Origin of the sequence: Sphingobacterium sp. HMA12, assembly GCF_002933815.1 — a bacterium.
Taxonomy (GTDB): domain Bacteria; phylum Bacteroidota; class Bacteroidia; order Sphingobacteriales; family Sphingobacteriaceae; genus Sphingobacterium.
The window spans coordinates 1-57,671 of the sequence record NZ_BEYR01000006.1 but is presented as its reverse complement, the minus strand read 5'-3'; the positions used below and the strand labels follow the sequence as shown (position 1 = coordinate 57,671).

The window sequence follows — 57,671 nt, the reverse complement described above, 5'->3', positions numbered from 1 at the left end:
CCTAAACCATTTCCCGAACTTTTTGTCGTGAAGTTGATCTGGAATATTTGATCTTTCATTCCTTCGGGTATTCCATAACCATTGTCCTTGACATCTATCTTTACAAACTTGTCCGAGTATCGTTCGATGGATATTTCTATCTTCATGTTTTTTCGTCCATATCCGCCCTCAATGGCATTCTTTATCAAATTATTGAATGTCCGTAGGAGCTCGTTGCCATCGGCTTTAACAATCAGTGTTTTCTGATCGGCATTATTTATTAATCGGATATTAACATTTGGTGTATTATTATAGAGTGATATGGATTTCGCAATTTTTTCAACGATATTGATATTCTCCATCACGGTTGTTGGGAATTTCGCAAAGTGGGAAAACTCTGAAGCAATCTGTGTCAAGGCATCGATCTGCTCAATAAATGAGGTTGAGAACTTATTGAAACGATCCGGAAACTTCGGATCATCGTCTTTATACGATCGTCGAAGTTGTTGTATGCCTAATTTCATTGGCGTCAGCGGATTTTTAATTTCATGGGCAATCTGCTGCGCCATCTCACGCCAGGTTGATTCACGTTCGGTATCCTTGATCTTATTGGCATAGTCCTCCAGTTTTATGATCATAAGGTTATACTCTTTGATCAATGTACCTATTTCATCGTTTCGTTGCCAGAATAAAGGTTCGTTGGGTTGTCCTAATCGAAGCTGGGAGATCTTTCTACTGATAATGCTGAGCGGATTGGTCACACTGTTGGCTACAAAAGTGGCATAGAAACCGAAGCCAATGATAATGAGCGAATAAATATTGACGATCGTATTAAGTAGTAAATTTTTATTGGTATTCTCTTCCTTTTGAAGGGAGAAATTCGGAATGCCTATATAGGCGACAGTACTGTAGTCTTTATCCCTTATTGTGGCATAACTTGTTTCAAATTGAAAGGTTCCGATTCGCTCATCTTCAATTGTCTCTGATTTTTTAAGTAACGAGAGGTTTTTGAGCGCTGCCGGATTGATGAATGTGGAGAAGAGTTCCAAGTCATAAATTCGACGTTGAGAACTGTACAATAAACGGCCTGATTTTGAGTACAGGTTGAAATCCTTGGATATGGTCTCAGATAAAGTCTTTAGAATACTAATGAGCTGATTTTCATTGGACACTTCGTCCGTATTGGGCAACATATTTTCCATCCGTTTGCCCAGTTCGATAATGAAACGCTCTTTACTGTTTCTATTGTTGTTGTAGAGCTGTTTATTGATACTGATATACGAGATCACGGCCGATATCAGAATGGCCAAGATAACCGAGGAAATAATCGAGGTCTGGATGCGCGTAGAATACTGTATTTTATTGATGATTTTATAGAATTGATATTTCAAGTTGCGGAACGTCAATTTTGTATTCTTCAGAAAGATATAAAAGGAAGTTGCATAATGAAAAAACATGAAAATCATGAAAAACACCAAAAACAGGAAGGAGGATGTCGCGACATAATCCCAAAAGGATGGTTTCTGTTTGCTAATGACATAAGTTGAAAAGGTATTGGCAACATAGGCCATGTGAAGATAGGCATCCCGATCCAGTACCTCAATATATTCTCCCGGTGTCCCTTTTAAACCGCGAAGGTTATTTTCATAGGTGTACTTGCCAAATTGTGTGACAAGTGAACCTCCTTTATACAAGGCGATAGAATATTCTCCTTTATTATAATATTGCGAATTATTTATCCGCATATCTGTGAGTATCTCAGGATAAGGCACCGTATAACTGAAATCCTTATTGGATAGATTAATGATCACGTTAACAATCCTATTCTTATCGATTGTTACAGGAATAATTGAAAAGTATTCGTGGGTTCCAAGTTCAGCACTGGCCCGGTAGAAATTTTGAGTAACCTTAATCGATTTATTGATTACTTTCTCTCGATATTCATTAATCTTATTTTGACTGTTCGGATTTAATGGAATATTATTTTGATCATAGTAATATGTCTTAAATTCATATTTTGAAAGATACCCGCTAAAGTATTTTTTCTTGATAAAATCATTGATTCCCTCCGTATTTGTATTGGGTAAGCTGATGTTGAACAAATGTTTTAATTCTTTATCATTGGCGATTCCGCTCTCGATATCTGAAAATAATGAAACGGCATTGACGTCATCTTCTGATTGCAGATTACTCAATAATATCTTCATATCGATAAGATCCCGCTCCTGATAGAAGCGTGCATGCGTAATTGTACTTATGATCGCCCAAAGGATCAGAACGGCAATATAATTGGTCAGCACGTGCCTGTCAAAATATTTTTCGCCGAAAGATTTGATTAGGATAATCAGGGCTAAAAGCAGATTGACCAAGCTATTCTTCTCAATGTAAATGGAGATAATGAGAATAACGAAAATAACACTGGCCAATTGGATATTTAACAACTGGGTAGGTTTTAGTTCTAACTTTTTAAGAAAGAACAATACCAGGTCTATGTAAATACTTAATGCTAGTATCCCCATTCCGACAATACCGAGGTCTACCCAACTCAGGAAATGCAGGTCAACAAGTTTGGTGAAATCAAAATAGATATTATTTGAATGGGTGATCAATGTTCCTGCAATATCATATAAAAGTGCAAAGGCGAGATAAATACTCAGTATAAAGCCAATGGCGATAGGTAGTTTGAAGAGCCGGATGTTTTTGATTTTATCAAAATTGAGTTCTTTCCGAATGGAATAGATAAATAGCATCCACCATAGGATCAATATTGTAGTGGATAATACCGACCAAATATTGGGGAAGAACCTATTATAGGCATAGTTTCGGGAGTCAAATATAGCAAAGGTAGCATTTTCGGAGAGCAGATTCCATTTCAGGTCTGCAAATTTGACCAGGACAAATATGCCAGCCAATAGCACTATTGCCCACCAGGCCCTTTTAGTCTTTGCCAAGTGCAGGCTAAGGCTGTTAAAGAAAATCAATAGCGCAATCCATGCCAGTAACCAGCAAAAGAACTGTAAGATGGTATAGATATTTTCATGCTCGCCATCTTTAAGCTTCACTGAAAATAGATAGGAGCCCTCATTGCTGTAGATATTTTTGATGGCTACAGTATCCGTATAAGAAGCAATGTCGATGTTTCGCGTATCAAAAAAGTTTCTGCGCAGCGAAGAGTTTAAATAGGGGTTGTTGTTGTTGGTATAAGGCTTAACAAGGATATAGGCAAGTATGCTTATATTTCCGATTGTTTTTTTACGAACGACGTAGGACCGATTGTCATCCTGTACGAAATTGGATTTTTCTAAGAAGCCCTGATCGGTGATGGGAACAAATAAATTTGTGCTCCACATCTTGGGTTGATGATCCTTAAAGAGGAAAAGATAAACCTGTTGATCATTTTTATACCTTTCGAAAGCTTGATAGACCGCTATGGGATATTGATCGTAATTCTTAAATGTTTTGAGTAATAAGGAATCCTTAAAAATACGGTCTACCTTTTTTTCCTGTTCGGAGACATAATCATTGAGTGATTTGGTATCAATGTCGAGTATTTCCTTATTTGTAACAGATTCTTTGATGGTGATAGCTGTTCCTATAAAGCATAGTGTTAAGATCAGTAGAAGTAAACGAATTTTTATACCAGAATTCACGTTAGTCAATTTACATTATTGTAAATATAAAAAAAAGTCCTTGCTTTCTTAGGACAAGGACTTTTATATTATTTTATTCTAAAAATGCTTATGCGTGTGGTTCTTCCTGTTTGAAAATTTTAGCAGTCAAGTACTCACGATTTAAACGAGCTATATTCGTTAATTTAATACCTACTGGACATTCGGCTTCACAAGCACCAGTGTTGGTACAGTTACCGAATCCTTCAGCATCCATTTGATCAACCATTGCTTGCGCACGTTCGTAACGCTCAGTTTGACCCTGAGGCAATAATGCAAATTGGGATACTTTAGCCGATACGAATAACATTGCAGAGGCATTTTTACAAGCTGCAACACAAGCACCACAACCGATACAAGTAGCAGATTCAAAAGCTTCGTCTGCAATACGTTTCGGAATAGGAATTACGTTGGCGTCAGGAACACCACCTGTGTTGATGTTCACATATCCACCTGCTTGTTGAATGCGATCAAAAGCAGTACGGTCAACAGCAAGATCTTTCAATACTGGAAACGCAGCAGCTCTCCAAGGTTCGATTACGATCGTTTGTCCGTCATGGAAGCTACGCATGTGCAATTGACATGTTGTCGTACCTTCTTTAGGACCATGAGGGCGACCATTGATTACTAATGAACACATCCCGCAGATACCTTCACGACAGTCGTGGTCGAAATATACAGGGTCTTCACCTTTACGGGTCAATTCCTCATTCACAATATCAAGCATCTCTAAGAAAGACATATCATCAGCGATGTCGTTTGCCTGATAAGTTACAAATTGACCTTTATCTTTATCATTTTTTTGACGCCAAACTTTCAGCGTTAAATTCATATGTTGTGCCATGATAATTTTCCTTCTTATTTATAACTTCTTTGTGTTAACTGAACGTTCTCGAATACCAAGTCTTCCTTATGTAATTCCTCAGGTACATTGTCTCCTTTGTACTCCCATGCAGATACATAAGCAAATTCTTCGTCATTACGTTTTGCTTCACCTTCTTCAGTTTGGCTCTCTAGACGGAAGTGACCACCACAAGACTCAGCGCGTTGCAATGCATCAACAACCATTAATTCACCTAATTCCAAGAAGTCAGCTACACGGCCAGCTTTCTCTAAAGAAAGATTTAGCTCTTCGTTCTCTCCAAGAACTCTAACGTTAGTCCAGAATTCTTTTTTCAACTCTTGGATCAAACCTTGTGCTTTCTGTAATCCTTCAGCAGTACGTGCCATACCACAGTATTCCCACATAATGAGACCTAATTTTTTGTGGATATCATCAACAGTTTGAGTACCGTTTAGGGATAGCAATTTGTTGATTTTCTCTTCAACTTCTTTACGAGTAGATTCGAATGCAGGATGATTGTGATCTACTGGTGCGAAAGAACCTAGTTTAGCTAAGTAATCACCCACAGTGTAAGGGATCACGAAATAACCATCAGCAAGACCTTGCATCAATGCCGAAGCACCTAAGCGGTTTGCACCGTGGTCAGAGAAGTTACACTCACCTAGAGCATACAAACCTGGGATTGTAGTCATCAAGTTGTAGTCGACCCATACACCACCCATTGTATAGTGAACAGCAGGGTATATACGCATTGGTTGTTTGTAAGGGTTCTCGTCAGTGATTTGGTAGTACATGTCAAATAAGTTACCGTATTTAGCACGTACAGCATCTTCGCCTAGACGGCCGATAGCTTCTTTGAAATCCAAGAATACGGCAAAACCAGTTTTACCAACACCACGACCATCATCAACAGCTTCTTTTGCATTACGTGATGCTACGTCACGGGGTACTAAGTTACCGAATGAAGGGTATTTACGTTCCAAGAAGTAATCTCTGTCATCTTCCTTGATGTCGTTAGCTTTGATTTCACCTTTACGTAATCTTTCAGCCATTTCTTGCGTCTTAGGAACCCATACACGACCATCGTTACGTAATGACTCTGACATCAACGTCAATTTAGACTGGTGATCTCCAGTTACAGGAATACAAGTTGGGTGAATCTGTGTATAACAAGGGTTAGCGAAGTAAGCACCACGTTTGTGTGCTCTCCAAGCTGCTGTAACGTTACATCCCATTGCATTTGTAGACAAGAAGAATACGTTACCGTAACCACCAGTACACATCAATACAGCATGTGCTGCATGTGTTTCAACTTTACCTGATACCAAGTCACGAGTTACGATACCTTTGGCATGACCATCGATCATGACCAGATCCAACATCTCGTGACGGGTATATGATTTTACTTTTCCTTTTTTGATTTGACGGTTCAATGCTGAATACGCACCTAACAACAATTGTTGTCCAGTTTGACCACGCGCATAGAACGTACGGCTTACCTGAGCACCACCGAAGGAACGGTTATCTAATAAACCTCCATATTCACGTGCAAAAGGAACACCTTGCGCAACACATTGGTCGATGATGTTTACAGATACTTCGGCCAAACGGTAAACGTTTGCTTCACGTGAACGGTAGTCACCACCTTTGATTGTATCGTAAAATAAACGGAACACAGAGTCACCATCATTTTGGTAGCTCTTTGCCGCATTAATACCACCTTGTGCCGCAATTGAGTGCGCACGACGAGGTGAATCTTGGTAACAGAAGGTAATTACATTGTATCCTAACTCAGCTAACGATGCTGCTGCAGATGCACCAGCAAGACCTGTACCAACAACGATAACGGTAAATTTACGTTTGTTAGCAGGGTTAACCAACTTAAGATTAAATTTATGATTTGACCACTTTTGGGCTAATGGGCCCGCTGGTACTTTTGAATCTAACATATCTCTTAATTTTATATTGAACGATAAGGCCTAAACCCCATCTTAAAAGATTCTGAATTATTTAAAGAAGAAAAACAATGGCATTATTGCAAAGCCAATTGGAATTAATACCCCAAATACCCAAACTCCGATTGCTCTGATAATTCCAATATATCTTCTGTGGTTAAAACCCAAAGTTTGGAATGCAGATTGGAAACCATGAATTAAGTGGAATGCCAAAGCCGCCATGGCAATAACGTACAAAGCAACTAAAGCCATATTTTTGAAGGCAAAGTCAACTTGTTTGTACAAATCTCTGGCTTTTAAGATTTGAACGTTGTTTTCTACCGTTTCTTGGTAGTCGTGGAATTCAGAAGCTTGAAGTTCTCTAGCTGTTGTTTGTCCCGTTGCCAAATCAGTACGGTATTCGATGTAAGGTACTTCGTCATTGTGAAACTTCCACCAAAAATTAGACATGTGTGTCGCTAAGAATACTAAAATGACAGTACCTAAGATACCCATGTTGCGTGAATTCCATTTACTGTTTGCTTGACCATCATATTTGGCATAACCAATAGGACGGGCGGCTTTGTTTTTCATCGACAATGTAATGGCGTAGATGACGTGAACGATGACCGAAGCGTACAATAAGTAAGAAACAACTTTGATTGGTGTAAAGTGAGTCATGAAATAAGCGTATTTGTTGAACGCTAGACCCGCATCATCTTTAAATAATTGCAAGTTACCAACCAAGTGAACAACTAGGAATAAACATAGGAAGATTCCTGTTAAGCTCATGATTAGCTTCTTCCCAATCGAAGAACTGAAAACTGGCTTTGATTTACTCATTATCCTTGTAATTTAATTTTAATTAGGCAAATCTACTATTTGCTATTAAATATGATACCATTTTGACAAGAAAAAGGAATAATTTAGAACGGTTCTAAAGTTTGTTAAAATAAAAAGTCCGTTTTGGATAAAAACGGACTTTTTGATGTCATATGAACAGTGGTTTATAAACTATAGAATACTGAATAATCTATAGCCCAAACCGATGCTCCACATATTGATTTTAGGATTTGCCTGACTTTCGTTGTTTACTTTGTTCAATCCCATCTCGTAACGTACATCTACACGTAAGCTTGAAATATCTGCACCGACGCCAAATGCCCAAGCTGTGCCGCTCTTCTTGTAGTTATTTGGATCTAAGTTGGCAATTACCTTATCTTGTTTATCATCTACTTTAAAAGAAAAGATTGGACCGGTCTGGATTCGCGCACCAATTGGGCCTAAACCAAAACGTTTACCTAATAGCACAGGAATGTCAACAGTTGTAAATTTAACGTCGGTTGATTCTCCTTCAGAATTAGTTACTTTTGTGTTTTTTCCTGTTAAATAGACCTCAGGCTGAACGTGAAACCCTAAAACGCCAACACGACCATAAAGACCGGCCTGATACCCCGCTTTATTGTCGGAATTGAAATATTTGCCATCGCTTTTAAACTTTGAGAAGTTTAAGGCACCTTTTAAACCGACCTCAAATCCAGGCAAAAGCTGGGCTTGTGCCGTTGCTACGCTACCACAAATCAAGAGTAATGCTGGTAAAATCTTTTTCATAATCTTTTATTTATGTATATATTGTATCTTTAAATAAACTTTCACAAGTTTGGTAAAGATATACAAATTTTATACCTAAATCATAGTTATGCTGAAAATTAACGAAGAACAATGGCAGGTTGCCAAAGAAAAACTCCGTCGCAAGTACAATCATTTGAGCGACGAAGATTTAGCTTTTCAAGCAGGTGAAGAGGATAAATTGATCCATAAACTCTCGTCGCGTTTAAGACGCAAACCCTCTTATATAATATTTACAATAGGAAAGGAAATTCAGGACATTAATAGCAATAGATTATGAGTGACAGCATCAGCTGGACAGATTTTGAAAAAGTAGATTTACGGGTCGGAACCATTTTGGAGGTAAAGGATTTTCCAAAAGCAAAAAAGCCAGCTTATCAGCTGACACTAGATTTTGGAACCGAAATTGGCATATTACAGAGCAGTGCCCAGATTACAGTACATTATAGGAAAGAAGAGTTGATCGGTAAACAAGTTGTCGCAGTGGTAAACTTCCCAAAGAAACAGATTGCCAATTTTTTCTCTGAATGTTTGGTGACGGGATTTGCAGATGAGCATGGGGATATTATTTTGACTTCTGTGGATAGAAAATTACCAAATGGATCGAAACTTAGCTAAGTTTGTGGCATGACATTTATAGATTTTGAAGGAACACAGTTAATGGATAGTGATGAATCATTTATGCGGATGGCATTAAATGAAGCGAAAAAGGCTTTTGAAGAAGGTGAGGTTCCTATTGGTGCAGTTATCGTACATAAAGGCCGTATTATCGGTAAAGGTCATAATCTTACCCAACGCTTGAATGATGTCACCGCTCATGCCGAAATGCAGGCCTTTACAGCAGCAGCAAACTATATTGGCGGAAAATATCTGGACGATTGCACATTGTACGTGACTATTGAACCCTGCATCATGTGCGCTGGAGCAGCTTACTGGACACATATCAGTAAAATTGTTTATGGAGCCAAGGATGAAAAGCGTGGTTATTCTCATTTTCACGATAAGATCTTACACCCGAAGACTGTCGTTACCCAAGGTGTTTTGCAGGAGGAATGTGCCGATTTGGTAAAATCATTTTTTCGTCAAAAACGCTAACGAAATATTGAATTTATTGTAACACATAAAAACATAACAGGCTATATTGTGTTATATTTGTATACATAAACGAAGTAATAAACATTTAAATTAAAATAGATATGGCATTTGAATTAGAAGCGTTACCATACGCAGCCGACGCATTAGAACCACATATTGACAAGACTACAATGGAAATCCACCATGACAGACATCATCAGGCATACGTGGACAATTTAAATAAAGCTATCGCAGGAACAGATGCAGAAAACTTATCTTTATTAGATATTATAAAGAATGTGAGCAAATATTCAGCAGCGGTACGTAATAATGGTGGTGGTCACTACAACCACTCTTTGTTTTGGAAAGTTTTAGGTCCAAATGCCGGCGGAGCTCCTACAGGTGAATTGGCAGAAGCGATCAATGCTACTTTCGGTTCATTTGACGAGTTGAAAAAACAACTTCAAGCTGCTGGTGCTACACGTTTTGGATCAGGTTGGGCTTGGTTGATCGTTGGTGCTGATGGCAAATTGGCAGTGACTTCGACTCCAAATCAAGATAATCCTTTGATGGACGTAGCAGAAGTAAAAGGAACACCAGTTTTAGGTATTGACGTTTGGGAACATGCGTATTACTTGAAATTCCAAAATAAGCGTCCGGCTTACTTGGAGGAAATCTTTAATGTGATCAATTGGGATGCCGTAGCACAAAATTATGCTGCAGCAAAATAATTGATCATTTAGATAGTACAAAAGGAAGCGACAATAATAATTTATTGTCGCTTCTTTGTTTTAAGGGATACAGTGCTAGGAGGGCATATGTTTTTGTAATTTGCCGTCAGGTGTATTATTATAGACTTTTAGGCGAATTATTGGCGACTGGGCTCTTTATCAATCCACAAAGTAATTATAGGACAATGAAATATGTTAGCGTAATTGTTGCAGCGATTTTTTTGTTGAGTTCTTGCCATGCACAGGATCCCAAGGCTGCAAAATCAGATTTTTCTAAGCTTCCGTTGAGAGGTACGGGAAGCCTTGATACGGCTACATTTGCTGCGGGCTGCTTCTGGTGTACCGAAGCGCAGTTTAAGGAGTTGAAAGGCGTACAAAAAGTTGTTTCTGGCTATACCGGCGGATGGGTCGCCAATCCCAGCTATGCTCAGGTCTGTACCGGTAATACGGGACATGCCGAAGCAACCAATATTATTTATGATCCGAAAGTGATCAGTTACGATAAATTAGTGGAAGCCTTTTTTGTAGCGCATGATCCTACACAGCTCAACCGTCAGGGAAATGATGTGGGAACACAATATCGTTCGGCTATATTTGTCCATAGTAAGGAGCAACTGGATAAAGTACAGTTTTATATTATGGAGCTGACTAAAGAGAAAGTTTACCAACAACCCATTGTAACGGAAGTCGTTCCCGCAAGTATATTTTACCCCGCAGAAGACTATCATCAAGATTATTATAGGTTAAATGGGAAGGAACCTTATTGTCAATTAGTCATTAAACCGAAATTGGAAAAATTTAAACGTATCTTTTCCAAGGTGCTCAAAGAAGGAGAGTAACTTTGGGTATTCATAAAATTTAAGGTAATTTTACTCCTATTGGCGCCATTTAGTATGGTGCTAAAAAGTTGAATAATAAATAATTGTAATATGTCTAAAGGATTTTTTACAGTTCCTGTTCCTGCAAATGAACCGGTGTATACTTACGCTGTCGGAACGAAAGAACGTAAGTTGTTGAAAGCAGCAATTGATGAGGCACGTTCGAAACAAATTGATATCCCAATGTATATTGGCGGTAAAGAAGTGACTACTTCAAAAAAAGTAACTATAGCTCCTCCACATGACCACCAACATATCTTAGGTCAATACAATCAAGGTGAGAAATCTCATGTAACAGATGCAATCAATGCTGCTCTGGCGGCTAAAAAAGATTGGGAAAATCTAGCATGGGAAGATCGTGCGGCAGTATTCTTAAAAGCAGCTGAATTGATTTCAGGGAAATACCGTTATGAGTTAAATGCGGCAACAATGTTGGGGCAATCGAAGAACCCATATCAAGCGGAAATTGACTCTGCCTGTGAGATCATAGATTTCTTGCGTTTCAATGTGCAATACATGAGTGAAATCTATAAACAACAACCTCCTGTATCTGGCAAAGGTGTATGGAACCGTGTGGAACAACGCCCGCTTGAAGGATTTGTGTTTGCACTGACACCATTCAATTTTACAGCTATTGCGGGTAACTTGCCATCATGTGTTGCCATGATGGGAAATGTTGTTGTATGGAAACCATCTAATACGCAGATCTACTCGGCAAACGTACTGATGAAAATCTTCCGTGAAGCTGGACTTCCGGATGGTGTCATCAATTTGGTGTATGTTTCGGGACCAGATGCCGGTGATGTGATTTTCCAACATCCTGATTTCGCTGGTATCCACTTTACTGGTTCAACGGGTGTATTTCAGGATATCTGGAAAACAATCGGTGACAATATTCACCGTTACAAAACTTATCCACGTATTGTCGGTGAGACAGGTGGTAAAGACTTTATCGTTGTGCACCCTTCAGCAGATCTAAAAGCTGCAAATACAGCTTTGGTTCGTGGTGCATTTGAATATCAAGGTCAGAAATGTTCAGCAGCATCACGTGCATATATTCCTAAATCATTGTGGCCAGCATTAAAAGAGTCAATGACTAACGACGTGAAGTCATTTACAATTGGTGGAACAGAAGATTTTACAAATTTTATCAATGCCGTTATCGATGAGAAGTCATTTGATAAATTAGCAAAATACATCGATCGTGCGAAAGAGTCCAATGAAGCAGAGATCGTCGTTGGTGGTACTTATGATAAGTCTAAAGGCTACTTCATTCATCCAACAATCATTGCGGCTGCTAAGCCAGACTACGAAACAATGGTTGAAGAATTGTTCGGTCCGGTATTGTCCGTATATGTTTATGAGGACGCTAAGTTCGAAGAAACATTAGATATCGTTGATAAAACCTCTATCTATGCATTGACCGGTTCTATTATCGCACAAGACCGCTATGCCATTAATTTAGCTACAGATAAATTAAGACATGCTGCGGGTAACTTCTATGTGAATGATAAATGTACTGGTGCTGTGGTAGGGCAACAGCCATTTGGCGGTGCGAGGGGTTCAGGTACAAACGACAAAGCTGGATCTATGATCAATTTGTTACGTTGGGTCTCTCCCCGTACAATCAAAGAAACATTCAATCCGGATACGGATTATAGATATCCTTTCTTAGAAAAAGGTGAATAAAAATACCTAAAGGTTTGTCCGCTACGAATGGGTAAGGTTTTGTATAAGCTGATGCCGATAGGAAACGGGTATATCCAAAGAAGGCAGTCCATTACTGGACTGCCTTTTATTTTTTAAACTGTCCTAATTCAGTTCCATCGTCACGGGTCATACGGATAGCCAGTGATTTTGTGGATCCCGAAATATCAATAATTGTCCTTTTGCCTGCTTTTGGACCACCACCGATAAATACAGGGTAATTATGATCTTTATCTGCGGGGTAGTACCCATATTGGTGCGTATGTCCTGAGACCATCACGTCTATTTTATATTTCTGAAATAAAGGATGGAAGCATTCCCGATTATGCAACGTGCCATGCCAATCGTCTGAATGGAATATAGGAATATGGCTGATAACCACGGTATGTTGTGCAGATTTTCTTTCCTTGGACTGTAAGACAGTTTCGAGCCACTTAGCCTGTTCTTTTCTGTAATTGTCATAATCTACGGTACCGGCATATACTTCGTGGTTGTCAGGTTTATCTTCACCGCTGTCCAGCATGATCCAGAAAATAGGACCTCTTTTGAAAGCTTGATAGTATTTATTATTGGGATAACCAAAGTATCGTTTGAAATTGCGGGCAAAAGAACCTCTCGTTTCATGGTTACCACGATTCATAATAAAAGGTTTCTCCGTAGCGAAGAATTCGATGGGTTTCAGTAATTTTTCTGTAATATCCTCCTGATTGCTCACATAGTGAAAGGAATCTCCATTCAGGACAAAGAAATCAAAGATTGAGGTATCTTGATTTGGTAGAAGATCACGATAGCTACTTTTTTCTTCATGAACATCGTTATAGACCAGGCAACGGATTTGCTCTTGATCGTTTTTTGCCAGTTTGGCCTCAAAGATTGGTGTTTGGATTTCTTGGGCATATTCAATCTTATACGGATCAAATTTTTGGATTTCCTTTGCCCGGACACGATAGCGGAAAGATCGGGGTGCTTCATCGATCGTGAAGTGAAAGAAATCTGTATTTGCATTAATCATACCATCTTCGGATTGGTGGACCGTTTGCTGTACATTCCCGGTACTGTCAAGGATTTCAAGCCAGGCCAATGCGGGTTTATTCAGAATCGTAAAAATGCTTATGCCGTTTGCCGTCTGATTCTGTAAATAAGCAGGCACTATAAAACTAAAATCTCCTTGCGGATTTTCTGCTGCTTTTTCTTTAGCGACGCTAATATTGGGTAATGTAACTCCCGCCAGTGCTAGCGCTTCTAAAAACCTTCTTCTATTAAAATTCATAAGGAGTTATTTAATGTCGATTTCAACATACAATGGTCGATGGTCACTCGCATATTTTTCTTCAAGAACGCGGTGGTTGACAAATTTGGGATGTGATGCCGTGTTGACCATAATATAGTCTATTTCGGTACTTGGATTATCTTGTGGAAAAGTAAAACCATTTTGGCTCGTTGTTTTTGTGAATAACGTGCCAAGTTCTTTAATCGCAGGATCAGTGGGTTCGGAGTTTAAATCACCGACCAGGATAATAGGTCGTTTTTCATTTTTAAAACGAGATGTAATGAACTTTGCCTGTGCGATTTTGTTTTTGTCTTTTAGATCCAGGTGGGTGTTTGCAAATAGGATCTTCTTTTTGTTTATACTCACTTCAACAACGGATAAGCTTCGTTGTTCACTTTCGACTGGAGAAGGAAGAAAATGTTTTTCCACATGTTCTATCGGCTGTTTCGACAATATCGCAGTACCATATTCACCTTTTTCGAGATTTATTCCTTTTGAGAAAATGTAATGCATTCCCGTTAGTTCAGCCAATTTTTTCGCTTGATCCTCATTGTAGGACCGTGCTAGGTTAACGTCAATTTCTTGCAACCCAACCAGATCAGCATTGCTATGTTTAATAATTTGGGCGATGGTATCGAGATTGATAACAGATTCCTTTTCTGAGGGTGGATTCCCATGATGAATATTGAAGGAAAGCACGCGGATTTTTTGTGCGCTGAGATGAAATATTGATCCGAAGAGGATCAATATAAATACAATGAGCTTATGGTTCATTTTTCAAAATTAAGTTTGGAATAAAGTCAGCGATTTATGTTCGCTACGCTAAAAATAATAAAATCTTACACTACAAACTCAAAAGTTTGGGCATGTAACAAAATAATCATTTAAACTTAATCATGGCTATGTGCAGGAGAGGATAAAAAAATAGCCATCCCTAAAGGATGGCCACCTACATTATACTAATTTTTACAGCAACTAGTCTTCATTTTCCTCTACATGAAGCATAGGATCTTCTCCTGTTACTTCCGTACGGATTTTTGCCTCAAGTTCATCCATTAGATCTGGATTGTCAAACAATAGGGCTTTTACGGCATCTCTACCTTGTCCTAATTTGGTTTCACCGTAGCTAAACCAGGACCCCGCTTTTTTGATGATACCATATTCAACACCTAAGTCTATGATTTCACCGACTTTTGAGATACCTTCCCCAAAGATGATATCAAATTCAGCAATACGGAATGGAGGCGCCACTTTATTTTTAACAATTTTAACTTTAACACGGTTACCGGATACCTCGTCAGAATCTTTAATCTGCGATGTACGACGGATATCCAAACGTACAGAAGCGTAGAACTTCAATGCATTACCACCTGTTGTTGTTTCAGGGTTACCGAACATCACACCAATTTTTTCACGCAATTGGTTGATGAAAATACAGCAACAGTTGGTTTTGGAAATTGTTCCCGTCAACTTACGTAAGGCTTGAGACATTAAACGGGCTTGAAGACCCATTTTTGAATCACCCATTTCACCTTCAATCTCACCTTTAGGTACTAATGCCGCTACAGAGTCAATAACAATAACGTCAATGGCACCCGAACGAATTAAATTGTCTGCAATTTCTAACCCTTGCTCACCATTATCAGGTTGAGAAATTAATAAGTTCTCAACATCAACACCTAGCTTTTGCGCGTAATATTTATCAAAGGCGTGTTCAGCATCAATAATTGCCGCAATACCACCTTTTTTCTGTGCTTCGGCAACAATGTGCGTTGCCAATGTTGTTTTACCTGAAGATTCAGGTCCATATATTTCAATGATACGTCCTTTTGGAACACCGCCAATTCCTAAAGCGATATCCAAACCTAAGGATCCCGTAGAAATCGCCTCGATAGGCTCAACAGCTGTATCTCCTAATTTCATAATCGAACCTTTTCCAAAGTTCTTTTCCAATTTATCTAACGTCAGCTGTAACGCTTTTAATTTATCTGTGTTGCTCATATTTTTAGTATATATTTATCAAAATTAAAAATAAAAAAGAATAAACCAAATATTTTCACTAAAAAAATTAGTTTTCGTTTTCTGTAGCGCTCGGAGCGCTCTTGATGTGATGTGTTTTCTCAAAGTATTTACACATATAGGTAATCGGGCATTTTTCGCAAAGTGGTTTTCTGGCCAGACAAATATATCGTCCATGCAAGATTAACCAATGGTGCGCAACGGCAATGGTCTCTTTGGGGAGATTTTTGACTAATTGTTTCTCTACGGCCAAGGGGGTTGTTGCACGATAGGTGAGGCCGAGCCGATTCGCCACACGGAACACATGCGTATCCACGGCCATTGCGGGGTTATGATATACGACAGAGGAAATGACATTAGCCGTTTTTCTACCGACCCCCGGAAGCTTGACTAAATCTTCGATCTGTTCGGGAACAACATTGTCAAATTTTTCAATGAGCATTTGTGCCATCCCGACCAGATGCTTGGCTTTGTTATTTGGATAGCTTACCGAGCGGATATAACTAAATACCTCATCCACACTGGAGGCAGCTAAAGTATGAGCATCGGGATAACGTTCAAATAGCTTAGGCGTGATCTGATTAATTCTCTTGTCTGTACATTGGGCCGATAGAATGACTGCAACAAGTAATTCATACGGATTACTATAGTTGAGTTCTGTCTGCGCATCGGGATTATTTTTGGAAAAATATTCCACAAAAGCTTTGTATCGTTCTTGTTTTAACATCACTCCAAAACTAGCCAAAATTTCTATCAAAAAAGAAAACTTAACGCTTACACAGGGCTCATCGAGCAGATTAATATGGGACACAAATGGATTGCAATAATAGGGCGTGGGGGATGAATCTATCAGGTATTTTAGGAATATGGTAAGGTCACTTATCTGCTTAGATAATAGGAAGTAGAAAAGTTGATTTTATTTCAATAAATAAGGCCTAATCTCTGGATTAGGCCTTTCTTTTTTCCATTTGTTTGGAATATTCCATGATATTCGCAATACATTTTTTGCTTGGATTAAGCAACATTTTGGGTAATTGAAGTTTCAATTCATTTTCTATATCCTCGTCAGTCATTACCTTCTCGTTTTGGGTTAGCAAATTTTGAACTTCGTTTTCTGATTGGGTAAAGTTTTCTACCATAAGCATCTTGAGTTTTGTCCCTGTAAGTTAATTAATTAAACGGACAAAAGATGGTTTTGGTATACAAAAACGAGAATAATATTTATTTTTTCTTTTTACTACTAAATTCTTCAGCTTTAAGAATCGCATTATATGCATTAACGATTCCTCCAGTAACAGAAATATCTGCTAATTTAACCATTTTTGTCGCATCTTCACCCACCTTGATCTGAACCATTCCCACCGGTTTTTCCACAGATTCCAAAATGACCTTTTTGGTTTCCACAGCGGAGAGATTCGGATAATAAGAGCGTATCATAGCTGCCAGTCCGGCGACTACCGGAGCAGCCATACTTGTTCCTTGTTCTTCTTTATACTGTGAATCTGGAATAGTGGAATTAATCCGTACGCCGGGAGCAAATACATCAACTGAATTTTTACCATAGTTGGAAAAATCGGCTAAAAGCGCGTTGTCCGGATATAAGCCCGTTGCACCCACGGTGATCCAGTTGTTTGCGATACCGGTAGTATCTCCCTTTGCATCGGTGTAGTATTTCATCGGAAAATTTGGTTCCACATCATTATCCTCACTGTCATTCCCTGCTGCATGTACCATTAATACGTCTTTGGACTCGGCATATTTAACGGCCTCATCCACGGTTTGCTTGTTGTGTGCATAGCTTTTTCCGAAACTCATATTGAGCACTTTTGCGCCGTTGTCTACTGCATAACGGATTGCATTTGCGACATCTTTGTCACGTTCATCACCGTCCGGAACCAAACGTACAGCTAAAATTTTGACGTTGTCTGCAACGCCATTGATGCCAATCTTGTTGTTGCGATTGGCGGCAATAATACCGGCTACATGGCTGCCATGAAGCGCATCAGGCCCCTTCACGTCCGCATTTCCGTAATAACGTTCGGAGGCATCTTCGTAATTATCGCCAACAATGGGACGGGAATCGTATTCCTTGTTCAAATGGTATTCAACCTGATTGTTGAAATATTTTGCACCCTCCGTGATATCATCAAAAAACTTGACAAAACCGTTGGTTTGAATCTCATCTTTCGCATAACCGAGTGCGATACGTTGATTATTCGATTTTGGGTTGAAGTTCTCCAGATCGGTCAAGGTGATTTCTGCCGGTTGTTTACCTATTTCACGGACCACAGCATCTAGATTACGTTTAAGGGCATCATAGGAAAACTGCCCCATTTTGGCTTCTTCTAGCTTGTTCTTGTACTTAACCACCATCTTTTGATAGGCCAAAAAAGCTTTCCTGTCGGCTTCATTCAGTTCAGTCGTAGGGGTGACACCCGCAAATTTTTTGTCTAAAATCCTTAATTGCCTCGTAAGTTCCAGGTTGTCAAATTGAACATCTTTCCCATCGGCATTGCCAATAAAGTTCCAACCGTACTTGTCATTGATATACCCATTACCATCATTATCTTTCCCATTGGACAGACTGTCTTTTGGATTGATCCAAACGACATCCTTCAGATCTTCGTGAAAGACATCCACCCCACCGTCCAAAACGCCAACAATGACAGGTGTTGATTTTTTTCCCTTTAATAAAGTTTTATAGGCTTTCTCCGTACTGATTCCCATCACACCATCCGTGTGATAATCCAAGTTATACCAATTTGGAGGAACAGATTCACTTTGAGCAAACGAGATTACCGGCAACACACCCAGGGCAATCAGATATAATGATTTCTTTAAATTCATAAAATTTTCTCCTAGCACAGTAGCAAAGATAGTATTATTGCCCCTCTTGAATTGTTAATTTTTATTAAAAGTGACTTTTCGTGCCCGTAACGGTACAGACTGGGAGGATGCGTATTGCGAAGTATGAAAAACCATAAAATAGTCTGAAACCGATCTGCCATGTTTAAATATCGTTTTGATATTTTTAAAGAAATGCGTTAAATTGAATTCCTTTGGGCGATCGTGCGATCGCGAGGAACATATAATAATAAGTGTTTTTTTTAATTAAAAAGACGAGATTTAGCGAATTAATAGCGTATATGCAAGATAACAAAAATATACATTGGCCCGAAGTTTCGGCCCCAATAGCTGCAACACATCCATACAAAAGACAGATTCATGGTGATACTGTCGTGGATAACTATTACTGGATGATTGACTATTTTAAAAAAGGACAACGATCCGCCGAAGTTATCGACTATCTGACTGCGGAGAATACGTATACTGCCGCAATGTTAAAAGGTACGGAATCTTTTCAGGAAGACTTATTCCGGGAAATGAAATCTCGCATCAAGGAAAAGGATGAGTCCGTACCTTACTTTAAGAACGGTTACTATTATTACAGCAGAACTGAGGAGGGGTATCAATATTTTAAGTTTTGCCGCAAGAAAGGTCGTTTGGATGCCGACGAAGAATTATTATTGGATATTGACAAGCTAGCGGAAGGATATGCCTATTATACTGCTAAGGGGTTTTCAATTAGTCCGGACAATCGTTTGCTAGCTTTTAGTGTGGATACGGTTTCCAGAAGGGAATATACAATATACATTAAGAATCTGGAGACAGGTGAGATTTACCCTGATCGAATTGCTAATACCGAAGGTACTGCAATCTGGGGGAATGATAACCAGACACTGTTTTATACAGCGAAGAACCCAGTGACACTACTGAGTGAAAAAATTATGCGACATACACTGGGAACAGATGTTTCCACTGATGTGTCTGTATATGAGGAAAGAGATAATACAAATTACATCGCAGTCGGTAAATCAAAAAATAGTAAATACATTATCATCAGTTCGGAAGGGACTTTGTCTTCCGAAATATGGTTGTTGGATGCCGATCTTCCCAATGATGATTTTAAGGTTTTTCAACCGCGTCGGAATGATGTGCTTTATACCATAGTTCCTTTGGAAGATCGTTTTTTGATATTGACCAATGATGACGCTATTAACTTCCGGGTGATGCAATGCCCGCTGGACAAAACGGGGCGCGAACATTGGACTACTTTCTTGGCACATCGTCCAGATGTGCTGGTGAGTGACATCGAAGAGTTTAAGTCATTTTTGGCAATAGCCGAACGAAAAGATGGATTGACCCAGTTGGCGATTTATAATTTGGGCAGTCAGGAACAGCATTATTTGGATTTTGGAGAGGTAGCCTATACGGTATATCCGGGGATAAATGTCGAATACAATACGGAAAATCTGCGTTATGGATATACCTCATTGGTGACGCCAAGTTCCGTTTACGAATATAACATGCGGGATCGGAGCAAAGTATTGCTAAAGCAACAGGAAGTTTTGGGTGGCTATGACCGCGCTGCTTATAAGACTGAACGTATTTATGCCCCGACGAGGGATGGTGTAAAAGTGCCTATTTCTCTCGTTTACAAGAAAGGAACCAAATTAGATGGCACAGCGCCGCTGCTGCAATATGCCTATGGTTCCTATGGCGCATCCATGGATCCTGGTTTTTCCAGCAATCGGTTGAGTTTATTGGATCGTGGATTTATTTATGCGCTAGCACATATCCGTGGTGGTGAAGAAATGGGACGCCAGTGGTATGAGGATGGGAAAATGATGCATAAAATGAATACTTTTAATGATTTTGTAGATTGTGGGCGGCACCTTATTGAAGCGGGATACAGCTCTCCAGACCATCTTTATGCACAAGGGGGGAGTGCAGGTGGATTATTAATGGGTGTTGTTGCGAATATTGCAGCAGCGCAATACCATGGTATCATAGCTCAAGTTCCTTTTGTGGATGTTGTGAATACCATGTTGGATGAGACAATACCATTAACGACGAATGAGTATGATGAATGGGGCAATCCCAATGAGTCGGATGCTTATTTTTATATGAAAAGTTATTCGCCCTATGAGAATGTTGAACCGAAAGAATATCCAAATATGCTAGTTACCACTGGACTACATGATAGTCAAGTTCAATATTTTGAGCCCGCCAAATGGGTGGCAAAATTACGGACTATCAAAGCCGGAAAGTCTGTTTTGCTCTTGAAGACAGATATGGATTACGGGCACGGCGGTGCTTCGGGAAGATTTGACTATTTGAAGGAGATTGCTTTAGAATATGCTTTTTTGTTTAAATTGGAAGGGATCGACCAGTAAATCGGAATAATACGACAACAATAAAAAAAGCGGTATTGCCGCTTTTTTTATTGTTGAGCATGATTGATGCTGTCCTGCTGTTTTTGCAAACGTTCTTCACGTTCGATTTCTCTGGAATCGATCTGATGTTGTTGATAGTTGTCCATCGCAACTTTGCTCGCTTTCTGCGATACATAAATCGCCAGTATGGCGACCACAGTAATAATTGCGAGTCCCCAAGCGTATTTATGTTTGTCCTGTTTGACAAGCCAATACATAAAGATGATATAGGGCACAGCAAAAATAATATAGAAAATTAAACTCGGTGACATGCTATTTTCCTCTAAATGATGTATACAAAAGTATCGTTTTTGTCCAAAAATAACGAACCCATAGAAAAAAGTCCCCTTATCAATTAATAAAGCCTTAAACCTTCATCAGTTTTATTGTCAAATTAATATCGCCTGAGGCCTGGCGACATGCTGGGGTTATCAATAATTAATTGCTTGAAAATGAAGGTTACAAGCCTGTTTTGAGTCCTGATTGTAATTTTTTGATTTTTGCAAAAAATCCATGATAATATTGTGGAAAAGAAAAAAATATTTTTATACATTTGCAACGTCAGAAACAAATTGACAGAGACATAAAATGAAACACAGCAAAAAGAACGACTATTCTTATACTCAAACTTTTGAGAAGTTTATGAGAAAGGTATTCTGTGCTTTCATTTTCGTAGAAATACCTGTTTTACGCTTCCGACGACCCATACTACCTCGGGCTTGATTTGAGGTAGTGAATCTTTCCAAACAAGGCCATGATTGTCCGATGGTTTTGAATCCATTATTTTAATTTATTCAGTAACAAAACACGACAGTAGTTGTTGTTTTATTATTAGGGTCGTAAGTCAATGACTATATCAGATTTTTTAATTATTCCGGCTAAACCTGAGCATGCACATTATGCAGAGGTTATTTGCAACGAGATGTTCGAGTCTGCAAAGGCTCGTGGTACTGGTATTGCGCGTCGTAAACCAGAGTATGTTGCCAACAAAATGAATGAAGGCAAAGCAGTAATTGCTTTACATCGGGACGGTCGATGGGCAGGTTTTTGTTATATTGAAACTTGGGGCCATGGCGATTACGTTGCAAATTCTGGACTTATAGTCAATCCCGAATTTCGGAAGGTTGGTTTGGCAAAAGCCATTAAGAAAAGGGTATTTGATTTGTCCCGTGAAAAATATCCCAAAGCAAAGATATTTGGTTTGACCACAGGTTTTGCTGTCATGAAAATTAATTCAGAACTTGGATACGAACCCGTACCATATTCAGAATTGACGAACGATGACGAATTCTGGAAAGGCTGTCAGAGTTGTGTGAATTATGAAATTTTAATGAGCAAAGACCGTAAGAATTGTATGTGTACGGCTATGCTCTGGGATCCAGAAGAAAAAGAACGTGAGCTGAAAGAAAAGATCCAACGTAAACATGAAGCAAAGGAGCGTTTAGAGCGAATCACACAAAAACAATCTTTGTTAAAACGTATACAGGCAAAGTTTTGGAAATCGGCCAATAAATTCGTGGCGGTCAATTTCCCAAAGCATAATAAAGTTGCAAAAGGATTTTAATAACTTTAACAGGAGAAATTGGATGGTATATACCTTTCTCCGCAAAAATCATACATAGCATGTCAACTGGCGTAGCAGCCATTGAAAATAAATAATGAACAGCGATGAAACGGTCAGCTTAAGGCTCAAATAGAGTCAGGTTGGTTGATAATAGTTTCACCACACTAAAAAACAATTTATCTCAATGAAAAAAGTAGTTTTAGCATTCAGCGGAGGATTAGATACTTCGTTTTGTTGTATTTATCTTACGCAAGATTTAGGGTTAGAGGTTCATTCCGTCGTCGTAAATACAGGTGGTTTTTCGGATGAAGAATTAAAAAATATTGAAGCTCGTGCTTATGCATTAGGTGTAAAATCACATACGGCGATTGACGAAACAGCAGACTATTACCGCGAAACTATTAAATACTTGATCTTTGGTAATGTACTGAAAAATGCGACCTACCCATTGTCAGTATCTGCTGAACGCGTATGTCAGGCTACTGCCATTGCAAACTATGCAAAAAAAATCGGAGCTGAATGTGTTGCACATGGCTCTACAGGTGCTGGAAATGACCAAGTACGTTTTGACATGATTTTCCAAACCTTGATACCCGGCGTTGAAATTATTACACCTATCCGTGATTTACAGTTATCCCGCGAAGCGGAAATCGAATACTTGAATAAACATGGTGTTGAGTACTCGGCAGAAAAAGCCAAATATTCAATCAATAAGGGGCTTTGGGGTACTTCTGTCGGTGGGGCGGAAACATTGACATCCAATCAATATCTACCCGAATCGGCATGGCCCACTCCTGTGACTTCTTCAGATCCCCAACAAATCACAATAGATTTTGAAAAAGGGGAGCCAGTTGCTTTAAACGGAGAGAAAATGGCATCGGTTAAGGTCATTCAGGAATTGCAGACAATCGCTCAACCTTATGGCATCGGTCGTGATATTCACGTAGGGGATACAATTATCGGTATCAAAGGTCGTGTAGGTTTTGAAGCCGCAGCTTCAGTGATTTTGATTAAGGCACACCACACGCTGGAAAAACATACTTTGACCAAATGGCAATTATCCTGGAAAGATCAAATCGCTGCTTTCTACGGAAATTATATGCACGAAGGACAGATGCATGATCCAGTGATGCGCGATATCGAAGCATTCTTACAGTCTTCGCAGGACACTGTAACGGGGCGTGTGATCGTTGAATTACATCCTTATCGTTTTGTTGTGATTGGTACTGAGTCGGAGCATGATTTAATGTCCAATAAATTCGGTAGTTACGGGGAGATGAATAAAGGGTATACTGGTGACGATGTGAAAGGCTTCTCTAAAATTTTTGGAAATCAGACTATTATCTGGCATAAAGTAAACAATAAGTAAAAAGTCAAAATAAAAAAAGGGAGGTAGTTGGTAAGCCTTTGGCTTGTGTAACCGAAGTCTCAATACTCATATCTCAATACAAAAAAAGAAAATGATAAAAGTAGGAATCGTTGGTTCGGCAGGATATACGGGCGGTGAATTATTACGGGTATTGATTTATCATCCCGAAGTAGAAATCGTGTTTGCTAATAGTGCGTCTAATGCAGGGAACAAATTATATGAAGTTCACAATGACCTTTTCGGTGATACAGAACTGACCTTCACTTCAGATTTTCATACAGATATCGACGTTTTGTTTTTGTGTGTTGGCCATGGTGATGCACGTAAGTTTTTAGATGCGAATCACGTTGCGCCAGCTGTAAAGATTATAGACCTTTCGCAAGATTATCGTCTTCGGGCGAATACCGTGTATCAGGGACAGCAATTTGTATATGGACTTCCAGAACTAAATAAGGAAGCGATCAGATCTGCGCAGTATATTGCCAATCCGGGTTGTTTTGCCACCAATATTCAGTTGGCCTTATTGCCATTGGCAAACAAGGGGCTACTACCTGATCAGATCCATATTAATGCGACGACAGGGTCTACTGGTGCTGGACAGAAGCCTGGGGCGACCACGCACTTTTCTTGGCGTAACAATAATCTTTCTGCATACAAGTCTTTCGAGCATCAGCATCTACAGGAAATTTCGGAGTCCTTGGATCAATTGCAAAATGGATTTTTGCCAACTTCTGATGATTCATTATTAGCACGTGCCGCGGAAAGAATAAATTTCGTTCCGCAGCGTGGTGATTTTACACGGGGAATTTTCTCGGCGATTTATGTTGACTCAGATTTGACGGAGGAACAAGCTTATGAATTGTACGAAGACTATTATGCCACACATCCATTTACGCACGTTAGTCGGAGCAATATTGACCTCAAACAAGTTGTAAATACCAATAAAAGTATTATCCACTTGGAGAAACATGGGAATAAGTTGCTGATCTTAAATGCGACCGATAATTTGTTGAAAGGAGCATCTGGACAAGCCGTACAAAATATGAATCTTATGTTCGGATTAAATGAACGTACAGGATTAAATCTAAAAAGTGTTGGTTTTTAATTATTTATACCTTATTCAACAGCTCTATTAACAGAATGTGAATAATTAAAACAGATAAAAATTTGATAAAACACAGTTATCAACATAGTTATTAACATGGTGTGGAAAAGTGAAGCGGGTAACCGCTTCACTTTTTTTATGTCCGATAATTTTTTGCATAAAGCTTAAAGAAGGCGCAATAGCTGCCAAGGTACTAGATCGATATCACTACTATATTGGATAAGCCGGCACCCGGTTTGCTCCATTGTATTGTTACCGTATGTTTCTTAACTTAGTGAGTATAAAATCGAGTTAATTCGATCTTGTTTAGCCAAATCAATTTGCGGTAACCAATTAAAGTGCAAAAATGACCAGGCATAAAACTCATACCGACACTTGGCGATAAAATATTGGAATTAATAGATGGGCTGGGCGTTTGGTTTCTACCGTTGCCACTGGGATTTATTTTTATTCCGGTGATCTATTACGTTGTAAAGGCGTTCAGAGAAGTTTAGTGTTTCATTGTTATCAGATTTTATGTATTACATTCACTCCATAAAAAATACAAAACCAATCAAGGATCGAATAGTGTATCCGTTTAATATTGCTTCAATATTGAACTTGAATGAGTTACGGTTTCGATCCCCTGTGACCTTTATCATTGGGGAGAATGGTTCGGGTAAGTCCACTTTGGTGGAGGCTATTGCTATTAATGCTGGCTTTAATCCTGAAGGGGGGACCAAGAACTTTAATTTCCATACGAAAGATTCCCATTCCGAACTTTTTAACGAGCTGCAGGTCATAAGAACAGCCTTCCGTGAAAGTGATGGGTTTTTCTTACGGGCCGAGAGCTTTTATAATGTGGCGACAGAGGTTGATGATATATTTGAAGATGATTTGGGGGCTCTTGAGACAAATTATGGGGGCTCATTGCACGAATGCTCTCATGGGGAGAGTTTTCTTGATTTAATGTATAAACGCTTTTCGGGACGTGGACTGTATCTACTTGATGAGCCTGAATCAGCGCTTTCTATCAACAGCCAATTTCGTTTACTAACGAGAATAAATCAATTGGTCAACAATAAGTCCCAATTTATTATTGCTACCCATTCACCAATTTTGTTGGCCTATCCAGATGCGGAGATTTACACCGTTTCTGAGTTCGGTTTGCAACAGGTGGAATATGAAGAAACCGAACAGTTTAAACTTTATAAGTATTTTCTGAATAATTATCAGAAGATGGTTACCGAACTCGGTTTGAATGAATAGACTTTCAATTAAAGAAGGAGCTTTGCTATTTTTCTTTATTTTATTTGAGATTCATATAGGGCTACGCTAATATCTTTCATAAATCTTTTTAATGGGTTGAATATTGGGGTAATTATCGCTGCTTTTTTACACAATCGATTGATATACATTTCCTTTCGTTTTATGTCAATCTAAGCTTTATCTTCATCAAAGTAATACAATTTCCAAGAACTGATTTAAACGCACGCTAATATCTGCTTAACTGATATGAGCTCACTTGGCTTCTAAAAAACTTGATAGCTGAGGCGACATAAATGGCTTAGGTAACAGACAAATGATAAAAAAATAAAAGATGAAAAGAAAACTCTTTATCAAACACTTCTTCATAGGTGCCTTATCTTGCCTTTCAATAGGTAGTAATGCGCAGACTTCTATAAAATCCTATTCCGTTCCGCTGGCGGGCAATGCCTTTATTACTACCGGACAAAATGATGGTGCAGAAATTTCAGGGCGCAATGGGCTGGTGAAATGGTCGAATGATCAAAGCATCGCATCGGTTTATTTCAGAACTGAGAAAACCGGAAATCTTGAATTAAAGCTCAAAGCAAAAGCTGAGGCCGGAAATACTTCCAAAATAGAGATTTCTGCCTTGGGAAAAAGAAGTTCCTTAGATATAAAAGGAACTGAGTTATCCGAGACCGCAGCCTTGTCGATTGATGTCAAAGCGCCGGGCTATGTACAGGTGAACTTAAAAGGACTAAGTAAGTCGGGGAGTAACTTTGCCGATGTAACGGAATTAATTGTTAGTGGAGAAGCAGCATCTGAAGGTCTTATCTATTCAAATGATCCTGATTATTACTATTGGTCACGTCGTGGTCCTTCCTGTCACTTAAATTATACGATACCGAGTGAAGGAAATGTCAGCTATTATTATAATGAAATAACTGTCCCAAAAGGAGAAGATAAAATCGGTTCATATTTTATGGCCAATGGTTTTGGTGAGGGATATTTTGGTATACAGGTGAATTCAGAGACGGAACGACGTATTCTTTTTTCAGTTTGGAGCCCCTTCCATACAGATGATCCGAAAAGTATCCCAGAAGATCAAAAAATCCATTTGTTAAAGAAAGGAAAAGACGTGCAAACGGGAGAATTTGGCAATGAAGGATCCGGTGGACAGAGTTACCGTAAATATTTCTGGAAAGCGGGTGAAACTTATAAATTCTTGTTGAAAGGTGTCCCGGATGGAAAAGGGAATACAGACTATACCGCCTGGTTTTTTGTGCCTGAGGAAAAAGCATGGAATGTAATCGCCAGTTTCAAACGTCCGCAAACAAATACCTATTTAAAAAGATTTCATAGTTTTCTGGAGAATTTTAGCCCGAATCAGGGATATTTAGGAAGACAGGTAGAATTTAAAAATCAGTGGGTTTATGATGGCCAATGGCGCCCTGTCCAATCCGCTTCATTCAGTGTTGATAATACCTACCGTGCTCATCAGCGTATTGATGCTATCGGTGGAACAACAGAAAATGGCTACTTTTTAAGAAACGGAGGTTTCTTTAATGATATTGTTAAACCGGGCAACATGTTTGAGTTTGTCAATAAAAATACCGCGCCGAAAATTGATTTTGAGAAATTACCATAATGTCAGGTGGTCACACAATGAACCCCTAATGTAGCACTAAAAAAAAGAGCCTGATATCAATACCAGGCTCTTTTTTTTAATGCTATTTCTCGGAGAGTTTAATATCTCGTTCCACCGAGACATTATCTCCCGTAATCGCATTACCTTCTTTATCTACTAAGGTTAATTTAACCTTAGTATTTCCCATTGGTAAGCCTTTAATTTCATAGGGCCCCCATTTATCCAATGTAAATGTCTGTCCGTTGATATCTGCGGTAACTTTATTTCCGTCTGGGGCAATACTGGTGTTGACCAAGTAGAAATCCAGCAATAAATTTTTGGTTTCATCACCTTTGTATTCCCCTTTTGGACGGGAGTAAAACAAAGATGGTTCTTTAGGAGTTGGTTCCTGTGTCAATTTCCCTGTGGCATCTATCTTGAATTTAATCAATTTTGAGGCCTCCGTAGTTTTAATGGATTCGTGATAAGACCGGGACAGAAATGAGAGTAGATAATGCTCTGAATTTAAAGCCAAAGTAACAGTGTGCTCGGGTTTATACAGTGCGGTATAAGGTTTATTATCCAAAATAAAATGGATATGTTGTCCATCATGCGAGTTGGCCATATGGGCGGCATGCGCATCTTCTGTCATTTCAGTTAGCGTGAAGTTTTTAACAGTATATTTCACGGTAACCTTTGCGGAGTCAGCACCTACTTTTTCGGCACTAATAGAAGCAATCTCGAGGTTTGCCCCAGGAAATTGTTTTGAATCAGCAATTGGACTAACTGAAATAGAATCCATTTTCTGTGCAATACTGGTATCGGCATCACCCATTGAATCCTTGTGGTCAGCACCTTTATTGGATGAATTATTACATCCAACGGCTCCGATCAACAAGACTAATGCAGCGGTAACGCCTGTAATTCTGTAGTACTTCATAATTTTTTTATTTAAATTTTTATTGTTCAGCATCTTAAATAACAATAGCTCAGCGTATTTTGTTTGTAATAATGCCAAAATCAGTAAGCTGTTTGTGAGAAAACGTTATCTTAAACAGGAAATCATCTTGTCGATCGTTTTCACAGGGCTAAAAGAACAGCGTACATAGCCTGTGATTTGAATAAATAAATAGTTTAAAAAAATATTCATATTAGATGTAATAAATAGGAGACCTGAAATGTCTTGTTTATATAGCATGCAAAAATGGTAAAGGAAATAATATAAGACGTATTTAAAACGAACAAAAAAAATTAGCTAAGCTGCAGGTTTGTACAATCAAAATCTCAAATCTAACATCTCAATACTAAAATGAACCAAGAACAATTTAAAAATACCGTTTTCGTCCATAAGGATAAGCTATTTCGCTTTGCGAAACGGATCTTGGTTGATGACGATGAAGCATTTGATGCGGTTCAAAATGTGATGATGCGTCTGTGGCAGGGGAAAGATAAATTGTATCAATATAGAAATTTAGAGGCATTTTGCATGCAGAGCGTTAAAAATGAGGCATTGAACCGGATTAAAAAAGATAAGGTCCGTACAGATTTTGCTGAACAGCACCAGATTATTTCAACAACAGAAAATTCTGTAGGAAATACGAAGGAGATAATTTTGGAAATGATCAACTCGCTGCCTGAAAAACAGCGTCTTGTGATGCATTTACGTGATGTAGAAGATTATGATATCGACGAGATCGTAGAAGTATTGGAAATGGGGGAGTCTGCTGTCAGAGTTAATCTGATGCGGGCCAGGCAGAAAGTAAAAGAGCAGTTGACAAAATTATTTGATTATGAAAGTGTCCGGATTTATTCAAATAAAAAATAGAACAGATAGCTTCATCAACATTGAAACTCAAATTTGTAACGATGAAAAACAAAAGATTAGAGGAATTGCAAGATAAATACTTTGATGGCAAGACGTCGTCAGAGGAAGAAAGGGAGCTGAAGAAATCGGATGAACTGTTCTTTCAGCTATTGGATCAGGAAAAGAGTGTGAAAATGGACTGGTCCTTTGATGAATTTGAAAATCAGATCAAAGCAGATAAGAAAATCATCAGATGGCGAGCCAATAATTGGATAAAATATACTGCAGCAGCAATTCTCCTGGCGGTTATGGGATTCGCTTTTTATCTGAGTCAAGAGCCAACAACAGATCCGCCAGTACTTGCTGATCAACAGATAAAAAAGCCACAGGAAACCTCAGCTAAGGATGTTACAGCGCATAATGAAGCAACAGCACATTCAGATGTGGAGATAATAGTAAGTGGAGACAAGAAACGAAGTACAATGCTCGCGGCGAATACTTCGAAGCATTTTAATCAACGCGTGCCATCGAAGAAAATAATGGCGAACAAGAAGAAGGTTGTCCAGTCTTTACAGCAAATGGAAGATGGCTATCAGGCGGATTATGTTGTATTAAACGGTAAACCTGTTGCCAACGAAGAGGAAGCTGTTGAATTGACTCTTAAGTCATTGGGATTGCTGGCAAATAATCTGGAAAATGGAGTAGATAAAGCAATGAATATAAAACAAATGTCAATATCAATTAACTAAAATAATATGAAAGGATTATTAATAGCTTGCCTATTACTTGTAGCAAGTATGGCAAACGCACAGATTTCCAAGTTAGATAAACTTTTCGAGCAATATCAAGGGAAAAAGGGAGTGACCACACTTAAAATTGGAGCCCCAATGTTCAAGTTGTTAGGGAATTTAAAAATTGATGACGAGGATATGCAGACGATTACGCCGCTACTTAAGAACGTTAAATCTTTACGTATGTTGATCGTGGAAGATGGCGAAGATAAAAATTTGACAGGTATCATTCGTGGCGCCGTTTCAAATTTAAAATATGAAGAACTTATGTCGCTAAACAGCGATGGTCAAGATATTCGGTTCATGGTGGAAAATATGTCTGCGAATGCGGATATTCTAAACAATTTATTACTTACAATAAATGGGGATGACCAGAATCTATTTATGATTCTGGATGGAGCGATACCTTTGAAAGATGTGACCAACTTGGTCAATGAAGGAAACAACAAAGTGAGTAAAGACAAACAAAATAACAATAAAAAGTAAATATTATGAAAAGAATACTAACATTGTTATGCCTAATTGGAGTGCTATTTTCATTGCAGTCCTGTATCATTAAAAAAGGTTCCAACATGGATTTTGTAAGGGGATCCAATGTTTCAAATAATGCAGAGATCGTGGCCATCAATTTGCCGATGTGGTTGACCAGACCATTTATCAAAAAGGCATTGCAGGATGATAACGACGAGGATGCAAAGGCGATGGCCGCCATCGTCAAAAAGTTGAAAAAATTCAGGATGATGACATTATCTAATAATGATCAGGAAAAGAATGCGTTGATTCTGAAAGATTACCATAAATTTTTAAAGAAAAACAAATTTGAAGAACTGCTGGTGATTAATAGTGAGGGGGAGGAGATCTCAATCAATGCACGTATTGACAAAGATAATGTAATCAGCAGGGTCTCACTTTTGGTACATGATGAAGGAGATGAAAGCGTATTTATGGATATTAAAGGCAAATTTTCATTGGATGAACTTATCCAGGGATTGAATAAGATAAAATCGAAAGATAAAAAGCTATCTACAAAATTGGCTGATACCCATACTGTAGTTCAACAGGAACTTTAGTTGAGACAGAGATTCTTGATTAAACAGCACATAAATGCCCCAAGAACTAAAATAGTTTTTAGGGCATTGTTGTATTATACTTTCCTTTTATGAATGAAAGACGATGTCCAAGGCATCAAAAATATGCTTCTTGGCGGTATTTAAATCCGCGTCGGTATGCGCAGCGGAAACAAAACCAACTTCATAGCCCGAAGGACCGAAGTAAACTCCTCTATTCAGAAGTTCGCGGTGCATGATTTTGTATGATTCCATGGAAGCGGGATCAATTTCACTTGCTTTCTTGATATCTTCTTGCTCAGTAAATGCAAACCAGAAAATAGAGGCAACATGGAATAATTGTACTTGATAACCTTTTTCAGCGATATAATCACGAAGATCCTGAACGAATGCCGCAGTTTTCGCATTTAAGTTTGTGTAGAAATCATCTTGCGCTAAAATAGTCAGGGCTGCAATACCTGCTGCCATGGCCACAGGGTTCCCAGACAAGGTACCAGCTTGATAAACGGCACCGTCAGGTGATATACAAGCCATAAGTTCTTTGGATGCCCCATAGGCTCCTACTGGCATACCGCCACCTATGATCTTGCCATAGGTGATAATATCCGGCTGGACTTCGTAGTATGCAGAAGCTCCTTCAAAACCGATCCGGAATCCGGTGATGACCTCATCCATGATTAGCATACTCCCATTTTCTTTTGTGATATCACGCAAGAAATGCATGTATTCTTTGGATTGCATTAATAGACCGTTGTTGGCAGGAATACCTTCAATGATCACAGCAGCAATCTGATCTTTAAATTCTGCAAAAGCAGCTCTTAGCGCGTCTTTGTCATTTAACTCGATGACGATTGTTTCATCTGCAAAGGCTTTGGGAACGCCAGCCGAAGAAGTTTCTCCGAAAGTAACCAGTCCAGAACCAGCCTTCACTAAAAGCGAATCCGAATGACCATGGTAACATCCGTCAAATTTGATAATCTTATCCCGTTTGGTATATCCTCTTGCCAAACGGATTGCGGACATCACAGCTTCAGTTCCTGAACTGACGAAGCGAATTTTCTCGATATATTTATTTTTTTCAATAATCAATTCGGCGAGTTGATTTTCCAGAGCAGTAGGTGCACCAAAACTCAATCCTTTACCTAATTGTGCGGCAACGGCCTCACGAACTTGATCGTTATTGTGTCCCAGAATCAAAGGACCCCACGAACAGCAGAAATCGATGAATTCATTGCCATCAGCGTCCCAAAGACGGGCTTTGTCACCTCGTTCTATAAATAATGGAGTACCAAATACGGATTTAAAAGCCCGAACCGGAGAATTCACACCGCCCGGGAAGTATTGTTTTGCTTTTTCAAATAATTCAGCAGATTTTGCTCGTGAAATATCAGGTGTTTGCATTGTCAAATTGAAAAGTAAAAATTATTTAAAGATGAGCTCGCTATTGCTCGTTAAAAAGTAAAAAAAAGAGATACTTGTCAGCCGCAGGCTTCCACGACCGAAATCTAAATGCTCCTATCTCAATACTAAATACTAATATATCCTTTCTCCAGGACTTCTTTGGCGTGGTAAGATAAAATTGCTGTTGCGCCTGCACGTCTGAAACTTAATAACGTTTCCAGGATCACACGTTCGTCCAGCCAGCCATTTTGGATGGCAGCTTTTAACATCGCATATTCGCCACTGACGTTATACACCGCGATTGGGAGATCAAAATTGTCAGCGAGAAGTTTCACAATATCTAAATAAGGAAGCCCTGGTTTGACCATTAGGAAATCTGCACCTTCTTGTGCATCGAGTTGAGCCTCAATAAGCGCTTCTTTCGCATTTGCAGGATTCATTTGATAGGTTTTCTTGTCACCATGTTTTGGAGCCGAACCTAAAGCGTCTCTGAATGGACCATAATAGGCTGATGCATACTTCGCCGTATACGACATTAGAGATACGTTGGTGAAACCATTATGGTCCAATAGCTCACGAATATACCCGATACGTCCATCCATCATATCTGATGGCGCGATAATATCTGCGCCGGATTGCGCGTGTGCGAGTGCCATTTTGCCCAGTACCTCTAATGTTTCATCGTTTAAGATCTCGCCATCCTCGACAATTCCATCATGACCATCGCTGCTATAAGGATCCATTGCTACATCCGTAACGATACAAGCTTCAGGAAAATTTTTCTTTACGGCCTCAATAGCCCGTAAATACAAACTTCCGTCACGGTAACTCTCCGTCGCATATTTGTCCTTCAATGACTCTTCGATATTGGGAAATAAGTCAAATGAACGTAAGCCTAATTTGAGGCAGCTTTCCACTTCTTTCAATAAATTATCAATAGAATAGCGGTAAATACCCGGCATTGATTTAACTTCGGTTTTTTGATTTTGGCCATCTACGATAAAAAGTGGAAAAATCAAATTTGACGCGTCTAAACGTGTCTCTTGAATCATGTCGCGAATCACGGCAGATTTACGATTTCTTCTCGGACGTTGTAACATTATTTTTTATTTATTTATTATGATCCAGTGATTTCGTGTCGTTCAATTGCAAAGGCGGTAAATCCGTTTGCTAACTTTTCAATACGCAATACTAACTACTTGATACGATTTAATATTCCAGGCCAAAAACAGCCTCTGAGAGACCTATCTCGTCTGGTGAATACGGAAGTGTGTAAGGAACATTCATCTCATCAAACTTCGCTCCGGTTGAACGACCTATGCAGATAACCTTCTGTCCCGGCTCTAATAAATTGTCCGCAAAATAGGCTTCTACATTACTAGGGCTTGTAAATACGAGTACTTCTGCATTGGAGGGATCAACATCCTCTTCCAGTACGGTTTCATAGACAGGAATATTAATGATTTTTGTCGCTGGACTTAGCGCTTTCTGAATAGTCTCAAGCGATTCCTTTGCGCGCGGAATAAGGACCGTTCCACCATTTGCCAATTCGGCAAATTTCTTAGCGATTTCATCCATGTTAATACCTTCGCTGTCACCGGAAAAATCAGCTACACGATCGTACTTACGCAATACTTCTTCTGAACCACGGCCAATAACGCCTATTTTGGTCTTTTTACTCAATCGGGGTTCCAGATTGAAGAAATGCTCAATCCCGTTCTTACTTGAAAATATAATCCAATCGACATGCTTCAGGATAAAAGGATCCAGTTTGTTGATGATGGGAAATATTTTGATCAATGAACGGCCTTCGATGAAAATATTGTGTTTGGCCATTGCGCGCGCGAAGTAGGAATTTTCGTCCACCTCTCTGGAAATAAAGACCGATTGAGGCAACTTACGGTCTTTTGCGTACTTGCTGAAAATACGCTCTGCCAATCGGTTTGGATCAGCATCTCTGAGGTACACACGATCAGGAAAGTCTTCACTCGTATCAGCAATGGAAGCCCAAGCCTCATATTCGCCACCACTTTTACGACAATAACATCCGAGTGGAGCATGACATCCTGCGTCAAATTTGTTCAATACCAAGCGTTCCACAGCAATGGTTTTAGCTACATCATCATTATTTAGCGGCTGCAATGCGGCAAAGAGTTCTTTGTCGACTTCACGGATCTGAATAGCTAATACACCTTGTGCCGGAGCAGGAATAATTTCGACCGGCGGGATTTCTTCGACATGAAAATCAGAGATATCCATTTCGATACGGCTGATACCAGCTTTAGCCAGTACAATTGCGTCGTATTGTTCATCTCGCAGTTTTTGCATTCTTGTCTGCAGGTTACCTCTTAGATCGTCGAATTCCAGGTCTGGACGTAATGCCGATATCTGTGCCTTTCTACGGTTGGAAGATGTTCCAACGGTTGCGTTATGTTTTAAGGACAGACGCTTCTTGATATCTACACAATCCTTATGAATAATTAATAATTCGGAGGGATCCTCCCGTTCAGAAACAGCTGCGATGATCAATCCAGGTGGATTAATCGTAGGTAAATCTTTGTGCGAGTGTACAGCTAAATCAATGGTCCCGTTCAAAAGTTCTTCCTCAAGTTCTTTGGTGAAAAATCCTTTACCTTCCAATTTATCCAAACGGAGATGTTGAATAATATCACCTTGAGTTTTGATGACTTTTAACTCTGCTTCTATACCGATTTCCTGTAATCGGTCTTTCACAAAATTTGCCTGCCACATTGCAAGAACACTTCCCCTGGTGCCAATAATTAGTTTTCTATTCACGTTATTTTACTTTACCTATTAAAATGTGTTTAATACCATTTATCGAAGCAAAAATAAATAAATAGGTGGAATATGTTGACACGTTACTGTCATTATCTAGAAGGAAATGATTGATAAACCGAAAATTAGAATAGCAGTAGGAACTCTTTGACGAAAAAGCAATCACATACGATCGCCATTATTGGCCGTATATCAGAAAAGGGATAAATGTATTTTGTCAGAGATGATTGCAGCGATAAGATTGCAATTAGTTTTTCTCGGTCTCAGGCGTTTTTACCAGGATCTCCTTCGCCATAACCATTGGAACTTTGATGTATTTCTTTTCCATATAGTTGATGACTTTTTCAAGGACTTCCCTCGCCTCAGGTGTAAGCGCCTGTACTTCTTGGGCAAAGACCTCATTTAAAGCAAATGACTTGATTTCTTTAATCTTCTCAGGAACTTCACGCATAGCAACCTCTACACGTCTCTGTTTGATCAGGGGTAAAAATTCCTGAATATTGTCCTGGATGATTTTTTCAGCACTGTCCAGTTCATTATAACGTTCTTGGATATTTTTCTCCGCAATAGCTTGCAAGCTACTGACTTCGATGTAATGAATCGGGTTGTTTTTGATTACTTCAGCATCGATATCATTTGGAACGGCTAAATCAATGATAATTTTCTTGTCAGTTTCACCATTTAGTAGTGATTGGTACAAGGTATTATCAATAATTGATGTTGGAGCTCCGGTACATGTAATCAGAATATCAAAACCTTCTTTGTATTCGCCAATGCTAGCAAGCGGATAAGCTTTAGCATTTAACTCCTCAGCTAATGCTTTAGCATTTTCAAGTGTGCGGTTAAAAACCACAAATTTGGCTTTTTGATTTTTTTGGAAATATTTTGCTAAGTTTTGGTTTGTTTCCCCTGATCCGATAATAAGAATTCTAGGGTTTTCAACTAGTTTTAATTCACGTAATTTGCGGTAGGCAAGAGAAACAACAGAAATCGGATTTCTGGAAATTTTAGTATAGGTATAAACTTCTTTTGCTGTCTTTACAAGACGATCCATCATCAAGCGAAGAAAATCACCCGTAAAACCAGCTTCTCTACAGCGATCATAGGCTCTACGTACCTGCGCCAAAATTTCTTTCTCGCCCACAACAAGGCTTTCAAGGGAACAGGACATACGGAGCAAATGATGTAAAGCATCCATTCCCTCATATTTGTTGACCTGACCCAAATAACATTGAAGTCGTTCTTGCGGAACACAGAAATTCAATTTTCCCATAAACTCCGCAATAAATTCGTTGGTCAATTCGTGAGCTCCATAAAATACAAACTCTACTCGGTTACATGTACCAATGTAAAAGATCTCCGGAATATCCAGGCTGTGTTTTAAGCTAATGAGTCGACTTTCTAAATCCTCATTGCAGATCACTAGATTACCTAGATCTTTTAATTCGACATGTTTATGAGTAAACGCTAATACTTTAAGATTTTTCAAAGCTCTAATCCCTCGCTTATATTTAACGGTACAAATGTAGCTTAAATGCTTTGTGCTTGTGTCAAAAATCTGTCAAACGGATTAATTTAGAAAGATTTTAAATAGCTGTATTTTACAAATAAATAACTGATATTTAGGGTTTTAAATATCATGGTAAGATTGAATGATTTTCATCACACATCCGTGTGATGAAAATTTCAACTTCATGAAGGCATTAAACTATTCATTATTGCCTGTATTTGTTTGTGCTGAATCTATAGTTATATCTTCCAGCTCCTCTACATAAGGAACTTCTTCAGTAGCGGTCGCCTCCTTTATTTCTCTGTCACTATATTGATAATAAGTATCAAATGTTTTGGTCCCTTTATTGTAAATCAATGCATATTTGGAATTTTTATTTTTGACAATAATTCCATCAGTTGGGGCGGGCACTAATTTCATCTCATCCATGAAGATCTTTTGTCCCTTTTTGAAGCTATTGATCAAAGGGAGTTCACTGGAATACTCTTTCCAGAATAGAATATCTCCTTTTGCTGATATAATCCAGATGGCACTACTTTGATAGTCATTTTTTTCCACTAAAAAAGCCATTTCTTTATTCCAGTTGTCCGCATCATGACGATCAGTAAAATTACCATAGCAGAAGACAGACTTTGCACGGTCCTTTATGCGGGTAAATTTATAGATGGGTTTATCACCGGAAGGCTCTAGATAACCATTCCCCATAAAGATTTTTGTAATGCCCCTGCGGTAACGTAATGGAATATTGTCGTATTCAGGAATTGTAAAGATGGCATTGTTCCAATGGGTGTAGTCATCAATGGAGCTCCAGCCATCAGCCTCTTCGAGATCTTTCGGATCTGCATTCTCAAATCCGTCCACGGCCGTTGCACTATCTACAGGCATAGCATCAAGATCTTGCCGCTGGACATAATTATAATATCCTCCACCGGCAACTGCGACTAATAGCAAGACGATTCCGATAACGATATATATTTTTTTCTTTGATTTTTGTTTAGGTACCTGTTCTGTCTCAGGCTCTTCAAATGCTCTTTTCATGTTCAATATCTGGCTTAAATTTTAAATCAACTTTCAGGTAAAGATTCTTTTCAAATATTTTTTATAACTTAATTTTGAAGTGATCAATTTTATTCAATTTCGATTGATCTTTTGGATTATTGTTATTTGTCCGGAATTCGATACGAGAATTTCGTTTTAAAATTAGAACAAATTTCCAAAAAATGGAATACGAGTTATATAAGTGGCGATATTCAACTTATATTCGTATCAATTTTAAAGTAATTTGAACCATGGTCATCATCAGGAAGTATTTCGCCATTGTTGGACTAATCATTTGTTTTTTGTCCAGTATGACTCCATTTTTGAAAGTTCCCATCAAGGGTAACTGGAATCTCTATCAGGTGGACGCCTATCTATTTTTTATTTCCATGCTGATTTTGGGAATAACAGCATTGTTGTTTTTTGTTCGTGCGGTACGCGCCTATCAATGGATGACAAGATTGGCCGCATGTTGGTATCTGGTCAGTATTGGCGCCGTTTGGTTTAAAATCAACAATTATTTTGGCTGGGGCTTTGCAGACAAATTCTTATCCAAATCGCTTCACATGCGTTGGGGATGGATTGTCTATTTGATCGGGATTCTGCTGTTACTGTTGAGTACAAAGAAGATTGTATCAACAAAAGAGTAATGCAAAAAATAAGCTAGATATTTTATCTAGCTTATTTTTTGTTTGGACGATGCGGTATAAAATGTGCCTTTAGTTTATCTAAGCCTAGATCTTCTTCAATTTTGTCCAACTCATAAGACCAGATTTTCTCATCCAGGATTTCATGCAGTACTTTCGGATTGGTGAGGTCCACAGGACGGACGCGCTGCTCTCTATAGATTGGATTGGTCAATTCCTGCAAACTGCTGCTATGTCTAATGATCTGAAAACGGAATGTTGGCCATTTTCCAACATTGGCGAAGTTTCCTGTATAAAATTGGATGGAATCGTGCGGTGGTATTTTATTGCTAAAAAGGCCTTTCACTTTATTTGCCGTAGCTTCGGAAACTGATACCAGGAGCTCATAACTTGTTTCATTGATGATATGTAGCTTGGCCAGTCCATCTTTATGATCTCCCGAAATGGCCAGTAAAATTCCTTTTTCGATAAACCGATGCGGAGTTAACGGAGCGGCATGCTGATCAAGCTCGTCGTCTGCTCTGCGCATATTTCCAAAGACGAGCGTAATCTTGTCCATGGGAACAGGAATTTCAAATCCTGTTTCATCTGTTACTCCGACAATATTGTTGGCTTGCATGGAAGTGATATGTCCTTCAATGGGCTCATCCACAAACCTGACTAAGTCGCCTATTCTAAATTTCATGATTAATTTACTTTTGTATCTATAATATGTAATAGTTTTTCAAGATCTGCATGGTCATTGTAGAGATGGAATCCGACCCGGATACCGGAACCGCGGGGGAAACATTTTATACCCTCATCCATCAGAAGCTGAAAATTTTTGGGGTCGATCTGTATATTGAAAATATTGCTTTGCGGACGTCTATTTAGAATGCGATCCAGGAGTAGCCCCCTATTAGCCAGTTCAGTCCGGGCCTTTGCCAAGAGGTTCTGTGTATACAAGACTGTTTCAGCATATCCCCATTGTTCAAACTGCAATAAAGACTGTTGTAAGGTTCCATGAGCTAAGGTGTCTAGATGCCCCGGTTCAAAGCATAATTGTACCACGGATTTATTCATCCATTGATTGTTGAGGTAACTGTAGTTTTTCTGGATATCAGCATATAGGATTTCTTTAAGCCGATCGTTCAGTAGGATAAAGCCATTTCCGAATCCGGCCATTAGCCATTTGTATCCGCTGCTCAATACGGCGTCAAAGCCCGAGGTATCAAAGTCAAATAAATCAGTTCCTAAAAATTGCGTTCCATCGCCAATGATTAACAAATCAGGATGCTGATGTTTTAATTCCTGTATAAAAGAAAGGTCTATTTTTAAACCGGAGATGTACTGAACAATGGATAGAATAAGTACGTTAGGTCTAAAAGTTGCTATGGCATCCAGAATATTAGCTTCAAGCTGTTCGTCCATATTAACAAAGCTATGCTCAAACCCACTTATAATTGTTGGGAAATTTACCGAGGGATAGTCGTTGTCCAAAAGCAGCACCTTATAATGCTTGGGAAGGCCCGCTAGTAATGCATTGAATGCAAAAGAAAAGCAGCTTGACAAAAATACATTGGTTCCGGGACAATTGAAGAATTGTCCAAGTGTATTTCTGCAGGAATCCAACATGGTGCCCTGTTGTTCACGAAGCGAAGTATTTGACTCATGAAACGCTTGATCGCGTTGCGTGCGCCATTGCTTTGTTTCACGTGAAAGTAAACCTGAGCCAGGTGTAGTCAAGTAAGTTGTCGCTGCATCAATGTCAAAATATTTACTATATGGACTGTTCATATCTTGGGTCTTTTGTTAATATTGCTAAATAATCAGGTAAGGAAAGGTATTCACCGCCCATGCTTTCCAAATGAGACGTGTGAAATTGACAGTCTATCAATTGTAGATCTATTTTTTGCGCCAGGTAAATCAGTGCAGCTTTAGAAGCATTAGGTACTTTAGAAAACATGCTTTCTCCACAAAATACACCATTGATCAGCACACCATAGAGCCCACCCACAAGTAATCCGTCTTGCCATACTTCCACTGAATGTGCATATCCCATTTCATACAGTGTTTTATAGGCCTTAATCATGTCTTCTGTGATCCATGTCCCATCTTGATCTTTTCTATTGATAGTGGAGCAATTTTGAATGACTGTATGAAAGTTGCGGTCTACCGAGATGGAAAAGATCTTTTTCCGGATACAGGCAGCCATGCTTTTGCTGATCTTGATCTTGGAAGGATAGATGACGAAGCGTGGATGAGGTGCGTACCATAATATCGGTGTATCATCACTAAACCAGGGAAATATGCCATTACTATAAGCCAACAGCAGTCGGTCAGCCGAAAGGTCACCTCCGATAGCCAATAAACCATCTTCATCAGCGTAGCTCGGATGTGGAAACTCCAGCTTTTTGTTATCGAGTTCAAATACCATCGATCCTAGATAAGCCAATTTAAATTGCGTTATTCTTCTGGTTGACGAGGCTCTTTACTTATTTCTTCAAACAATTTGTCCATATGCTCCACATATTCATTGGTGTCATCTAGGAAAAATTCCAGCTGCGGGACAATTTTGACTTGGTTTTTAATTTTTGATCCCAACTTATAACGTATCTCGGATGTTTTGGTACGTATTGCTTTTATGTCTTCCTGTGCAGTCTTCGTGTTTAAAAAGCTCAAATAAACACGTGCGATAGCCAAATCAGGAGTAACTCGAACACGTGTAACCGTAATGAATGCTCCTGGAGCCCATGCCTTACCATCCCGTTGAAATAATGCTGCTAAATCTTGTTGAATGACTCCAGCAAAACGTTGCTGTCTCTTGCTTTCTGTTCCCATCGTATACGTTTTATGTTGAATATTCTCAATATGATACACAAAGATAAGTATTTTAGGCTAGAATCACATGCATACCTATTGACTGTCTTCGACGCCTGCGTATACGAAAAAAGGCACATCTTGGTTTGACGTGCCTTTAAATTTCGATTCACAATTGGTTAGGTAATTTCTTGCAAGTTTTAAGACGTTGGGGTCTATCATATTTGGTTTTAAATTTCGGTGTATTTAAAGTGGTAAGTATTTACTAACCTTACCGGCTTTTATTTTTTCATCTCCCTTACACTACAAACATAGGAATACTTAAAAAACTGACAAAATAACTTTTAAAAATAAAGTGAGTGGTTACTTATAAAATGTGTTTATTGCGATTTAACAAACTTTTAACATTTGTTTTTTTTTGTAACATATATTTTTTTACGCCAGAATTCTCCTTTATTCTCTTCTTTTGATTATTGTTTCACCTCAAACAGCTTGGCATTGATATAACCATTTGCAATTGGTATTTTTGCAATGTTAAGAAATCAGGTACATTTGGATCAGCAACTTTGGTTCGTTTAAAGTAGATCATCAAATGGACAGCGATCGTTTTATGCGCAAGAAAGCTGAGTTATAAGTGGCAGATTGCACCCAGGGATAAAATACTATTTGCTATAGGGCATGCGAATGGCCCTAAAGCGAAAAATAATGACATACAAATAAATATTCTGATGAGCTTTGATCAGCAGCTAAACCGAAATGAATACTGGCTCATCATAATTTCGTTACCATAAAACAAAATATATTAATGAAAATCTGGCAAAAAAATATAGATGTTGATTCGTTTGTAGAATCTTTTACCGTAGGTAATGACCGTGTGATGGACCTACAGCTTGCCGCAGCGGATGTATTAGGCTCTTTGGCCCATACACGGATGCTAAATAGCATTAACCTGATGACTGATGAAGATCTGGCTTTGGTACAGAAAGAATTGAAAAATATCTATAAGGAAATTTTAGCGGGGGATTTTCAGATTGAAGATTCGGTAGAAGATGTGCATTCACAGGTTGAGATGTTACTTACACAACGCATCGGCGAGGCTGGTAAAAAAATTCATTCAGGGCGATCCCGAAATGATCAAGTGCTTGTGGACCTAAAATTGTACTTCCGTACAGAGATTCAACATATTATTCAGAATACCGAAGCTTTCTTCAATGAATTGGTCCAACTTAGCGAACGTTATAAACATATTTTGATCCCGGGCTACACACATCTTCAGATTGCAATGCCATCATCTTTTGGTTTATGGTTTGGTGCTTATGCGGAAAGTTTGGTTGATGATCTGGAAATGATGAAAGCTGCTTGGAAGGTCTGCAATAAAAATCCATTGGGCTCGGCTGCGGGTTATGGTTCTTCTTTTCCGTTGAATAGAACAATGACCACACAGTTATTAGGATTTGAAGATTTGAATTATAATGTGGTCTATGCGCAGATGGGTAGGGGTAAGACCGAACGGATTTTAGCACAAGGAATGAGCTCGATCGCGGCTACATTAGCAAAGTTTGCGATGGACGTGTGCTTATATATCAATCAGAATTTTGGCTTTATTTCATTCCCGGCTCATTTGACAACAGGGTCGAGTATTATGCCACATAAGAAAAATCCTGACGTTTTTGAACTGATTCGTTCACGTTGTAATAAAATTCAGGCATTGCCGAATGAAATTGCATTGATGACAACGAATCTTCCTTCAGGTTACCATAGGGATCTCCAACTGTTAAAGGAAAATCTATTCCCGGCGTTTAAATCGCTTAATGAATGTCTTGAAATAGCGACCTTTATGCTGGAAAATATTTCCGTAAAAGACAATATCCTTGATGATCCAAAATACGATTATCTCTTCTCTGTTGAGGTGGTAAACAATGAGGTGCTTAAAGGTGTGCCTTTCCGTGAGGCTTACCGGACTATTGGTATTGATATTGACGAAGGACGTTTCAAACCATCGAAAGAGGTTAATCATACGCATGAAGGCAGTATCGGAAATCTTTGTAACGATCAGATTCAACGGATGTTTAAGCAGGTAAAATCGACTTTCGGATTTGAACAAGTAGAAAAGGCCTTGGAAGAATTGGTAAAATAAGACCGATCATCCTATTCAGTCTATAAAACTGGGGCACAATCGTTGCTGATTGAAACATGTTCAACAAAAAAGAGCTGTGATAAAATAAATGGATCACAGCTCTTTTTTATTATTTCTTTATTGAGAACTTAAAGTGTGTCTCTGAATCAAATGATTCACCAGCTTTTAATAGCGTTGAGGGAAACTCCACTTGATTGGGGCTATCAGGAAAATGTTGTGTTTCCAGACAAAACCCGGCGTAAGGTAGATATTTATACCCTCTTTTGCCGATATCATTTCCCGTCATCCAATTTCCGGTATACAACTGTACTCCGGGTTCGGTAGTGAATACATCAAGCTGAATACCTGTGTTTTTTGAGTAAGCTGTTGCGCAGGGCTGGGAGATTGGTTTATTATTGACATAACAATGATCATAGCCTTTGGCTGCAATGAGCTGCTCATCATTTTCTGTGATGTCCTGAATAATTTTTTTAGGGGTTCTGAAGTCAAAAGGGGTCCCTTCTACCGGTACGATCGCATTGGGTACTTGATTCTCATCCACAAACAGCACTTCTTCTGAATTTATTTGAAGTACTTGTTGCAATACATCTCCGCTTCCCTCTCCATCAAGATTAAAATAAGTATGATTTGTTAAATTAATATGCGTGTCAGCATCGGACTGTGCGTGGTATTTGATGATGATTTCGTTGTTTCTCGTTAGGGTGTAAGAAACCATTATTTTTAAATTTCCGGGGAAGCCCTCCTCGCCATCTTTAGAAACGTAGTAAAATTCTACATGAGACTGATAGGTTACTCTACGGTCCCAAACTTTATCATGGAAGCCCGATATTCCACCATGCAGACAATTTGTGCCATTATTCTGCGGAAGAGTATATTGTTTTCCGTCTATTTCAAATTTGCCGTTTGCGATGCGGTTTGCAAATCGGCCGGCGGTACAGCCATGGTATTTTTCATCGGATTCCAGATAACCCTGAATGGAATCAAAGCCAAGAGCAACATCAACCAGGTTGCCTTTGTTGTCGGGGACTAAGATGCTGACAATACGGGCACCATAATCTGTTAAAAGCACCTGCATACCACCCTCATTTTTTAATAAAAGTAAATGGGTGTTTTTCCCCTCAATATTGGTTTCAAAATGTTTTGGAATAAGTGATTGATATCTAGTCATGATTGTTCCTATTGGTATTGATAGTTAAAGATACATATAAGTCGTGAGATATGAGAATTGAGATGAGAGACTCCGGTTAGGCGGTTTTTTGGGTTGATCTAATAGGTGCCTAAATTTTTATTTTTTATATATTTGCGCTATGTCTGAAAAAATGAACTGGAAAGATTTGCTTTCTGCAAAACGCTGGGGCTATGAAGATAGAACAGCTGACAGCTACCTTGTAGCGCGGTCGGAATTTCAACGGGATTATGACCGGTTGATCTTTTCTTCCCCATTTCGAAGATTACAGAATAAAACACAGGTTTTTCCGCTTCCGGGAGCTGTTTTCGTGCACAATAGGCTGACGCACAGCTTGGAGGTAGCCAGCGTAGGCCGTTCACTTGGCCGTATGTTCTATGCGCAGTTAAAGGAGGGAAATTCCAATATAGATACCGAATATCCATTTCTTCAGGAAGTCGGAAATATTATTTCGGCAGCCTGTCTATCCCATGATTTAGGTAATCCAGCATTTGGGCATTCGGGAGAGTCTGCGATATCCACCTACTTCACGGATGGAGAAGGACGTAAGTATCAGGAACAAGTGACTGCCGAAGAATGGGCGGATCTGACCCATTTTGAAGGTAATGCCAATGCACTACGGATTCTGACCCACGCTTTTCAGGGAAAAGACCCTAAAGGATTTGCACTAACATATACATCCTTGGCGTCTATCGTAAAATATCCTTGTTTAGCGATAGATGGCCATGTCAAAAAAAGCCATCACCGCAAAAAGTATGGATTTTTTACAGAAGAGCAAAAAGCATTCGAGAAAGTAGCCAATGAATTGGGGCTGTTGCGTGATCCTTCAAACCCGAAAGGTTATTTACGGCACCCTTTGGTGTACCTGGTCGAGGCGGCTGACGATATCTGTTATAATATCATTGATCTGGAGGATGCACATCATTTAAAAATACTATCCTACCAAGAGGTCGAGGAACTTTTGTTGCCGTTATGTGGCTCCGAAAATCTTCGTGATCGATTGGACGGTTTGCTGGATACACCGAGCCGTGTAGCCCTATTGCGGGCTAAGGCAATTAACACCTTGATCAAGGGCTGTGTAGATGTGTTTGTACGTGAACAGGAACAGTTTTTATCAGGGACTTTCTCATCTGCATTGATGGATGCGCTGGATGAAAATATTGTCAAGCAAATGAATAAGATCTCAAAAATTTCCATAGCGAAGATCTATAATGCGCCTACTGTAGTCCAGATTGAGATCGCCGGCTATCGCGTCATGGATGCTCTGTTAAAAGAGTTTGTGCCTGCATACCTCAAAAAGAATAAAAATAACTACGATAAAAAATTAGTTGCCCTGATCCCGGAGCAATTTTATACTGACAAGCAGGATTCCTATTCCAAAATCCGCTGTGTACTGGATTTTGTTTCAGGTATGACCGATGTATATGCCATTGAACTCTATCGTAAGATTAAAGGAATAACAATTCCGAGTATCGAATAAGTTTGCGAACAATTTATTTTGTTAACAAGTGATCCCGGTGATCGATTTATTGAGATCATGCTTACTTTTGTAAGCTATCTTGTGAATGTAAACAGAAAAGTACTTGATAAGCCAAAGGCTTCTACAGGTAGCGTTTCAAATCTAGTATCTCAAATTCTAATATCTCATAGCTAAAATGAAGGTTGTAATTGCTGAAAAGCCCTCCGTGGCACGTGATCTGGCCCGTGTGATGGGAGCGAAGGAAGTCAAAGATGGCTATATCGCCGGAAACGGCTATGCCTTTACCTATGCTTTTGGTCATTTGGTTCAATTATGCACGCCTCAGGCTTACGGTTATAATAGCTGGACCATTTCCAATCTCCCTATTATACCTGCAAATTTTAAACTGGAATCGAAAAAAGTTAAGCGGGACGGAAAGCAGATGGATGACACTGGTGCGGTCAAACAGCTCAATACGATAAAATCATTGTTAGAACAGGCGGAGGAGATTATCGTGGCAACGGATGCGGGGCGTGAGGGGGAATTGATCTTCCGTAACATCTATTACTTTTTGGGTTCGAAGGTGCCGTTTAAACGTCTGTGGATTTCCAGTCAGACGGATAAGGCCATCAAAGAAGGCTTTGCAAATTTAAAAGCGGGAACAGAATACGATAGTTTATACATGTCTGCACGTTCAAGATCGGAGTCGGATTGGCTGATCGGGATCAATGCTACACAGGCGATCACCTTGGCAGCAGGCAACAAAGGGCTCCTTTCTTTGGGAAGAGTTCAGACGCCAACCTTGGCGATGATTTGCTCACGTTACCTGGAAAATAAAGATTTTAAACCGCAGGCATTTTATAAAATACAGGCCGGCTTCGAAAAAGATAATATCAGTTTTAAAGCCACTTCAAACAAAATAGATAAAAAAGATGTTGCCGAACAGACCATCGCCCGATTGACTGTGGGTACAAATGCACGTGTTGCTAAGGTTGAAGCCAAAGAAACAAAGGAACAGCCTCCCTTACTGTTTGATTTGACTTCCCTGCAACAGGATGCGAACAAAAAATATGGTTACTCAGCGGACCAAACCCTGAGTATTGCGCAGACGCTTTACGAGAAAAAGGTGATTACCTATCCCCGTACCGGATCCCGTTATATTGGTGAGGATGTTTTCGAACATATCGAGGAACTTTTCCAACATCTTTCGGATCATGCAGAGGAATCTATTGCATCTATTGCAAAGAATTTAATAGGAGCAAAGTTAAATAAGCGTTCTGTAGATGACAAAAAGGTAACCGATCACCATGCACTGTTGGTTACGGACGAGAAGCCCGGCCACATGTTGAAAGAACAGCAAAATATTTACAACATGATTGCCAAGCGTATGGTCGAGAGTTTCTCTGAAGTCTGTATCAAGGATATCACTACGGTCACGATAGATGCGCAGGGAGTAGAGCTGATCGCAAAGGGAACGGTTATCAAACAGTACGGTTGGCGCCTTTCTGCTGAGCAGATAGAAGCTCCGGATGAGGATAAGAACAACGATGACCAAGATAACGAAAATGCGCAGTTACCTAAATTGCTGGCCGAGGAATTATTACAGATACTGACATTGGAACTTGCTGAACGTTTTACCAAAGCACGTCCGATTCATACCGAAGCCTCACTCTTAAAAGCAATGGAAACTTCAGGTAAAGAAATTGAGGATGATGAAATGCGTCAGGCGATGAAAGACTGTGGACTCGGAACGCCAGCTACCCGTGCGGCAACGATAGAGACACTTTTTCAACGGGATTACATTAAAAGGGATAAGAAAAAATTGATTCCAACAGAAAAAGGTCTAGCCGTATATAACCTCGTCAAAGATCGTTCGATCGCTAAAGTAACGCTGACGGGAAAATGGGAACAGAAGTTGGAAGAAATGCGGGCTAATAAGGTTTCTTATGATGTTTTTATGAAACATATTAAGGATTATACGGCTAAAATTACCAAAGAGTTATTGACATTGCGTATTTCATTGGCACAAGAGGAAATCAAACCACAGCAAAAGGGAAAAATCAAATGTCCTAAATGTGAGAAGGGCTTAATCCTGCTCTATGATCGGGTGGCACAATGTGATCATTATGCCCGCGGTTGTGATTTTAAGATCTGGCGAACGTTGAACGGTGTTTTTCTGGAAGAAAAGGAGATGAAGAACCTGTTGGAAAAAGGGAAAACTTCAGAGTTTAAAGGGGTTAAAAATAGTGAGGGCGCCATCGTAAATGTCCCTCTTGTATTTGAAAACTTTAAAGTCAACGTGGGGTAAGCTGAAATCAGCCAACACTGGAATCGCAGTTGTCACGTAAACCAGTGCATGATTTGTACCCAAACTTCTTTCGGATGCGTTGCTATCAGAAATAGCATCTTGGGCGCTGCGGGAATAATCTCTAGTAAAGGAATAATTAATAGAATCCACAGATAAGTCCATTTATTTTTGAGATTAGTGGGCGTGAAATGTGTCTGCGTTATCGATCGAAGAGCGGGGAAAGTGGATTGCTTGTAATAAAAAAGCAGTAATGCTATATAAAATAGATAGCCTGTCAACCTGAAAAAGAAACCCACTTTGAGACCATAACCCATAATGGTCAGATCGATTACTAAAATATTGAAAATAATAGGTATGAGCATCAGTAGCCCCAAAATAACTGTACGGTTGAACAACAGGAATGTGGCGGCCATGACCTGTGAAATTCCAATGAAAGCTTTGAATGGTTGGTGGTCAAAAAGGTACCAGCCGATTTTGAATAAGCTCAAATCTTTTATGGGGGTATTGAGTTCGGCTTGGGTTAAACCTCCAAATTGTCCACCAGAGATTTTGCTCATCCCGTAACTTAGAAAAATGAGTGCTAACAATATCCTGATGGACAAGACAAGAAGTGTTTGGAATTTTTCCTCTTTTGTTGTTTCCATAATTTAGTGTTTATAATAAGATTCTTTTCATTGTCGGTTTCCATAAATTAATTTAAAGTCTTTGACCTGCAAGTCACCCTATCGTAATAAGGTTTTCCTTTTCTTGTGTCCTTTTTGATTTGTATTAACTTTGCTGGCATTATGGCAACAACTTTGTATAATCCATTCAAACAATTTCAGTTTGATCCAGCTATTTGTTTTTTAACGGGTAATCAGCTTCAGTCTGAGGAAGAGCGTATTCATGTCTTTCCTGTCTGGATGATGAAATCTTTTCAATTAGAAGATAAGCCTTTCAAAATGTTGGATGAGAATCTAGTGACTTATAAGTCACTCAAGCTTCCATGTTCGATTGATGCAGCTGAAGCAATAGAGCAGATGGAGCGCGCCGTGGAACAGTCATTTGAGCAGGGCTATGAAGCGGTCAGTCAATTAGATCCATTGCTACTTTTTCAATGGATGACAAAAATCATTTATGGGGTTGTCTATAACGAAATTCTTGCGGGAATCCGTCAACAGAAAGCTGCGGGGGAGGATATGAACTTTTCCCAGGCTTTAGCGCAACGTTTTACCAACTTGCATGCCATGTTACAGTCGCTTGTTGTCCCAATGGAATTTGAAAATACACTCCCATTTTCCCTTGTTGTAGTACCTGTAGAAAATGCACCGGATACGTTCATGTATCGTGATGAAATCAATACCCTAATTTTTTCGATTCGGATGAAAGACTTTGCGGTCATTGCTTGCCTTCAGGATAATGCAACAAACAATATCTATCATGAAGATATATTGAAAGTGGTTGCTGGTAAAAAGCTTCACCCCATACAGTTTGAAGAGTTATGTGCGCGCTATTTCTACTCTGCTTACCTTTTTAACCGTCTACCGGATTACACCTATTTAAATACACCTCAAAAAGTCTATGTTGAACCCATGCCCTTAGCGGATATGTCTATGAAACCTATATTTGATCATTGGCAGAATAAGACCTACGGTCAGGTACTGGAAAATTTCTGGAAACCTTGGGGGTTAACCTTGTTCGAAATTATTAAAAATCCAGAACAACCAATTAGCTTTTTATTGGACGAGCAAGGTGCTTTTATTACGGATGTTGATATGCCCCTAAATTAAATCTGAAGAAAGTAATAAGTTGTTCTAGGTACGCGTTAAAATGGTATGATTATGGATAGAATCAGGTATGTATTCACCAAATTTTAAAATAACTGTTTTAACGGTCCTATTTTTTACCGTTTGTTTGACTTCAAAGGCGCAGACTGGTGCTGTTCGAAACATTCCTACAGATAGTCTAGTTCAAAATGTGGATGATTTCCCTTATTTTAAGGGTGGGATAACGGCATGGTCAAGATTCTTGCAAAATAATCTTGATCTGAGGCGTACTGTGGAGGCTATGGATAGTATTGCTTACGTAAAATATGGCTCCAAACAAACCGCAATTCTTAATTTTATTGTTTGTGATGATGGAGCAGTTTGTAATATCGAAATTGAGAATCCAGAAAAGATAAGTCCTGAATTTGCTAAAGCTGTACTGACAGCAATGCGGAAATCGCCGCAATGGATGCCAGCCTTAGTCAAAGGAAAGCCGGTCAAAACAAAATTTAGGCAACCCGTAGTTGCTGTTATTGAATAGATAAAATACAAACTGTAAACTGAAAATTTAACCATTTATTTGCATAGTATGTCATTTTGGGATAAAGTCAAAAAAATCATGAGTGGGGAAGAGGATGAATCTTCCACTGAAAAGAAAGAGACCGAAATTACCGCTGGAGGTTCGACTGTGTATCGTTATGAAAGTCAACCTGAGGAAAAGGATCCAAAAGATCTATTCCCGGAGGTACAATGTGTTTATCTGGAAGAGATTGAGGAGCATTTGGCAAAATATATCGCTGAACCAGATTTGGTTTTTCACGAAATCATATCTGAGTTGGTACACATTGATGTGCATTGGATCAAACCTAGCGCGAACTATCCATACAATATCTTGGTAACATCGGGTATGAGTGATCTGCCGATGAACGTTCCGGAGGAAATAGATGATAAGCAAGCTTATGAACGGGCTGAATTGATGGTTGTACTTCCTGCGGACTGGAAGATAGGCGAAGCGGAGTTTCAGGATGATAACAATTATTGGCCGGTCTATTTTTTGAAAAGACTGGCACGTTTTCCGCATGAGTATAAAACTTGGTTAGGTTACGGACACACGATCCCTAATGGGATGGAAGCTGAGGAAATAGCGAATACCGGTTTTGGCTGTATGCTTTTATTGCCTCCCATGTTGAGTTTTGATGAGGAATTTTTGGAACTTCAAACGAAGGATGGTAATATCATCAATTTCTATGCGATGATTCCAGTCTACAAGGAAGAGATGGATTTCAAACTGGAAGAAGGAACGGATGCTTTATTGGATCGTTTTGACGAATATGGGATCTCAGAACTGGTCGACATAGATCGCCCAAATGTTTGTAGGAACTAGTAATCTAGGGTATTCCGTTCAAAAATGCAGTATTGTTAGGAGATAATCCTCTGCCAATACTGCATTTTTGTATTAAAGACTTTTGTTAATGATCACTATCGTTTTGTCGATATCTTCCGTACTGACATTCAGATGTGGTCTGAAGCGGATGCTTTTTTCGCCGCAGCCTAACATAATTAATTTATTGGCATAAGCCCGTTTGATAAATTCGTTACGGGAATCTGCGGTATCAAAATCCAGGGCAACAAATAAGCCTTCTCCTCTTAAGTTACTGAGCTGCGGTTTGTCTTTCATAACTTCCTGTAGTTTGCTCTTTAGATAAGTTCCTTTTTCAGCGGCATTCGCTAATAGATTTTCCTGCTCGATGACTTCCAAAATTAATTTGAAACGCAACATGTCAATAAAATCTCCGCCGAAGGTTGAGTTGATTCGGCTGGATTCTTTGAATACATGATGCTCGACCTGATCAAATTTTTCCTTATTCGCCAATATCCCACAGACTTGGGCCTTTTTGCCAAAAGCCAGGACATCAGGTATAACGCCGTAATGTTGATAAGCCCACATTTTTCCGGTAATACCCAGGCCTGTCTGCACTTCGTCAAAGACGAGCAGCACTTCATTATCATCACAGATCTGACGCAGTTGTTGAAAGAATTCTTTCCGGAAGTGATTGTCGCCGCCCTCACCCTGTATGGGTTCAATAATAATGCATGCAATATCATTGGGATTGTTTTGAATAGCCTGATTGATCTCCGCGATTGCTTTTTCTTCCAGGTTTACTGTTTGGCTTATACGCTCCGGAGTTAAAGGGTAGGTAAGCTTAGGGTTAATTATCCGCGGCCAGTTAAACTTTGGAAAATACATGTACTTTCTGGGATCCTGTGTGTTTGTTAGGGAAAGCGTATAGCCTGATCGACCATGAAAGGCCTGTTTGAAATGGATGACCTGGCTGGCTTCTTTTTGTATTCCTTGTGCGAAATTAAGTCTTGTTTTCCAGTCAAAAGCCGCTTTTAAGGCGTTTTCCACAGCTAAAGTTCCACCCGAGATGAAGAATGTGTAAGCGAGTTCTTTGGGTATGGCCACACGGTCGAAGGTATCCACAAAATCTGCGAATTCTTTTGGGTATATATCTGATATCGCAGGTTTGTTGACTGCCATTTTACCGAGAAAATTGCTATGTTTGATTAAATGAGGATGGTTGTAGCCAACAGCCATAGAGGCAAACATGCTAAACATATCCAAATATTCATCCCCATTTTCATCGACAACATAAGAGCCGTGTGATTTTTCCATATCCATGACCAGTGGAAATCCGTCTGCCAATATATGTTTACTTAGTCTTTCATGTACGTTGCTCATAATTTCGAATCTGAATGGTTTATAAATCGAATTTTATACCCTGTGCTAATGGTAAGTCTGTTGTATAATTAATGGTATTCGTCTGGCGACGCATATATGCTTTCCACGCATCTGAACCAGATTCTCTACCACCTCCGGTATCTTTTTCTCCGCCAAATGCCCCACCGATTTCTGCACCTGAGGTACCGATATTGACGTTTGCTATGCCACAATCCGATCCGGCAGCACTCAGAAATAGTTCGGCTTCTCTCAGATTGGTTGTCATGACGGCCGAAGATAGTCCTTGGGTAACGCCATTTTGGAGGGCAATCGCATCGCTTATGTTACCCTGATATTTTATTAAGTATAAAATAGGAGCGAAGGTTTCATGCTGTACGATCTCATAGTGATTTTCAACTTCCGCAATAACGGGCTGTACATAGCAGCCGCTTTCATAACCTTTACCTTCCAGTACTTTTCCTTTGATAAGAAGTTTTCCCCCTTGTGTTTTAATTTTGTCCAGTGCGTTTAAGTATGATTTTACGGCGGCTTTGTCGATCAATGGTCCTACATGATTTTTCGTATCCAAAGGGTCCCCAATTTTTAATTGTCCATAAGCTTTCGTCAGTTGTTTCTTTACTTTGTCGTATATACTTTCGTGGATAATAAGGCGTCGCGTGCTGGTGCAGCGTTGTCCCGCGGTACCTACGGCACCAAATACGGCACCGATAATTGTCATCTTGAGATCGGCATCGGGAGTAACAATAATTGCGTTGTTACCGCCGAGTTCCAGTAGCGTTTTGCCTAAACGGTGCGCAACAGTAACAGCGACCTCTTTTCCCATTCGTGTCGATCCTGTTGCTGAAATTAAAGCGATTCGGTTATCAGCAGCAAGCCATTCACCGACTTCTTTGCCACCCATGACTAGATTGGAGATACCTTCTGGTAATCCGTTATTGTGGAGGATATCAGCTAATATTTTCTGACAGGCGATCGCACATAATGGTGTTTTCTCACTTGGTTTCCATACGACTGTGTTTCCGCAAACCAAAGCGATGGCCGTATTCCATGCCCATACGGCAACGGGAAAATTAAATGCTGTAATAATCCCGACGACGCCCAGCGGATGATATTGGTCATACATGCGGTGGCCTGGACGTTCGGAATGGATCGTATTTCCGTAAAGCTGTCTGGATAAACCAAGGGCAAAATCACAAATGTCTATCATTTCTTGCACTTCCCCCATTCCTTCCTGGTAAGATTTACCCATTTCATAGGAGACTAACTTTCCCAGAGTCGGCTTGAGTTCACGTAACTTGTCTCCTAATTGGCGAATAATATCACCTCTTTTTGGTGCGGGAATGAGCCGCCATTCTTTGAATGTATTTTCTGCTGTAAGGATAATCGTTTCATAGTCTTTTTGGCTGCTCCCTGATATTTTTGCAATGAGTTTTCCGTCGACTGGAGATAGGGACTCGAATGCTTCACCACCAGAAAACCAGTTCTGGCCTGTTGATGAGCCTGAATTCTGGGTAGCTATGCCGAGTATTTTAAGTTCCTTTTTTATCATAATGGTTTATTTTATTCGTGGATTATGTTAAATATAAGGAATAAAATTCTGTTAAACAAGTTGTGAATGAATATTGTTCAGTTTGAAAATATTTTGCTATCTTAGGTAAGCTAATGTAGACTATACGATCATGAAACAAATAAATGTTGATTATTTTCAAGTAGATGACCTTTTATCTGAGGAGAACAAGCTTGTTCGTCGTGCTGTTCGTGATTTTGTCCGGACAGAAATAAAACCTGTCATAGAAGATGCGGCACAGGCACATCAGGCGATAGCGGGGTTGATGCCTAAGCTTGGTGCAATAGGGGCTTTAGGACCCTATATCCCCGTAGAATATGGTGGTGCCGGATTGGATCAGATTTCCTATGGTTTGATCATGCAAGAATTGGAGGCCGGTGATTCCGCTGTCCGTTCGGCTGCTTCGGTGCAATCTTCTTTGGTGATGTATCCAATATACACTTATGGTAGTGAGGAGCAACGACGTAAGTATCTGCCGCGACTTGCTTCGGGTGAGCTTATAGGGTCATTTGGTTTGACCGAACCGAATCACGGTTCTGATCCGGGAGGTATGGAAACACGGCTGACTGCCAAGAACGGTGGTTTTCTATTAAATGGAGCAAAGATGTGGATCACAAATTCGCCGATATGCGATCTGGCTGTGGTTTGGGCACGCGATGAGGCTGGAAAAGTACGGGGAGTAATTGTTGAGCGCGGAATGGATGGTTTCGAAACACCGGAAACATTACATAAGTGGTCTTTAAGAGCCTCTAAAACTGGCGAGCTGGTTTTTCATGATGTTTTTATTCCCGCGGAAAATGTATTGCCTGAGGTAAGCTCGATGCGTGGACCGCTATCTTGTTTGAATTCTGCACGGTATGGAATATCTTGGGGCGTCATAGGCGCAGCGATTGACTGTTATGAGACTGCTGTTCAATATGCCTTAGAACGGGAGCAATTTGACCGACCAATTGGTGGATTCCAATTGCAACAGAAGAAATTAGCCGAATTTCTGACAGAAATTACAAAAGCGCAGTTATTGTCGTGGCGCTTGGGTGTCTTGAAAAACGAAGGTAAGGCAACTCCGCAACAGATTTCGATGGCCAAAAGGAATAATGTGCATATGGCTTTACAGATTGCGCGTGAATCCCGACAGATTTTGGGAGGAATGGGCATTGTAGGAGATTTTCCAATTATGCGACATATGATGAATCTTGAGTCGGTTATTACATATGAAGGAACTCACGATATTCATTTATTGATTACTGGCCAGGATATCACAGGGCTTAATGCGTTTTCTTAAATTAGGATGCAAATCAAATAGGAGAACATCATGTTAATCAAAATTGATGATAACGGGAAGATGTTTTGTTTATAATTTCGTAGTGTTGCTTCTGATATATTATTTAATTCACGTGACAGCCATCGTTTTTGAGAAAAAGACGATGGCTGCGCACGTTTATTCTGTTTTTAACAAATTCGTTCTCCATAGGCTTCGTGTTTTCCTCTGGTTGAATCTATTTATCTCCGCGGCGTTGAGATTTTTATTTTAAAAGAATCTTTGTTCAGATGCCCAAATGATATAGGCAAAGATAACAAGGATTGACCGCTGTTATATTCCTTTTGATTCTTAGATGCTGTTGATACAACAGCTGATTATACTGTATCTATATTGCTTATCCCAGGAAATAAACAAGCCCTAAAATCACAAATACTACCTGTGATCGCCCCATTGTTACTCGTTATTATGGACAAGTTCGATTTTAATTTAGCAATAAGTTAGATTTAAGTTAGCGATCCATTAGGTATAGTTTAGCTTTTACCTAATGAAAACCTAAACTAAACCTAAACAAACCCTAACTAAAACCTAAATAAATGGATAATTTGTCCGTCAGTTAAGAATAATGTTCTCCATAGGCTATCGAATGGAAACCTTCGGGTTATTCTCTGCAGGAATCCCCGGAGCGCCCTGTCCGTAAGGTGGGGGCTCTGTTTTCCGTTGTTCGCCAGCACTGTCCGTGGCGCAGTCTTTCCCGGTCACCGTTTCGCTCCGAATCAGCGTATCCCCGCTAAGTGTTCACATCCGCCCTTTCCAGATTCCGGGTGTATCCCAGGGGGCCTGACTGCCATTCTTCGGCCGCGCCTATGCGATGGGCTGCCTCGCGATCCATTTCCCCTGCTGTCCGCCGCCTTTTTCCCGCTTTTCCTGCCCGGAAGCCTTTCCTACGCCCTCCGGCCAGTTGTCAGGAAAAACAATCCGCCAAGTTCACAGCGAGTTACAGACATATTGAAAGAAAATAAAACAAAAGGCTTGGAAGTGATTATAAAAACTCCCTATCTTTGCACCACTCCGCAAGGGAGGCAGGGTTACTTCGAAAGAGGGAGCCGATGAAAAAAGAAGGGTTTAAGTGAGTTCGACAGGATTTAAAATCCCGCCCAGTTTATTTTAAACGCTGAAATCGGGAAAAAAGAAAAAGAAAAAAAACTTCAAAAGTTTTTTGGAAGTTCAAAAAAGATTTCTACCTTTGCAGTCCCAACGGAAAGGGAGGGAAAAACAAAAAAGATAAAGAGGAGCCTGGTGCTCATCGGAATATAGCGGATACGGAAGTTGAAGCGAGAGAAGTTCTTTAAGAAAACACAATCATGTAAGCGTGACGAGTAGACAAAACGAAAGTCATGAACAAATTCAAGAATAGGTTCAATTCGATCCAAGATCAGAGATATAAAAAAAGAATTCTGATTATGTAAATAGTTGGAATCAAAAACTTCATTTTACAATGGAGAGTTTGATCC

The 57,671-nt window shown here is 39.4% G+C and carries 50 protein-coding genes (1 of these 50 running past the window's edge); 24 read left to right on the top strand and 26 right to left on the bottom strand.

Annotated features, from left to right (window positions below; translation table 11 throughout):
* The 5 genes from HMAT_RS22930 to HMAT_RS22910 all read right to left on the bottom strand — a co-directional run.
* Positions 1-3,629: the 5' portion of a HAMP domain-containing sensor histidine kinase gene (locus HMAT_RS22930; RefSeq protein WP_104385186.1), read on the bottom strand. It extends 118 nt beyond the left edge of the window; only the first 3,629 of its 3,747 coding nucleotides appear in the window; the start codon lies at positions 3,627-3,629; its stop codon lies off the left edge, out of view.
* A gap of 88 nt (positions 3,630-3,717) precedes the next feature.
* Complete coding sequence (locus HMAT_RS22925; RefSeq protein WP_199768744.1) at positions 3,718-4,491, bottom strand: succinate dehydrogenase/fumarate reductase iron-sulfur subunit; 774 nt, start codon at positions 4,489-4,491, stop codon at positions 3,718-3,720.
* Positions 4,492-4,505: 14 nt separating this feature from the next.
* Positions 4,506-6,440 (bottom strand): fumarate reductase/succinate dehydrogenase flavoprotein subunit, encoded by a 1,935-nt coding sequence (locus HMAT_RS22920; RefSeq protein WP_104385185.1) that lies wholly within the window; start codon positions 6,438-6,440, stop codon positions 4,506-4,508.
* A 57-nt stretch (positions 6,441-6,497) separates the two neighbouring features.
* The gene (locus HMAT_RS22915) at positions 6,498-7,268 is read right to left on the bottom strand and encodes a succinate dehydrogenase cytochrome b subunit (protein WP_104385184.1); all 771 of its coding nucleotides are present in this window, start codon (positions 7,266-7,268) and stop codon (positions 6,498-6,500) included.
* A 171-nt stretch (positions 7,269-7,439) separates the two neighbouring features.
* Positions 7,440-8,036, bottom strand: a complete 597-nt coding sequence (locus HMAT_RS22910) for a porin family protein (protein WP_104385183.1) — start codon at positions 8,034-8,036, stop codon at positions 7,440-7,442.
* A gap of 88 nt (positions 8,037-8,124) precedes the next feature.
* Between HMAT_RS22910 and HMAT_RS22905 the strand changes: the two genes are divergently transcribed.
* From HMAT_RS22905 to pruA, 6 genes are all read left to right on the top strand, one after another.
* On the top strand, positions 8,125-8,334 hold the full coding sequence (locus HMAT_RS22905; protein ID WP_104385182.1) for a hypothetical protein: 210 nt from the start codon (positions 8,125-8,127) through the stop codon (positions 8,332-8,334).
* The gene (locus HMAT_RS22900) at positions 8,331-8,672 is read left to right on the top strand and encodes a tRNA-binding protein (protein ID WP_104385181.1); all 342 of its coding nucleotides are present in this window, start codon (positions 8,331-8,333) and stop codon (positions 8,670-8,672) included. Before HMAT_RS22905 ends, HMAT_RS22900 begins: the two co-directional genes overlap by 4 nt.
* 9 nt (positions 8,673-8,681) lie before the next feature.
* Positions 8,682-9,149: a nucleoside deaminase gene (locus tag HMAT_RS22895; RefSeq protein ID WP_104385180.1), complete on the top strand. Its 468-nt coding sequence runs from the start codon at positions 8,682-8,684 to the stop codon at positions 9,147-9,149.
* A 101-nt stretch (positions 9,150-9,250) separates the two neighbouring features.
* Positions 9,251-9,859 (top strand): superoxide dismutase, encoded by a 609-nt coding sequence (locus tag HMAT_RS22890; RefSeq protein ID WP_104385179.1) that lies wholly within the window; start codon positions 9,251-9,253, stop codon positions 9,857-9,859.
* A gap of 185 nt (positions 9,860-10,044) precedes the next feature.
* Positions 10,045-10,698, top strand: coding sequence for a peptide-methionine (S)-S-oxide reductase MsrA (msrA, locus tag HMAT_RS22885; RefSeq protein WP_104385178.1), 654 nt, complete (start codon positions 10,045-10,047; stop codon positions 10,696-10,698).
* A gap of 90 nt (positions 10,699-10,788) precedes the next feature.
* Entirely contained in the window at positions 10,789-12,426 is a 1,638-nt protein-coding gene (pruA, locus tag HMAT_RS22880) for an L-glutamate gamma-semialdehyde dehydrogenase (protein WP_104385177.1), read from the top strand.
* A 106-nt stretch (positions 12,427-12,532) separates the two neighbouring features.
* Here the strand turns inward: pruA and HMAT_RS22875 are convergent, their stop codons facing one another.
* From HMAT_RS22875 to HMAT_RS22850, 6 genes are all read right to left on the bottom strand, one after another.
* On the bottom strand, positions 12,533-13,714 hold the full coding sequence (locus HMAT_RS22875; protein ID WP_104385176.1) for a metallophosphoesterase: 1,182 nt from the start codon (positions 13,712-13,714) through the stop codon (positions 12,533-12,535).
* Positions 13,715-13,720: 6 nt separating this feature from the next.
* Positions 13,721-14,488: an endonuclease/exonuclease/phosphatase family protein gene (locus tag HMAT_RS22870; protein WP_104385175.1), complete on the bottom strand. Its 768-nt coding sequence runs from the start codon at positions 14,486-14,488 to the stop codon at positions 13,721-13,723.
* Between the two features lie 201 nt (positions 14,489-14,689).
* Positions 14,690-15,715, bottom strand: coding sequence for a recombinase RecA (gene recA / locus HMAT_RS22865; protein WP_104385174.1), 1,026 nt, complete (start codon positions 15,713-15,715; stop codon positions 14,690-14,692).
* Between the two features lie 67 nt (positions 15,716-15,782).
* The gene (nth, locus tag HMAT_RS22860) at positions 15,783-16,460 is read right to left on the bottom strand and encodes an endonuclease III (protein WP_104385173.1); all 678 of its coding nucleotides are present in this window, start codon (positions 16,458-16,460) and stop codon (positions 15,783-15,785) included.
* 220 nt (positions 16,461-16,680) lie between these two features.
* Entirely contained in the window at positions 16,681-16,872 is a 192-nt protein-coding gene (locus HMAT_RS22855) for a hypothetical protein (RefSeq protein WP_146191123.1), read from the bottom strand.
* Between the two features lie 82 nt (positions 16,873-16,954).
* Positions 16,955-18,580: a S8 family peptidase gene (locus tag HMAT_RS22850; RefSeq protein ID WP_104385171.1), complete on the bottom strand. Its 1,626-nt coding sequence runs from the start codon at positions 18,578-18,580 to the stop codon at positions 16,955-16,957.
* A gap of 299 nt (positions 18,581-18,879) precedes the next feature.
* Between HMAT_RS22850 and HMAT_RS22845 the strand changes: the two genes are divergently transcribed.
* Positions 18,880-20,970 carry a S9 family peptidase gene (locus HMAT_RS22845; protein WP_104385170.1) on the top strand — a complete coding sequence of 697 codons (2,091 nt, stop codon included), beginning with the start codon at positions 18,880-18,882 and terminating at the stop codon, positions 20,968-20,970.
* Between the two features lie 47 nt (positions 20,971-21,017).
* Here the strand turns inward: HMAT_RS22845 and HMAT_RS22840 are convergent, their stop codons facing one another.
* The gene (locus tag HMAT_RS22840; RefSeq protein ID WP_077438077.1) at positions 21,018-21,281 is read right to left on the bottom strand and encodes a hypothetical protein; all 264 of its coding nucleotides are present in this window, start codon (positions 21,279-21,281) and stop codon (positions 21,018-21,020) included.
* 575 nt (positions 21,282-21,856) lie between these two features.
* On the opposite strand from HMAT_RS22840, the gene HMAT_RS22835 reads away from it, so the two are divergent.
* From HMAT_RS22835 to HMAT_RS22815, 5 genes are all read left to right on the top strand, one after another.
* Complete coding sequence (locus tag HMAT_RS22835; protein WP_104385169.1) at positions 21,857-22,573, top strand: GNAT family N-acetyltransferase; 717 nt, start codon at positions 21,857-21,859, stop codon at positions 22,571-22,573.
* Between the two features lie 184 nt (positions 22,574-22,757).
* Positions 22,758-23,942: an argininosuccinate synthase gene (gene argG / locus HMAT_RS22830; protein ID WP_104385168.1), complete on the top strand. Its 1,185-nt coding sequence runs from the start codon at positions 22,758-22,760 to the stop codon at positions 23,940-23,942.
* Between the two features lie 91 nt (positions 23,943-24,033).
* Positions 24,034-25,047, top strand: a complete 1,014-nt coding sequence (gene argC / locus HMAT_RS22825; RefSeq protein ID WP_104385167.1) for an N-acetyl-gamma-glutamyl-phosphate reductase — start codon at positions 24,034-24,036, stop codon at positions 25,045-25,047.
* A gap of 516 nt (positions 25,048-25,563) precedes the next feature.
* Positions 25,564-26,295: an AAA family ATPase gene (locus tag HMAT_RS22820; RefSeq protein WP_104385166.1), complete on the top strand. Its 732-nt coding sequence runs from the start codon at positions 25,564-25,566 to the stop codon at positions 26,293-26,295.
* Positions 26,296-26,626: 331 nt separating this feature from the next.
* Positions 26,627-27,922, top strand: coding sequence for a DUF3472 domain-containing protein (locus HMAT_RS22815; protein WP_104385165.1), 1,296 nt, complete (start codon positions 26,627-26,629; stop codon positions 27,920-27,922).
* 82 nt (positions 27,923-28,004) lie between these two features.
* Here HMAT_RS22815 and HMAT_RS22810 read toward each other — a convergent pair whose 3' ends face one another.
* Complete coding sequence (locus HMAT_RS22810; RefSeq protein ID WP_104385396.1) at positions 28,005-28,841, bottom strand: hypothetical protein; 837 nt, start codon at positions 28,839-28,841, stop codon at positions 28,005-28,007.
* Positions 28,842-29,210: 369 nt separating this feature from the next.
* Here HMAT_RS22810 and HMAT_RS22805 point away from each other — a divergent pair, with 369 nt between their 5' ends.
* Genes HMAT_RS22805 through HMAT_RS22790 form a run of 4 tightly spaced genes read left to right on the top strand, consistent with a single transcriptional unit; the run spans position 29,211 to position 31,566 of the window.
* On the top strand, positions 29,211-29,726 hold the full coding sequence (locus HMAT_RS22805; RefSeq protein ID WP_104385164.1) for an RNA polymerase sigma factor: 516 nt from the start codon (positions 29,211-29,213) through the stop codon (positions 29,724-29,726).
* Between the two features lie 41 nt (positions 29,727-29,767).
* Positions 29,768-30,454, top strand: coding sequence for a hypothetical protein (locus tag HMAT_RS22800; RefSeq protein WP_104385163.1), 687 nt, complete (start codon positions 29,768-29,770; stop codon positions 30,452-30,454).
* A 6-nt stretch (positions 30,455-30,460) separates the two neighbouring features.
* On the top strand, positions 30,461-30,982 hold the full coding sequence (locus tag HMAT_RS22795; protein ID WP_104385162.1) for a DUF4252 domain-containing protein: 522 nt from the start codon (positions 30,461-30,463) through the stop codon (positions 30,980-30,982).
* Between the two features lie 5 nt (positions 30,983-30,987).
* A complete protein-coding gene (locus HMAT_RS22790) occupies positions 30,988-31,566 on the top strand; it encodes a DUF4252 domain-containing protein (protein WP_104385161.1) in 579 nt (192 codons plus the stop codon).
* A gap of 87 nt (positions 31,567-31,653) precedes the next feature.
* Here HMAT_RS22790 and hemL read toward each other — a convergent pair whose 3' ends face one another.
* The 5 genes from hemL to HMAT_RS22765 form a co-directional block, all read right to left on the bottom strand.
* Complete coding sequence (gene hemL / locus HMAT_RS22785) at positions 31,654-32,964, bottom strand: glutamate-1-semialdehyde 2,1-aminomutase (protein ID WP_104385160.1); 1,311 nt, start codon at positions 32,962-32,964, stop codon at positions 31,654-31,656.
* A gap of 125 nt (positions 32,965-33,089) precedes the next feature.
* The gene (gene hemB / locus HMAT_RS22780; RefSeq protein WP_104385159.1) at positions 33,090-34,064 is read right to left on the bottom strand and encodes a porphobilinogen synthase; all 975 of its coding nucleotides are present in this window, start codon (positions 34,062-34,064) and stop codon (positions 33,090-33,092) included.
* Between the two features lie 109 nt (positions 34,065-34,173).
* Positions 34,174-35,760: a hydroxymethylbilane synthase gene (hemC, locus tag HMAT_RS22775; protein ID WP_104385158.1), complete on the bottom strand. Its 1,587-nt coding sequence runs from the start codon at positions 35,758-35,760 to the stop codon at positions 34,174-34,176.
* Between the two features lie 247 nt (positions 35,761-36,007).
* Positions 36,008-37,249, bottom strand: coding sequence for a glutamyl-tRNA reductase (hemA, locus tag HMAT_RS22770; RefSeq protein ID WP_104385157.1), 1,242 nt, complete (start codon positions 37,247-37,249; stop codon positions 36,008-36,010).
* Positions 37,250-37,468: 219 nt separating this feature from the next.
* Complete coding sequence (locus HMAT_RS22765; protein WP_104385156.1) at positions 37,469-38,308, bottom strand: hypothetical protein; 840 nt, start codon at positions 38,306-38,308, stop codon at positions 37,469-37,471.
* Between the two features lie 251 nt (positions 38,309-38,559).
* Between HMAT_RS22765 and HMAT_RS22760 the strand changes: the two genes are divergently transcribed.
* Positions 38,560-38,958: a hypothetical protein gene (locus tag HMAT_RS22760; RefSeq protein WP_104385155.1), complete on the top strand. Its 399-nt coding sequence runs from the start codon at positions 38,560-38,562 to the stop codon at positions 38,956-38,958.
* Between the two features lie 31 nt (positions 38,959-38,989).
* Here HMAT_RS22760 and HMAT_RS22755 read toward each other — a convergent pair whose 3' ends face one another.
* From HMAT_RS22755 to rbfA, 4 genes are read right to left on the bottom strand one after another with little or no spacing between them, the layout of a single operon-like run.
* Complete coding sequence (locus HMAT_RS22755) at positions 38,990-39,640, bottom strand: hypothetical protein (protein ID WP_104385154.1); 651 nt, start codon at positions 39,638-39,640, stop codon at positions 38,990-38,992.
* Between the two features lie 2 nt (positions 39,641-39,642).
* Positions 39,643-40,731 carry an aminotransferase class V-fold PLP-dependent enzyme gene (locus HMAT_RS22750; protein WP_104385153.1) on the bottom strand — a complete coding sequence of 363 codons (1,089 nt, stop codon included), beginning with the start codon at positions 40,729-40,731 and terminating at the stop codon, positions 39,643-39,645.
* A complete protein-coding gene (gene aat, locus HMAT_RS22745; RefSeq protein ID WP_104385152.1) occupies positions 40,715-41,371 on the bottom strand; it encodes a leucyl/phenylalanyl-tRNA--protein transferase in 657 nt (218 codons plus the stop codon). Before aat ends, HMAT_RS22750 begins: the two co-directional genes overlap by 17 nt.
* A 29-nt stretch (positions 41,372-41,400) precedes the next feature.
* Positions 41,401-41,775, bottom strand: a complete 375-nt coding sequence (rbfA, locus tag HMAT_RS22740) for a 30S ribosome-binding factor RbfA (protein WP_104385151.1) — start codon at positions 41,773-41,775, stop codon at positions 41,401-41,403.
* Positions 41,776-42,559: 784 nt separating this feature from the next.
* Between rbfA and argH the strand changes: the two genes are divergently transcribed.
* Entirely contained in the window at positions 42,560-43,891 is a 1,332-nt protein-coding gene (gene argH / locus HMAT_RS22735; RefSeq protein ID WP_104385150.1) for an argininosuccinate lyase, read from the top strand.
* Positions 43,892-44,000: 109 nt separating this feature from the next.
* On the opposite strand, the gene HMAT_RS22730 is transcribed toward argH, so the two are convergent.
* A complete protein-coding gene (locus HMAT_RS22730; RefSeq protein ID WP_104385149.1) occupies positions 44,001-45,059 on the bottom strand; it encodes an aldose epimerase family protein in 1,059 nt (352 codons plus the stop codon).
* A 139-nt stretch (positions 45,060-45,198) separates the two neighbouring features.
* Between HMAT_RS22730 and HMAT_RS22725 the strand changes: the two genes are divergently transcribed.
* Positions 45,199-46,557 carry a deoxyguanosinetriphosphate triphosphohydrolase gene (locus tag HMAT_RS22725; protein ID WP_104385148.1) on the top strand — a complete coding sequence of 453 codons (1,359 nt, stop codon included), beginning with the start codon at positions 45,199-45,201 and terminating at the stop codon, positions 46,555-46,557.
* Positions 46,558-46,732: 175 nt separating this feature from the next.
* Entirely contained in the window at positions 46,733-48,844 is a 2,112-nt protein-coding gene (locus HMAT_RS22720) for a type IA DNA topoisomerase (protein WP_104385147.1), read from the top strand.
* A gap of 32 nt (positions 48,845-48,876) precedes the next feature.
* On the opposite strand, the gene HMAT_RS22715 is transcribed toward HMAT_RS22720, so the two are convergent.
* Positions 48,877-49,488 (bottom strand): DoxX family protein, encoded by a 612-nt coding sequence (locus HMAT_RS22715; RefSeq protein ID WP_104385146.1) that lies wholly within the window; start codon positions 49,486-49,488, stop codon positions 48,877-48,879.
* A gap of 141 nt (positions 49,489-49,629) precedes the next feature.
* Here HMAT_RS22715 and HMAT_RS22710 point away from each other — a divergent pair, with 141 nt between their 5' ends.
* The 3 genes from HMAT_RS22710 (at position 49,630) to HMAT_RS22700 (ending at position 51,973) form a co-directional block, all read left to right on the top strand.
* On the top strand, positions 49,630-50,613 hold the full coding sequence (locus tag HMAT_RS22710) for a hypothetical protein (RefSeq protein ID WP_104385145.1): 984 nt from the start codon (positions 49,630-49,632) through the stop codon (positions 50,611-50,613).
* Between the two features lie 124 nt (positions 50,614-50,737).
* Positions 50,738-51,130: an energy transducer TonB gene (locus HMAT_RS22705; protein ID WP_158656070.1), complete on the top strand. Its 393-nt coding sequence runs from the start codon at positions 50,738-50,740 to the stop codon at positions 51,128-51,130.
* Positions 51,131-51,208: 78 nt separating this feature from the next.
* On the top strand, positions 51,209-51,973 hold the full coding sequence (locus tag HMAT_RS22700) for a suppressor of fused domain protein (RefSeq protein ID WP_199768743.1): 765 nt from the start codon (positions 51,209-51,211) through the stop codon (positions 51,971-51,973).
* A 72-nt stretch (positions 51,974-52,045) separates the two neighbouring features.
* Here the strand turns inward: HMAT_RS22700 and lat are convergent, their stop codons facing one another.
* A complete protein-coding gene (lat, locus tag HMAT_RS22695; RefSeq protein ID WP_104385142.1) occupies positions 52,046-53,332 on the bottom strand; it encodes an L-lysine 6-transaminase in 1,287 nt (428 codons plus the stop codon).
* Positions 53,333-53,351: 19 nt separating this feature from the next.
* Positions 53,352-54,881: an aldehyde dehydrogenase family protein gene (locus HMAT_RS22690; protein WP_104385141.1), complete on the bottom strand. Its 1,530-nt coding sequence runs from the start codon at positions 54,879-54,881 to the stop codon at positions 53,352-53,354.
* 130 nt (positions 54,882-55,011) lie between these two features.
* Between HMAT_RS22690 and HMAT_RS22685 the strand changes: the two genes are divergently transcribed.
* Complete coding sequence (locus HMAT_RS22685; RefSeq protein ID WP_104385140.1) at positions 55,012-56,181, top strand: acyl-CoA dehydrogenase family protein; 1,170 nt, start codon at positions 55,012-55,014, stop codon at positions 56,179-56,181.
* Positions 56,182-57,671: the final 1,490 nt, after the last annotated feature.

Bases quoted from the DNA above. Each gene is read 5' to 3' on its own strand.
- HMAT_RS22925 (WP_199768744.1), bottom strand. From the start codon at position 4,491: ATGGCACAACATATGAATTTAACGCTGAAAGTTTGGCGTCAAAAAAAT.
- HMAT_RS22920 (WP_104385185.1), bottom strand. From the start codon at position 6,440: ATGTTAGATTCAAAAGTACCAGCGGGCCCATTAGCCCAAAAGTGGTCA.
- HMAT_RS22915 (WP_104385184.1), bottom strand. From the start codon at position 7,268: ATGAGTAAATCAAAGCCAGTTTTCAGTTCTTCGATTGGGAAGAAGCTA.
- HMAT_RS22910 (WP_104385183.1), bottom strand. From the start codon at position 8,036: ATGAAAAAGATTTTACCAGCATTACTCTTGATTTGTGGTAGCGTAGCA.
- HMAT_RS22905 (WP_104385182.1), top strand. From the start codon at position 8,125: ATGCTGAAAATTAACGAAGAACAATGGCAGGTTGCCAAAGAAAAACTC.
- HMAT_RS22900 (WP_104385181.1), top strand. From the start codon at position 8,331: ATGAGTGACAGCATCAGCTGGACAGATTTTGAAAAAGTAGATTTACGG.
- HMAT_RS22895 (WP_104385180.1), top strand. From the start codon at position 8,682: ATGACATTTATAGATTTTGAAGGAACACAGTTAATGGATAGTGATGAA.
- HMAT_RS22890 (WP_104385179.1), top strand. From the start codon at position 9,251: ATGGCATTTGAATTAGAAGCGTTACCATACGCAGCCGACGCATTAGAA.
- msrA (WP_104385178.1), top strand. From the start codon at position 10,045: ATGAAATATGTTAGCGTAATTGTTGCAGCGATTTTTTTGTTGAGTTCT.
- pruA (WP_104385177.1), top strand. From the start codon at position 10,789: ATGTCTAAAGGATTTTTTACAGTTCCTGTTCCTGCAAATGAACCGGTG.
- HMAT_RS22875 (WP_104385176.1), bottom strand. From the start codon at position 13,714: ATGAATTTTAATAGAAGAAGGTTTTTAGAAGCGCTAGCACTGGCGGGA.
- HMAT_RS22870 (WP_104385175.1), bottom strand. From the start codon at position 14,488: ATGAACCATAAGCTCATTGTATTTATATTGATCCTCTTCGGATCAATA.
- recA (WP_104385174.1), bottom strand. From the start codon at position 15,715: ATGAGCAACACAGATAAATTAAAAGCGTTACAGCTGACGTTAGATAAA.
- nth (WP_104385173.1), bottom strand. From the start codon at position 16,460: ATGTTAAAACAAGAACGATACAAAGCTTTTGTGGAATATTTTTCCAAA.
- HMAT_RS22855 (WP_146191123.1), bottom strand. From the start codon at position 16,872: ATGGTAGAAAACTTTACCCAATCAGAAAACGAAGTTCAAAATTTGCTA.
- HMAT_RS22850 (WP_104385171.1), bottom strand. From the start codon at position 18,580: ATGAATTTAAAGAAATCATTATATCTGATTGCCCTGGGTGTGTTGCCG.
- HMAT_RS22845 (WP_104385170.1), top strand. From the start codon at position 18,880: ATGCAAGATAACAAAAATATACATTGGCCCGAAGTTTCGGCCCCAATA.
- HMAT_RS22840 (WP_077438077.1), bottom strand. From the start codon at position 21,281: ATGTCACCGAGTTTAATTTTCTATATTATTTTTGCTGTGCCCTATATC.
- HMAT_RS22835 (WP_104385169.1), top strand. From the start codon at position 21,857: ATGACTATATCAGATTTTTTAATTATTCCGGCTAAACCTGAGCATGCA.
- argG (WP_104385168.1), top strand. From the start codon at position 22,758: ATGAAAAAAGTAGTTTTAGCATTCAGCGGAGGATTAGATACTTCGTTT.
- argC (WP_104385167.1), top strand. From the start codon at position 24,034: ATGATAAAAGTAGGAATCGTTGGTTCGGCAGGATATACGGGCGGTGAA.
- HMAT_RS22820 (WP_104385166.1), top strand. From the start codon at position 25,564: ATGTATTACATTCACTCCATAAAAAATACAAAACCAATCAAGGATCGA.
- HMAT_RS22815 (WP_104385165.1), top strand. From the start codon at position 26,627: ATGAAAAGAAAACTCTTTATCAAACACTTCTTCATAGGTGCCTTATCT.
- HMAT_RS22810 (WP_104385396.1), bottom strand. From the start codon at position 28,841: ATGAAGTACTACAGAATTACAGGCGTTACCGCTGCATTAGTCTTGTTG.
- HMAT_RS22805 (WP_104385164.1), top strand. From the start codon at position 29,211: ATGAACCAAGAACAATTTAAAAATACCGTTTTCGTCCATAAGGATAAG.
- HMAT_RS22800 (WP_104385163.1), top strand. From the start codon at position 29,768: ATGAAAAACAAAAGATTAGAGGAATTGCAAGATAAATACTTTGATGGC.
- HMAT_RS22795 (WP_104385162.1), top strand. From the start codon at position 30,461: ATGAAAGGATTATTAATAGCTTGCCTATTACTTGTAGCAAGTATGGCA.
- HMAT_RS22790 (WP_104385161.1), top strand. From the start codon at position 30,988: ATGAAAAGAATACTAACATTGTTATGCCTAATTGGAGTGCTATTTTCA.
- hemL (WP_104385160.1), bottom strand. From the start codon at position 32,964: ATGCAAACACCTGATATTTCACGAGCAAAATCTGCTGAATTATTTGAA.
- hemB (WP_104385159.1), bottom strand. From the start codon at position 34,064: ATGTTACAACGTCCGAGAAGAAATCGTAAATCTGCCGTGATTCGCGAC.
- HMAT_RS22765 (WP_104385156.1), bottom strand. From the start codon at position 38,308: ATGAAAAGAGCATTTGAAGAGCCTGAGACAGAACAGGTACCTAAACAA.
- HMAT_RS22760 (WP_104385155.1), top strand. From the start codon at position 38,560: ATGGTCATCATCAGGAAGTATTTCGCCATTGTTGGACTAATCATTTGT.
- HMAT_RS22755 (WP_104385154.1), bottom strand. From the start codon at position 39,640: ATGAAATTTAGAATAGGCGACTTAGTCAGGTTTGTGGATGAGCCCATT.
- HMAT_RS22750 (WP_104385153.1), bottom strand. From the start codon at position 40,731: ATGAACAGTCCATATAGTAAATATTTTGACATTGATGCAGCGACAACT.
- aat (WP_104385152.1), bottom strand. From the start codon at position 41,371: ATGGTATTTGAACTCGATAACAAAAAGCTGGAGTTTCCACATCCGAGC.
- rbfA (WP_104385151.1), bottom strand. From the start codon at position 41,775: ATGGGAACAGAAAGCAAGAGACAGCAACGTTTTGCTGGAGTCATTCAA.
- argH (WP_104385150.1), top strand. From the start codon at position 42,560: ATGAAAATCTGGCAAAAAAATATAGATGTTGATTCGTTTGTAGAATCT.
- HMAT_RS22730 (WP_104385149.1), bottom strand. From the start codon at position 45,059: ATGACTAGATATCAATCACTTATTCCAAAACATTTTGAAACCAATATT.
- HMAT_RS22725 (WP_104385148.1), top strand. From the start codon at position 45,199: ATGTCTGAAAAAATGAACTGGAAAGATTTGCTTTCTGCAAAACGCTGG.
- HMAT_RS22720 (WP_104385147.1), top strand. From the start codon at position 46,733: ATGAAGGTTGTAATTGCTGAAAAGCCCTCCGTGGCACGTGATCTGGCC.
- HMAT_RS22715 (WP_104385146.1), bottom strand. From the start codon at position 49,488: ATGGAAACAACAAAAGAGGAAAAATTCCAAACACTTCTTGTCTTGTCC.
- HMAT_RS22710 (WP_104385145.1), top strand. From the start codon at position 49,630: ATGGCAACAACTTTGTATAATCCATTCAAACAATTTCAGTTTGATCCA.
- HMAT_RS22700 (WP_199768743.1), top strand. From the start codon at position 51,209: ATGAGTGGGGAAGAGGATGAATCTTCCACTGAAAAGAAAGAGACCGAA.
- lat (WP_104385142.1), bottom strand. From the start codon at position 53,332: ATGAGCAACGTACATGAAAGACTAAGTAAACATATATTGGCAGACGGA.
- HMAT_RS22690 (WP_104385141.1), bottom strand. From the start codon at position 54,881: ATGATAAAAAAGGAACTTAAAATACTCGGCATAGCTACCCAGAATTCA.
- HMAT_RS22685 (WP_104385140.1), top strand. From the start codon at position 55,012: ATGAAACAAATAAATGTTGATTATTTTCAAGTAGATGACCTTTTATCT.